The 56285-nt window shown below is 71.3% G+C and carries 51 protein-coding genes (1 of these 51 cut by a window edge); 19 read left to right on the top strand and 32 right to left on the bottom strand.

The features are described 5' to 3' along the window. The 5 genes from BLU02_RS11850 to BLU02_RS11830 all read right to left on the bottom strand — a co-directional run. Positions 1-870, bottom strand: partial view of a LacI family DNA-binding transcriptional regulator gene (locus tag BLU02_RS11850; RefSeq protein ID WP_060922871.1) — the 5' portion only. Its footprint begins 126 nt before the window's first position; the window shows 870 of its 996 coding nt (coding positions 1-870); its start codon is at positions 868-870; its stop codon lies off the left edge, out of view. 128 nt (positions 871-998) lie between these two features. Further along, positions 999-2429, bottom strand: a complete 1431-nt coding sequence (locus tag BLU02_RS11845) for a GH1 family beta-glucosidase (protein WP_174521447.1) — start codon at positions 2427-2429, stop codon at positions 999-1001. A gap of 5 nt (positions 2430-2434) precedes the next feature. Further along, the gene (locus BLU02_RS11840; RefSeq protein WP_025103981.1) at positions 2435-3325 is read right to left on the bottom strand and encodes a carbohydrate ABC transporter permease; all 891 of its coding nucleotides are present in this window, start codon (positions 3323-3325) and stop codon (positions 2435-2437) included. Next, the gene (locus BLU02_RS11835; protein WP_025103982.1) at positions 3322-4362 is read right to left on the bottom strand and encodes a carbohydrate ABC transporter permease; all 1041 of its coding nucleotides are present in this window, start codon (positions 4360-4362) and stop codon (positions 3322-3324) included. Before BLU02_RS11835 ends, BLU02_RS11840 begins: the two co-directional genes overlap by 4 nt. Positions 4363-4456: 94 nt before the next feature. Beyond that, on the bottom strand, positions 4457-5773 hold the full coding sequence (locus tag BLU02_RS11830; protein WP_060922864.1) for an ABC transporter substrate-binding protein: 1317 nt from the start codon (positions 5771-5773) through the stop codon (positions 4457-4459). A 232-nt stretch (positions 5774-6005) separates the two neighbouring features. Between BLU02_RS11830 and BLU02_RS11825 the strand changes: the two genes are divergently transcribed. The 3 genes from BLU02_RS11825 to purQ all read left to right on the top strand — a co-directional run bounded on the left by BLU02_RS11825 (position 6006) and on the right by purQ (position 7630). After that, complete coding sequence (locus BLU02_RS11825; RefSeq protein WP_060922863.1) at positions 6006-6536, top strand: adenine phosphoribosyltransferase; 531 nt, start codon at positions 6006-6008, stop codon at positions 6534-6536. Positions 6537-6677: 141 nt separating this feature from the next. Continuing rightward, a complete protein-coding gene (gene purS, locus BLU02_RS11820) occupies positions 6678-6926 on the top strand; it encodes a phosphoribosylformylglycinamidine synthase subunit PurS (protein WP_025103985.1) in 249 nt (82 codons plus the stop codon). Then, the gene (gene purQ / locus BLU02_RS11815) at positions 6923-7630 is read left to right on the top strand and encodes a phosphoribosylformylglycinamidine synthase subunit PurQ (RefSeq protein WP_060922862.1); all 708 of its coding nucleotides are present in this window, start codon (positions 6923-6925) and stop codon (positions 7628-7630) included. Before purS ends, purQ begins: the two co-directional genes overlap by 4 nt. A gap of 97 nt (positions 7631-7727) precedes the next feature. Here the strand turns inward: purQ and BLU02_RS11810 are convergent, their stop codons facing one another. Further along, positions 7728-8984, bottom strand: coding sequence for a YyaL domain-containing protein (locus BLU02_RS11810; protein WP_083370989.1), 1257 nt, complete (start codon positions 8982-8984; stop codon positions 7728-7730). Positions 8985-9198: 214 nt separating this feature from the next. Here BLU02_RS11810 and BLU02_RS11805 point away from each other — a divergent pair, with 214 nt between their 5' ends. The 3 genes from BLU02_RS11805 to BLU02_RS11795 all read left to right on the top strand — a co-directional run bounded on the left by BLU02_RS11805 (position 9199) and on the right by BLU02_RS11795 (position 13007). Next, positions 9199-10095: an SDR family oxidoreductase gene (locus BLU02_RS11805; RefSeq protein WP_060923499.1), complete on the top strand. Its 897-nt coding sequence runs from the start codon at positions 9199-9201 to the stop codon at positions 10093-10095. 173 nt (positions 10096-10268) lie between these two features. Then, positions 10269-11930, top strand: a complete 1662-nt coding sequence (locus tag BLU02_RS11800; RefSeq protein WP_060923500.1) for a glycoside hydrolase family 13 protein — start codon at positions 10269-10271, stop codon at positions 11928-11930. A gap of 69 nt (positions 11931-11999) precedes the next feature. Then, positions 12000-13007 (top strand): LacI family DNA-binding transcriptional regulator, encoded by a 1008-nt coding sequence (locus BLU02_RS11795; RefSeq protein WP_060923501.1) that lies wholly within the window; start codon positions 12000-12002, stop codon positions 13005-13007. A 104-nt stretch (positions 13008-13111) separates the two neighbouring features. Here the strand turns inward: BLU02_RS11795 and BLU02_RS11790 are convergent, their stop codons facing one another. Continuing rightward, the gene (locus BLU02_RS11790) at positions 13112-14746 is read right to left on the bottom strand and encodes an FAD-dependent oxidoreductase (RefSeq protein WP_083370988.1); all 1635 of its coding nucleotides are present in this window, start codon (positions 14744-14746) and stop codon (positions 13112-13114) included. Then, on the bottom strand, positions 14743-14907 hold the full coding sequence (locus tag BLU02_RS17615) for a DUF8730 family Cys-rich protein (protein WP_167627850.1): 165 nt from the start codon (positions 14905-14907) through the stop codon (positions 14743-14745). Before BLU02_RS17615 ends, BLU02_RS11790 begins: the two co-directional genes overlap by 4 nt. Positions 14908-15000: 93 nt before the next feature. Here BLU02_RS17615 and BLU02_RS11785 point away from each other — a divergent pair, with 93 nt between their 5' ends. Then, positions 15001-15267, top strand: a complete 267-nt coding sequence (locus tag BLU02_RS11785; RefSeq protein WP_025103992.1) for a metal-sensitive transcriptional regulator — start codon at positions 15001-15003, stop codon at positions 15265-15267. Between the two features lie 98 nt (positions 15268-15365). Here BLU02_RS11785 and BLU02_RS11780 read toward each other — a convergent pair whose 3' ends face one another. The 10 genes from BLU02_RS11780 to BLU02_RS11735 form a co-directional block, all read right to left on the bottom strand. After that, a complete protein-coding gene (locus tag BLU02_RS11780; RefSeq protein ID WP_060923577.1) occupies positions 15366-15992 on the bottom strand; it encodes a superoxide dismutase in 627 nt (208 codons plus the stop codon). 22 nt (positions 15993-16014) lie between these two features. After that, positions 16015-16551, bottom strand: coding sequence for a flavin reductase family protein (locus BLU02_RS11775; protein WP_174521465.1), 537 nt, complete (start codon positions 16549-16551; stop codon positions 16015-16017). After that, complete coding sequence (locus BLU02_RS11770; RefSeq protein ID WP_060923578.1) at positions 16548-17897, bottom strand: FAD-dependent oxidoreductase; 1350 nt, start codon at positions 17895-17897, stop codon at positions 16548-16550. Before BLU02_RS11770 ends, BLU02_RS11775 begins: the two co-directional genes overlap by 4 nt. Beyond that, positions 17894-18220: a ferredoxin gene (gene fdxA / locus BLU02_RS11765; RefSeq protein ID WP_025103996.1), complete on the bottom strand. Its 327-nt coding sequence runs from the start codon at positions 18218-18220 to the stop codon at positions 17894-17896. Before fdxA ends, BLU02_RS11770 begins: the two co-directional genes overlap by 4 nt. A 155-nt stretch (positions 18221-18375) precedes the next feature. Then, the gene (locus tag BLU02_RS11760) at positions 18376-20628 is read right to left on the bottom strand and encodes an exo-beta-d-1,3/1,6-glucosidase (protein WP_060923416.1); all 2253 of its coding nucleotides are present in this window, start codon (positions 20626-20628) and stop codon (positions 18376-18378) included. After that, the gene (locus tag BLU02_RS11755; protein ID WP_060923415.1) at positions 20628-21776 is read right to left on the bottom strand and encodes an ABC transporter permease; all 1149 of its coding nucleotides are present in this window, start codon (positions 21774-21776) and stop codon (positions 20628-20630) included. The genes BLU02_RS11760 and BLU02_RS11755 overlap by 1 nt, the downstream gene beginning before the upstream one ends. A gap of 1 nt (position 21777) precedes the next feature. Further along, complete coding sequence (locus BLU02_RS11750) at positions 21778-22866, bottom strand: ABC transporter permease (RefSeq protein WP_060923414.1); 1089 nt, start codon at positions 22864-22866, stop codon at positions 21778-21780. Further along, positions 22863-23669 carry an ABC transporter ATP-binding protein gene (locus BLU02_RS11745; protein ID WP_060923413.1) on the bottom strand — a complete coding sequence of 269 codons (807 nt, stop codon included), beginning with the start codon at positions 23667-23669 and terminating at the stop codon, positions 22863-22865. The genes BLU02_RS11750 and BLU02_RS11745 overlap by 4 nt, the downstream gene beginning before the upstream one ends. Beyond that, positions 23666-24490 carry an ABC transporter ATP-binding protein gene (locus BLU02_RS11740; protein ID WP_025104001.1) on the bottom strand — a complete coding sequence of 275 codons (825 nt, stop codon included), beginning with the start codon at positions 24488-24490 and terminating at the stop codon, positions 23666-23668. Before BLU02_RS11740 ends, BLU02_RS11745 begins: the two co-directional genes overlap by 4 nt. 172 nt (positions 24491-24662) lie before the next feature. Continuing rightward, positions 24663-26324 (bottom strand): ABC transporter substrate-binding protein, encoded by a 1662-nt coding sequence (locus tag BLU02_RS11735; protein WP_060923336.1) that lies wholly within the window; start codon positions 26322-26324, stop codon positions 24663-24665. A 154-nt stretch (positions 26325-26478) separates the two neighbouring features. On the opposite strand from BLU02_RS11735, the gene BLU02_RS11730 reads away from it, so the two are divergent. Next, the gene (locus tag BLU02_RS11730; protein ID WP_025104003.1) at positions 26479-27120 is read left to right on the top strand and encodes a TetR/AcrR family transcriptional regulator; all 642 of its coding nucleotides are present in this window, start codon (positions 26479-26481) and stop codon (positions 27118-27120) included. A 109-nt stretch (positions 27121-27229) separates the two neighbouring features. Next, positions 27230-28477 carry an amidohydrolase gene (locus BLU02_RS11725; RefSeq protein WP_060923335.1) on the top strand — a complete coding sequence of 416 codons (1248 nt, stop codon included), beginning with the start codon at positions 27230-27232 and terminating at the stop codon, positions 28475-28477. Between the two features lie 15 nt (positions 28478-28492). Here the strand turns inward: BLU02_RS11725 and BLU02_RS11720 are convergent, their stop codons facing one another. Next, positions 28493-29197, bottom strand: coding sequence for a GTP pyrophosphokinase (locus tag BLU02_RS11720; RefSeq protein ID WP_025104005.1), 705 nt, complete (start codon positions 29195-29197; stop codon positions 28493-28495). Between the two features lie 10 nt (positions 29198-29207). Further along, a complete protein-coding gene (locus tag BLU02_RS11715) occupies positions 29208-30296 on the bottom strand; it encodes a VanZ family protein (RefSeq protein ID WP_060923334.1) in 1089 nt (362 codons plus the stop codon). Positions 30297-30520: 224 nt separating this feature from the next. Here BLU02_RS11715 and BLU02_RS11710 point away from each other — a divergent pair, with 224 nt between their 5' ends. After that, entirely contained in the window at positions 30521-32470 is a 1950-nt protein-coding gene (locus BLU02_RS11710; protein ID WP_407939469.1) for an APC family permease, read from the top strand. 9 nt (positions 32471-32479) lie between these two features. Here BLU02_RS11710 and BLU02_RS11705 read toward each other — a convergent pair whose 3' ends face one another. Further along, positions 32480-33886, bottom strand: coding sequence for an aminotransferase-like domain-containing protein (locus BLU02_RS11705; protein ID WP_083370986.1), 1407 nt, complete (start codon positions 33884-33886; stop codon positions 32480-32482). On the opposite strand from BLU02_RS11705, the gene BLU02_RS11700 reads away from it, so the two are divergent. Beyond that, positions 33885-34859 (top strand): DMT family transporter, encoded by a 975-nt coding sequence (locus BLU02_RS11700; RefSeq protein ID WP_083370985.1) that lies wholly within the window; start codon positions 33885-33887, stop codon positions 34857-34859. The genes BLU02_RS11705 and BLU02_RS11700 overlap by 2 nt on opposite strands. Continuing rightward, positions 34832-35425 (top strand): FMN-binding negative transcriptional regulator, encoded by a 594-nt coding sequence (locus tag BLU02_RS11695; protein ID WP_082750154.1) that lies wholly within the window; start codon positions 34832-34834, stop codon positions 35423-35425. The genes BLU02_RS11700 and BLU02_RS11695 overlap by 28 nt, the downstream gene beginning before the upstream one ends. Before the next feature lie 71 nt (positions 35426-35496). Here the strand turns inward: BLU02_RS11695 and BLU02_RS11690 are convergent, their stop codons facing one another. Further along, positions 35497-36645, bottom strand: coding sequence for an SLC13 family permease (locus tag BLU02_RS11690; RefSeq protein ID WP_060923294.1), 1149 nt, complete (start codon positions 36643-36645; stop codon positions 35497-35499). A gap of 280 nt (positions 36646-36925) precedes the next feature. Between BLU02_RS11690 and BLU02_RS11685 the strand changes: the two genes are divergently transcribed. Genes BLU02_RS11685 through BLU02_RS11660 form a run of 6 tightly spaced genes read left to right on the top strand, consistent with a single transcriptional unit; the run spans position 36926 to position 44870 of the window. Continuing rightward, a complete protein-coding gene (locus BLU02_RS11685) occupies positions 36926-37015 on the top strand; it encodes a potassium-transporting ATPase subunit F (protein ID WP_036292752.1) in 90 nt (29 codons plus the stop codon). Beyond that, positions 37015-38691, top strand: a complete 1677-nt coding sequence (gene kdpA / locus BLU02_RS11680; protein ID WP_060923295.1) for a potassium-transporting ATPase subunit KdpA — start codon at positions 37015-37017, stop codon at positions 38689-38691. Before BLU02_RS11685 ends, kdpA begins: the two co-directional genes overlap by 1 nt. A 2-nt stretch (positions 38692-38693) precedes the next feature. Beyond that, the gene (kdpB, locus tag BLU02_RS11675; RefSeq protein WP_060923296.1) at positions 38694-41018 is read left to right on the top strand and encodes a potassium-transporting ATPase subunit KdpB; all 2325 of its coding nucleotides are present in this window, start codon (positions 38694-38696) and stop codon (positions 41016-41018) included. Between the two features lie 20 nt (positions 41019-41038). Next, complete coding sequence (gene kdpC / locus BLU02_RS11670) at positions 41039-41644, top strand: potassium-transporting ATPase subunit KdpC (RefSeq protein ID WP_060923297.1); 606 nt, start codon at positions 41039-41041, stop codon at positions 41642-41644. Further along, entirely contained in the window at positions 41641-44202 is a 2562-nt protein-coding gene (locus tag BLU02_RS11665; protein ID WP_083370984.1) for an ATP-binding protein, read from the top strand. The genes kdpC and BLU02_RS11665 overlap by 4 nt, the downstream gene beginning before the upstream one ends. Then, positions 44199-44870: a response regulator gene (locus BLU02_RS11660; RefSeq protein WP_060922829.1), complete on the top strand. Its 672-nt coding sequence runs from the start codon at positions 44199-44201 to the stop codon at positions 44868-44870. Before BLU02_RS11665 ends, BLU02_RS11660 begins: the two co-directional genes overlap by 4 nt. Here the strand turns inward: BLU02_RS11660 and BLU02_RS11655 are convergent. Together BLU02_RS11655 and BLU02_RS11650 are read right to left on the bottom strand one after the other, a co-directional pair. Next, entirely contained in the window at positions 44867-45682 is an 816-nt protein-coding gene (locus BLU02_RS11655; protein WP_060922830.1) for a TspO/MBR family protein, read from the bottom strand. The genes BLU02_RS11660 and BLU02_RS11655 overlap by 4 nt on opposite strands. A gap of 87 nt (positions 45683-45769) precedes the next feature. Next, on the bottom strand, positions 45770-46336 hold the full coding sequence (locus BLU02_RS11650; protein ID WP_060922831.1) for a TetR/AcrR family transcriptional regulator: 567 nt from the start codon (positions 46334-46336) through the stop codon (positions 45770-45772). Between the two features lie 95 nt (positions 46337-46431). Here BLU02_RS11650 and BLU02_RS11645 point away from each other — a divergent pair, with 95 nt between their 5' ends. Next, entirely contained in the window at positions 46432-47274 is an 843-nt protein-coding gene (locus tag BLU02_RS11645) for an alpha/beta fold hydrolase (protein WP_060922832.1), read from the top strand. A 69-nt stretch (positions 47275-47343) separates the two neighbouring features. Here the strand turns inward: BLU02_RS11645 and BLU02_RS11640 are convergent, their stop codons facing one another. Genes BLU02_RS11640 through BLU02_RS11605 form a run of 8 tightly spaced genes read right to left on the bottom strand, consistent with a single transcriptional unit; the run spans position 47344 to position 56225 of the window. After that, the gene (locus tag BLU02_RS11640; RefSeq protein WP_082750112.1) at positions 47344-49419 is read right to left on the bottom strand and encodes an iron ABC transporter permease; all 2076 of its coding nucleotides are present in this window, start codon (positions 49417-49419) and stop codon (positions 47344-47346) included. Further along, positions 49416-50447, bottom strand: a complete 1032-nt coding sequence (locus tag BLU02_RS11635) for an ABC transporter substrate-binding protein (protein WP_060922833.1) — start codon at positions 50445-50447, stop codon at positions 49416-49418. The genes BLU02_RS11640 and BLU02_RS11635 overlap by 4 nt, the downstream gene beginning before the upstream one ends. A 25-nt stretch (positions 50448-50472) precedes the next feature. Beyond that, complete coding sequence (locus BLU02_RS11630; protein WP_060922834.1) at positions 50473-51312, bottom strand: ABC transporter ATP-binding protein; 840 nt, start codon at positions 51310-51312, stop codon at positions 50473-50475. A gap of 1 nt (position 51313) precedes the next feature. Next, entirely contained in the window at positions 51314-52267 is a 954-nt protein-coding gene (locus BLU02_RS11625; RefSeq protein ID WP_060922835.1) for a siderophore-interacting protein, read from the bottom strand. Further along, on the bottom strand, positions 52257-53057 hold the full coding sequence (locus BLU02_RS11620; RefSeq protein ID WP_025104024.1) for an ABC transporter ATP-binding protein: 801 nt from the start codon (positions 53055-53057) through the stop codon (positions 52257-52259). Before BLU02_RS11620 ends, BLU02_RS11625 begins: the two co-directional genes overlap by 11 nt. After that, on the bottom strand, positions 53054-54127 hold the full coding sequence (locus BLU02_RS11615) for a FecCD family ABC transporter permease (RefSeq protein WP_060922836.1): 1074 nt from the start codon (positions 54125-54127) through the stop codon (positions 53054-53056). Before BLU02_RS11615 ends, BLU02_RS11620 begins: the two co-directional genes overlap by 4 nt. Beyond that, on the bottom strand, positions 54124-55167 hold the full coding sequence (locus BLU02_RS11610) for a FecCD family ABC transporter permease (protein ID WP_060922837.1): 1044 nt from the start codon (positions 55165-55167) through the stop codon (positions 54124-54126). Before BLU02_RS11610 ends, BLU02_RS11615 begins: the two co-directional genes overlap by 4 nt. A gap of 32 nt (positions 55168-55199) precedes the next feature. Further along, entirely contained in the window at positions 55200-56225 is a 1026-nt protein-coding gene (locus BLU02_RS11605; RefSeq protein ID WP_060922838.1) for an iron-siderophore ABC transporter substrate-binding protein, read from the bottom strand. Between the last annotated feature and the right edge of the window lie 60 nt (positions 56226-56285).

The following is a 56285-nucleotide window of genomic DNA, read 5'->3' as shown; positions in this document are numbered from 1 at the left end:
CGTCGTCAGAGGCGGATCGGTGGTGAGGGCCACCGAGGAGTCGTCGAAGCCGACGAGTGCGATGTCCTCAGGCACCCGCACCCCGGCACCCCGCAGCGCCGTGAGCGCTCCGCGGGCCATGAGGTCGCTGGCGACGAAGATCGCGTCCGGTCGCCCTTCCGCGAGCAGACGGCGGGCGGCATCGGCTCCGCTCGCCTCGCTGTAGTCGCCCTCCTCCTCCGCGAAAGGAGACAGCCCCGCGGCGGCGAGCGCGGCGCGGAACCCCTGCACGCGGTCGGTCGACGAGGGCATCGTGAGCGGACCGGAGATCGTGGCGATGCGCGTGCGTCCGATGTCGACGAGGCGCTGCGTGGCCGCCCGCGCCCCGGCGACGTTGTCGACGTCGACCACGTAGTCGCCCTCGGCCCGCCGCACCGGGCGGCCGCCGTAGACCACGGGGACCGCGTCGGCGATCCGGTCGACGAACGCGTCACTCGTGTGGTGCGACACGATGAGCGCGCCGTCGACGCCGCCATTGCGCACGAAGCTCGTCATCTTGTCGCCGGGGTCGTCGCTCGCGATCAGGAGGTTCAGCAGGTAGTCGGAGCTGCGGAGGGCGCCGGTGATGCCGGCCACGATCGCCGCGAAGAACGGGTCGCCGAAGAATCGGGTCGTGTCCTCGGGGACGATGAGGGCGATCGCGTGCGTCTGCCGGGAGGCGAGCGAGCGCGCGGCGCGGTTCGGCACGTAGTTGAGCTCGTCGATCGCGGCGCGCACGGCGGCGAGCGCTTCCGGGCTGACCGCGGTCGACCCGTTGACCACGCGCGACACGGTCGACCGGGACACGCCGGCGGCGGCCGCGACCTCCTCGATGGTCGCGCGGGGCGACATCATCGCTTGCTCTCTTCCATCGCCCCATTCTCATCCACCCGGAGCCAGGCCGTGAAAACCCCCGCTTCGAATCGCCCGATTGGTCCCATTTCGGCCGCAGATGGGGCCAATCGGGCGATTCGAACGGGTCAGAGGGACCGGGCGGCGATGATCCGGGCGTACTCGCGGCCGGAGTCCTTGACCGTCCGCTCCTGGGTGTCGTAGTCCACGCGGACGATCCCGAAGCGCTTGTCGTAGCCCCAGGCCCACTCGAAGTTGTCGAAGAGGGACCAGTAGAAGTAGCCGCGGACGTCCACGCCACTGTCCCTGGCGTCGAGCACGGCGTCGAGGTGCGCGCGCAGGAACGCGGTGCGGTCGGCATCGGGCACCCGCGTCTCCCCGTCCTCCACCACGACGGTGTCGTCGTAGGCCGCGCCGTTCTCCGTCACCGAGAGCACCACGCCCGCGGGCTCGGCGTACTCGGTCCAGAGCCGCTGCAGCAGTCGCGTGAGTCCCTCCGGCTGGACCTCCCAGCCCTGGGCGGTCCGCGGTAGTCCGCGCTCGACGGCATGGATGCCCTCGTGCGAGGGGTACGGGCTGCGCGTCACGTGCGCCGTCTCCGGGCCGCTGGACACCGCCGCGTCCTCGGGCCCCGTGCCGGACACGAGGTCGCCGTGGTAGTAGTTCACGCCCTGCGTGTCGATGGGCTGGGCGATGGTGTCGAGGTCGCCCTCGTGCACCGCCGCCTCGAACCGCGCCACGGCCTCGGGGTCCACTGCACGGATGTCCTCCGCGGTGTCGGCGGGGTAGGCGCCGCGGTAGATGGGGTCGAGGAACCACCGGTTGAACTGGCCGTCCAGCCGCCGGGCGGCGTCCACGTCCGCGGGGTTCTGCGGGTCGGCGGGATCGGCCACCGTGTGGTTCAGCGTGATGCCGAGGTTGAGGGAGGCGTCGCGGCCGCGGAGCTCGCGCACCGTCGCGCCGTGCGCGAGGAGCAGGTGGTGCGAGGCCAGCAGCCCCTCGGCGACGCTCGTGTGCCCTGGCGCGTGCTCGCCCCCGGTGTAGGAGAGGAAGGACGAGCACCACGGCTCGTTCAGCGTCGTCCACACGTTCACGCGGTCGCCGAGGGCGTCGTGCATGGTGCCCGCGTACTCCAGGAAGCGGTCGACGGCGTCGCGGTTCGTCCAGCCGCCGACCTCCTGCAGGGCCTGCGGCATGTCCCAGTGGTACAGCGTGAGCCAGGGCAGGATGTCGGCCGCGAGGAGCTCGTCGACGAGGCGGCTGTAGAAGTCGACCCCCGCCCGGTTGACCGCGCCACCGTCCGGGCGCACCCGCGACCACGAGGTGGAGAAGCGGTACGTCTGGAGCCCGAGCTGCTTCATCAGCGCGACGTCCTGCGGATACCGGTGGTAGTGGTCGCACGCCACATCCCCGTCGTCGCCGCCGACCACGGCCCCCGGCACTCGGCAGAAGGCGTCCCAGATGGAGGCCGTCCGCCCGTCCTCGAAGGCGGCGCCCTCGATCTGGTAGGCCGCGGTCGCCGCGCCGAAGAGGAAGTCCGAGGGGAAGGCACGCGTCATAGGGGTCATCCTTTCACCGCGCCCGCCATGATGCCACTGACCAGCTGCCGCCCCGCGATCACGAAGAGCACGAGGAGCGGAAGGGTCGCAAGCACCGCGCCGGTGAGCACGATCGAGTAGTCGATGTAATAGCCGGACTGCAGCTGGCTGAGCGCCGTCTGCAGCGTCGGGTTCTGGGGGGAGAGCACGATCAGGGGCCAGAGGTAGTCGGTCCAGGCGGTCATGAACGTGAACAGTCCGAGGATCGCCATGGCCGGCCGCGCCGCGGGCACCCCGACGGTGAGGAAGGTGCGGAACTGGTTCGCGCCGTCGACCCTGGCAGCCTCGATGAGCTCGTCCGGGATCACGTCCACGAGGTACTGCCGCATGAAGAACACCCCGAAGGCCGTGACGAGGGTCGGCACGATCACCGCACCGATCGTCCCCGTCCAGCCGAGTTCGCGCATCAGCATGAACAGCGGGATGATGCCGAGCTGCGTGGGGATGGCCATGGTCGCGATCACGAACACCATGAGGCCGTCGCGCCCGCGGAAGCGGAGCTTCGCGAACGCGTAGCCGGCGAGGGTCGAGAACGTGACGACGGAGATCGTGATGATCGTCGAGATGAGGAACGAGTTGCCCAGGGCGAGCCAGAACGGGATCGCGTCGAACACTTTCGCCGCGTTCGCGAGGAAGTTGCCGCCGGGGATGAGGGGCAGGGTCTCGCCGCGGGTCGCGTTGGTCCCGCTCGCGACGACGAACGACCACCACAGCGGGTAGGCGCCGCCGATGACGAAGGCCGCGAGGAGCCCGTAGGTGAGGAAGCCCGGGCGGCTGCCGAGGCCGGCGCTCCCGCTCGCGGTGCCGCGCCGGCGGCGGATGCGCTCCGGCACGCTGAGGGCCTGGGTGGCGGTCATCGCGCCTCCTCCTTCCCAGTCGGGCGGATGCGGCGTCGGGCCGCGCGGTTCTTCGGGGCGTCTCCGGTGGCGATGCGCCGGGAGATCAGGAAGTTGATGAGGCCGATCGCGACGATCAGCAGGAAGAGCAGGATCGCGACGGCCGAGGCCTCCCCGAGGTTCCGGCGGAAGAACGCCAGTTCCCAGAGGAACAGCACGGTGGTCTGGAACTGCCGATCGCTGCCGCCGATGCCGCCCGCGGTGGAGACGTCGAACAGCCGCGGCTCGGCGAAGATCTGCAGACCGCCGATGGTCGCCGTGATGATGACGAAGATCAGCGTGGGGCGGATGGTGGGGATCGTGATGGCGAAGAACCGCCGCACCGCCCCGGCACCGTCGAGTGCGGCCGATTCGTAGAGGTCGCGCGGCACGGCCTGCATCGCGGCGAGGAGGATGAGGGCGTTGTAGCCGGTCCAGCGGAAGTTCACCATGACCGCGATCGCGATGTGCGACAGGACCGTGTCGTGCTTCCACTGCTGATCGGCGATGCCGACGAGGTTGAGGAGGTTGTTGGCCAGCCCGTCCGCCTCGTTGAAGATGCTGGAGAAGATGATCGCCACGGCGACCGGGGTGACCACGAACGGGATGAGGACGCTCATCCGCCAGAACGTCGGCGTCCGCAGCCCGCGGTCCAGCAGGTACGCGATCACCAGGGCGACGGCGAGCTGCGGGATGGCGGAGAGCAGGAAGATGCTCAGCGTGTTCCGGATGGAGTTCCAGAACATGCCGTCGCCGAGGATCGCCGCGAAGTTGCCGAAGCCGACGAACGGTCCCTCGCCCTTCAACAGGTCCCACTCGTGGACCGCGACCCACACCGTGTACAGCAGCGGGAAGAGGCCGATGAGCCCGAAGAGGAGGAAGAACGGGGAGATGTAGAAGTACGGCGAGGCGCGGTGGTCGAAACGGGAGACGCGGGTGCGCCAGGAGCGTCGCGGCGGAGCATCCGCCGCTGCGGGGGCGGCGGCCTGCGGCTCCGCCGGCGGGGCGGTGAGGGTCATGGGCGTGTCCTTTGCCGGGCTTCGACAGGCTCAGCCACCCACTCGGGGCGCTGAGCATCCCCTCTGGGGCGCTGAGCCTGTCGAAGCGAGATGATCAGCCGACGAGGTCGTTCAGGAGGCCGATCGCCTGGTCCCAGGCGCCCTGCGTGTCGGTCTCGCCGCGGTCGAGCGCGCTCAGCGCCGGCCCGAAGACGTTCTCCTGGATCACCGAGTCATCGGCACCCTTGAACTGTGCGACGACGCCCTTGGCACGCTCGGCGAGGATGGCACCGGTCGGCGCGTCGTTGAAGAACTCGTTGGGCGTGGCCTCCTCGGCGAGGGACTCCTGCGCCTTGATGGTCGACGGGAAGTTGCCCGCGGCGGCGGACTGCTTCACCTGCTGCTCGGGCTGCGTCAGCCAGTCGGCGAGCTCGGCCGCGGCCTCCTTGTGCTCCGACGACTCCGGGATCGAGAGGAACGCGCCGCCCCAGTTGGCCGCGCCGCCGGGGAAGACGTCGGCGAAGTCCCAGCCGGTCGACGCGTCGCCGCCACCGGCCTCGACCTGGCCCTGCACGACGCCGAGCATCCAGCCGGGGCAGACGAAGGTGGCGAAGGTGCCGTCGACGAACGACTTGCCGCCGTTCCAGTCCCACGCGGTCTGCGCCGCGGACTGGCCGCCCTCGGTCGCGGCGCCGAGGAGCTCGAAGCGCTCCTGGAGCTCGTCGTTGCCCTCGACGTTCAGCTCGCCGTCGGCGGTGTAGTAGCCCTCGTCGAGCTGGTTGACCATGGCGTTCCAGACGAAGCCGGAGTGGTCGTACCAGGCCTTGCCGGTCTTGGCCGTGTAGTCGGCGCCGACCTGGAAGTAGTTCTCCCAGTCGCCGTTCAGCAGCTCGGCGACCGACTCGCGGTCGCTGGGCAGGCCGGCGGCCTCGAACGCGGCGCCGTTGTAGCAGATGCCGCTCGGGCCGATGTCGGTGCCGTAGCCGATGACGCGGCCCTCGGCGTCGGTCGCCTGGCCGTACTTCCAGTCGACCCAGTCGTCCTTGCGGTCCTCGATGCCGTAGTCGCGCAGGTCGACGAAGGTGTCCGAGACGTCCATGATGGCGCCGAGCCAGCCCTCCTCGATCGCGACGATGTCGCTGAGTCCGGAGCCGGCGGCGATCTTGGTGAAGGCATCGGTGCGGGCGTTGCCACCGGTGTCGATGTTGGTCGCCTCGATCGTCACGTTCGGGTGCGCCTTCTCGTACTCCTTGTAGAGGTCGTCGTAGCCGAAGGTTCCGAAGGTGGTGACGGTCAGTGTGACCTTCTCGTCGGCGCTGGCGCCGGAGTCGCCGTCGCCGCCGGTGCTGCCGGAGCAGCCGGCGAGGGCGAGAGCGGAGACGGATGCCACGGCGGCTGTCGCCAGGATCCGGGTGCGGGCACGTGAGTTCACGGTTCACTCCTTTGTGGGTTCGTGCGGGTGGTGGTGCGTGGGGGCTTGTGGGAGCGCTCCCACAAGGTTGTCGTGAACTCTATGGGAGCGCTCCCACGATGTCAAGGGTGCGGGATGGCCGCCGGTCCCCGTTCACAACTCAGGAGAACTGGGATCCGACGCCGCTGCTCGAGCGCCGCCGGCCCGGAGCCCGCGAATTCTCCGGAGTTGTGAACCGGCGTACCCTTGTCCGGTGCCCGAAGCCACGCTCTCCCCTGCCCTCGCCCGCGCCGAATCCCTGATCCGCAGCATCCCGGACTACCCGGAGCCCGGCATCATCTTCCGCGACATCACGCCGCTCCTCGCCGACGCCGAGGCCCTCCGCGTGACGACCGAGGCGATCATCGAGCCCTTCGCGGGGCAGTTCGACGTGGTGGCCGGCATCGAGGCGCGGGGCTTCATTCTCGCCGGGGCCGCCGCCATCGCCGCGGGCGTTGGGCTGATCCCGATCCGCAAGGCCGGCAAGCTCCCCCGCCCCGCCGCCTCCGTCGACTACGCTCTCGAGTACGGCACGGCGACCATCGAGATGCACGACGACCTGCCCGCGGGCTCCCGCGTCCTCCTCATCGACGACGTGCTCGCCACCGGGGGCACCCTGGCCGCCGGTCGGCAGCTCGTGGAGCGTCTCGGCAGCCACGTCGCCGGCATCTCGGTGCTCTTCGAGATCGACGGCCTCGGCGGCCGCGACACGGTCGGCGACCTCCACACCGTCTTCCACTCCTGACCCGAGACCCCGGTTTCTCGCCGACACCCCGGGATAGCGGCGCGCGCAGGACGGGGTGTGGGCGAGTGCCCGGGGTCTCAGCGGAGCATCGACGAGCGGTAGACTGAACCCGCCCGTCCGCCCGCGACTCTTGGAGCCGTCATGCCCACCATCGTCGTCGACGTCATGCCCAAACCCGAACTGCTCGACCCGCAGGGGAAGGCCGTCTCCGGCGCCTTCGCCCGCTTGGGCGTCGAGGGCTTCACCGACGTCCGCATCGGCAAGCGCTTCGAGCTCACGGTCGAGGGCGAGGTCACCGACGAGGTCCTCGCCGAGGCCCGCCGCATCGCCGACGAGGTCCTGTCGAACGCCGTGATCGAGGACGTCGTGGGCGTCGAGGTGGCGGAGTGACCGTCCGCATCGGCGTCGTCACCTTCCCCGGCTCGCTGGACGACGTCGACGCGCAGCGCGCCGTCCGCATCGCGGGAGCCGAGCCGGTCGCCCTGTGGCACGGCTCGCACGACCTCGAGGGCGTCGACGCCCTCGTCCTCCCCGGCGGGTTCAGCTACGGCGACTACCTCCGCGCCGGAGCCATCGCGGCCCTCTCGCCCATCATGAACGAGGTCAAGGACGCCGCCGCGAAGGGCATGCCCGTCCTCGGCATCTGCAACGGCTTCCAGATGCTCGTCGAGGCGCACCTGCTGCCCGGCGGACTGATCCGCAACAACCACCAGCACTTCGTGCGCCGCGACCAGAAGCTCACGGTCGAGAACTCCGACACCGCCTGGACCAACGCCTTCCGCACCGGCCAGGAGATCGTGATCCCGCTGAAGAACGCGGACGGCGGCTACATCGCCGACGAGCAGACGCTCGACCGCATCGAGGGCGAGGGTCTCGTGGCGTTCCGCTACGCCGGCGTGAACCCGAACGGCTCGCTGCGCGACATCGCGGGGCTGACGAATGAGGCGGGCAACGTCGTGGGGCTCATGCCGCACCCCGAGCACGCCACGGAGCCCGGATTCGGTCCGGACACCGCTGTCGCGATGCGCAGCGGCGTGGACGGCCTCGACTTCTTCACGAGCGCGATCGCCGCCGTCGCCCGCGTCGCCGCCTGACACCTCCCTCGACCCACCCCTCTGCGCGCCTCCCACCCCGTTGTGGGCGGGCGGAACGGGCCGGGGCGACCGTAAGGGGCCGGGTCGACAGGCGAGGTCAGGGGAGACGGAACGGGTTGTCGCCGACGGCCGCGAGCAGGTACCAGGCCGTCGTGCCGGTGTGCAGGCTCGCGTAGTAGAGGTCGCCGAACCCGGAGTCGAGTCCGTCCGTCGAGGTCGCCACGATGCCCTTGCCGTCGCCGTTGGGTGCGTCGCGCTGCACCAGCCGGATGTCGGCCAGCAGCTCCTCCGCGCGCTCTTGGTCGCCGGCGGCTCCTCGCTCCTGCAGCGCGAGGGCGAGGTGCCCGCTGCCCTCGAACCAGACCTTCGACACGTCCACGTCACTGATCGACGGGCCCCGGTACGGTCCGTCCTGGGCCACGAGGTGCGCGAGCGTCCAGTCCACGGCCGAGCCGTATCGGGCGTCCCCGGTGCCGAGCAGGCTCCACGTCTGCGCGTCGAGCGGGATGGGACGGGTGTTGATCGTGCTGCCGTCGAGCAGCGTCCCGGTGTCCACGTGCCCATCGGCGCTCTGCATCGCCGCGACGAATCCGGCCGCCACCGCCGCGCGCTCCGCCCACACCCCGTCGTCCGTGAGCTGGGCGAGCTGCGTGAAGAACCCCGCGATGTCGCTGTTGTGCTCGGTGGATTTCCACTCCAGCGGCACCCCGGCATCGGTCTGCCCGCCGGTGTAACCGTAGGGTGCCCGCGTCATGTCGGCGGTGTTGTCCTGGATCCACTCCGCGATGCGCACCGCGCCGTCGAGATACCGTGCCTCCCCCGTGGCGTGGAAGAGGCGGGCGAGCGCCATGCCCACCCAGGCCTGATTGCCGGTGAAGGTGCCGGGCCCGGTGATCTCCATCCGGCCCTGACGGATGCCGTGCGGCTCGTACGAGGTGCGGACGCGGCCGTCGCCGACGGGGTCGTTCTCCTGCACGAAGAGGAGGGTGTCCGCGACGGCCCGCGCGCGGCGCAGGTCCTCCGGCAGGCCGCGGGCCGTGTAGGCGATCACGACGAGGGCGTCGTCGTACACGAAGGAGGGGGTGAAGTCCCACGACGGCGTGGTGAAGAACCCGCCCTCGTAGCTGCGCGGCAGGCAGCGGCCCTCGCCGTCGCAGAACTCGTCGACCCGCGCGTCGAGGAACTCGTACGCGAGCGCGACCGAAGCCGCGGGGTCGTTCACCGGGTCGGCCGGGGGCTGCGCGCGGGCACCGAACGCGTCGGACACGGCGGGGGCGGCGCCGACGAGCACGGCGCCGACGACGAGCGCGGCCACGACCGCCCAGGGCGCGGATCGGCGGGCGGAAGCGGACATCACGACCTCTCGACGGCAGGACCCCCGGGGGACATGCCGCGAGCGACACGGGGGATGCTCGTCACCCTGTCATGACAAGAGGCACCAGGGGAAGTGTCTTTCGGCCACATGCGCGTGTACCAAAGCGACCGGATGCGTGCAAGGCGTTTGCCGCACCCGGAGCACGGCGCGCACGATGGTCATCCCGTCCCCGACCTCCCGGAAAGGACACCCCATGTCCCGCGACCAGTACACCTTCACCAACCCGGTCGAGCTCTACGCCGACATCCAGCCGCAGAAGCAGCACATGCGCGAGCCCGGTCTCGACGCCGACCTCACTCCGAAGGCCGACCTCGGCGAGGAGTCGTACCGCGGCACCGGACGGCTGACCGGGCGCAAGGCACTCATCACCGGCGGCGACTCGGGCATCGGCGCGGCCACCGCGATCGCGTTCGCCCGCGAGGGCGCCGATGTCGCGATCTCCTACCTCCCGGAAGAGGAGGAGGACGCGAGCCGCATCGCCGGCATCCTCCGCGAGGCGGGAGCGACCGTCGCCACGATCCCCGGCGACCTGCGCGACCCGGAGTACTGCCGCACCCTGGTGGCCGAGGCCGTCGCGGCACTCGGCGGACTCGACATCCTCGTCAACAACGGCGGCAAGCAGGTTTTCCAGGAATCCCTCACCGATGTGACCGACGAGCAGTTCGACGACACGTTCAAGACCAACGTGTACGCGATGTTCTGGATCACGAAGGCCGCCCTGCCGCACCTCCCCGCAGGGTCGACGATCATCAACACGACGTCGATCCAGGCCTACTCGCCGTCGGACATCCTCGTCGACTACGCCTCGACGAAGTCGACCATCAACGCGTTCACGAAGGGCCTCGCCCAGCAGCTCGCGCCGAAGGGCATCCGCGTGAACGCCGTGGCTCCGGGACCGATCTGGACCCCGCTGCAGCCGAGCGACGGGCAGCCGCAGGAGAAGATCGCGCAGTTCGGCCAGGACACTCCGCTCGGCCGGATGGGTCAGCCCGCCGAACTCGCCCCTGCCTATGTTTTCCTCGCCTCCCCGGAGTCGAGCTACGTGCTCGGCGAGACCCTGAACGTCAACGGCGGCATGCCGACGCCCTGACCCTCGTCCCCCGTCGACCCACCCCCTTCCGTTCCTCCCGGCCCGTTCCGGTCGTCCGCAAGGGGGTGGGTCGGACGGAAAGGGGTGGGTCGGCGGAGAGGGGGAGAGAGGGCTCCGAACCGTTTCGATACCTGTGGTGGCGGGACTGTAAGCGTTTGCAGTAGCCTGATCGCATGGCACAGCTCGAACAGATCGCAGCCCCCGGTTCCGAGTGGTGGCGCAGCGCCGTCATCTACCAGATCTACCCCCGCTCCTTCGCGGACGCGTCGGGCGACGGCATCGGCGACCTGCCGGGCATCACGAGCCGCCTCGACGCCCTGCAGGAGCTCGGCGTCGACGCGATCTGGCTCAGCCCGTTCATGACGAGCCCGCAGCGCGACGCCGGCTACGACGTGGCCGACTACCGCGACGTCGACCCGTTGTTCGGCACGCTGGCCGACTTCGACGAGATGCTGGCATCCGCCCACGCCCGCGGCATCCGGGTGATCGTCGACCTCGTCCCCAACCACTCCTCCGACCAGCACCCCTGGTTCCAGGAGGCGCTCAAGGCAGCGCCTGGCAGCCCGGAGCGCGCGCGCTACATCTTCCGCGACGGCCGCGGCGAGAACGGCGAGCTGCCTCCGAACAACTGGGAGTCGGTGTTCGGCGGCGGCATGTGGCAGCGCGTCACGGAGGCCGACGGCACCCCCGGCCAGTGGTACCTGCACATCTTCGACGCGACGCAGCCGGACTTCGACTGGAACAACGAGGAGGTGCAGGAGGAGTTCCGCTCGATCCTGCGCTTCTGGCTCGACCGCGGTGTCGACGGCTTCCGGGTCGACGTGGCCCACGGCATGATCAAGACCGAGGGGCTGCCCGACTACACGCCGCCGACGGACGCCGACTCCATGGGCGGCGGCGAGTCGAACGTGCCGTACTGGGGTCAGGACGGCGTGCACGAGATCTACCGCGACTGGCACAAGGTACTCGCCGAGTACGACGGCGACCGCGCCCTGTGCGGCGAAGCCTGGATGCCGACGCTGAAGGAGACCGCGCTCTGGGTGCGTCCGGACGAGATGCACCAGACCTTCAACTTCCCCTACCTGATGACGGCGTGGGACGCGAAGGCGCTCGGCGACGTGATCCGCGAGTCGCTGGACGCGTTCGGCGCGGTCGGCGCCCCCAGCACCTGGGTGCTGTCCAACCACGACGTCGTCCGGCACGCCACGCGCCTCGCCCTCACGATCGACAACCCGCAGGGCGAGGGCATCGGCCCGAACACTCCGGACAAGCCCGACACCGCCATCGGCCTCGCCCGCGCCCGCGCGGCCACCACGCTGATGCTCGCACTCCCCGGATCGGCCTACCTGTACCAGGGCGAGGAGCTCGGGCTGCCCGAGGCCATGGAGATCCCGGACGAGTACCGCCAGGACCCGACGTGGTTCCGCACGAACGGCGAGCGCTACGGCCGTGACGGCTGCCGCGTGCCGCTGCCGTGGGAGGCGGAGGCTCCCGCCTTCGGCTTCAACGACACCGGCCTCTCGTGGCTCCCGCAGCCCGCGGACTGGGCGGCCTACGCCCGGGACGTCGAGGAGGTCGACCCGGCGTCGACCCTGGCCCTGTACAAGCGTCTGCTCGCCGGCCGTCGCGAGTTCCGATTCGGCACCGGGTCGCTGGTGTGGGAGGACGCCGGTCCCGATGCCGTCGCCTTCCGTCGCGGCGAGGTGCACGTGCTGGCGAATCTCGGCACGGCTCCGCTCGACCTCCCGGAGGGCGCGGTCGTCCTGCTCCGCAGCCAGCCGTTCGACGGCCCCGAGGTCCCCGTCGACACCGCCGTCTGGTACACCAAGGCCTGACACCCGCTGCGCCCGTGGCGCGCTCCACCCGGGGCGTGTCACGGGCGTCTCCGATCCGAAGGACAGACGATGGCGAGCATCGACGAGGTCGCCCGGCTCGCCGGCGTCTCCACCGCGACGGTCTCCCGCGCGCTGAGCGGCCGCGGGCACGTGTCGGAGTCCGCGCGGGAGCGCGTGCAGGCGGCCGCGTCCTCCCTCGGGTACGTCGTGTCCTCCCGCGCCTCGAGCCTGGCGTCGGGGCGCACGCGCAACATCGGGGTCGTCGTGCCGTTCCTCGACCGCTGGTTCTTCAGCACCGTGCTGTCCGGGGTGTCCGCCGCGCTCATGCGCGCCGGCTACGACATCACGCTCTACAACATCACCGCCGACAAGGACGTGCGCCGCCACGTCTTCGACACGTTCCTGCGCCGCCAGCGCGTGGACGCCGTGATCGCCGTGTCCATCGAGCTGGACGAGGACGAGACCCAGCAGCTCCTCGACCTCGGGCTCCCCGTGATCGCGATCGGGGGCCCGAACCCGAAGCTCGACACCCTCACGGTCGACGACGTCGCCGTGGCCCAGCTCGCGACGGAGCACCTGCTCGGGCTCGGACACACGGAGATCGCCCACATCGGCGCGAATCCCGAGTTCGACATCGACTTCCACATCCCCACGAACCGCCGGCTCGGCTTCGAGAGGGCACTGGCGAGGGCCGGCGTCCCCCTGAACCCCGCGTTCCTGGAGCCGGCCGACTTCACGGTCGAGGGCGGCTACCGCGCCGCGAAGCAGCTCCTCGGGCGCCCGGGGCCGCGTCCCACCGCGGTGTTCGCCGCCTCGGACGAGATGGCGATCGGGGCGCTCCTCGCCGCCCGCGACCTCGGCTTCGCGGTGCCGGGCGACCTGTCCATCGTGGGCATCGACGGCCATGAGCTCGGCGAGTTCTTCCGCCTCACCACGGTCGACCAGTTCCCGCTCGGGCAGGGCGAGCGGGCGGCCGATGCGGTCCTCGCGAAGCTCACCGACCCGGAAGCCGTGCGCCCGCCCGCCGCCCTTCCGTACGAGCTCAACGTCCGCGGCACGACCTCCCGGCTCGTCTGAGCCGGGCGGCGTTCACAACTCAGGAGTACGGCGCGCGGAGACCGCGGTTCCGGCCCTGACGGGCGTAGGTGCGCCGGTTCTCCTGAGTTGTGAACGCGTCGAGCTCAGGAGCCTACGGTCGCGTCCCGCCAGGTGCGGTAGCCGCCGTCGAGATTGCGCACCTCGCGCCCGTGCTGCCGCAGCAGCCGGGTGGCGATGTGCCCCCGCAGGCCGACCTGGCAGTGCACCACGAGGGGGCCGTCCGGCAGTTCGTCGAGACGGTCGCGCAACTCGTCCAGCGGGATGTTCCGCGCGCCGGGGATGGCGCCGTTCGCATGCTCGGCCGCGGAGCGGACGTCGATGAGGGTCGATCCCGCCTGCAGGGCGTCGTCGAGCTCGTGCCACTGGACGGTCGGCGTGGTGCCGTTGCGGGTGTTCTCGGCCACATAGCCGAGGATGTTCACGGCGTCCTTCGCGGAGCCGAACTGCGGAGCGTACGCGAGCTCCAGGTGCGCGAGACCGGAGGCGGTGGCGCCCGCCTGCAGCGCCGTCGCGATGACGTCGATCCGCTTGTCCACGCCGTCACGACCCACGATCTGCGCCCCGAGGATGCGGTCGGTGGCAGGGTCGGCGAGGAGCTTCATCGACAGGGTCTCCGCGCCCGGGTAGTAGCCGGCGTGCGATGCCGGGTGCACGTGCACGGCGAAGAACCCGCGGCCCGCGGCACGGAGCTGCTTCTCGCTCCATCCGGTCTTGGCGGCGGCGAGGCCGAACATCTGTACGATGCCGGTGCCGAGGGCGGGGCGCGCCGATGCCTCCCGACCCGCGATGACGTCGGCCACCATGCGGCCGTGGCGGTTGGCGAGACCGGCCATGGTCACGAGCGCCGCACCGCCGCCGATGAGGTCGGCCTTCTCGACGCCGTCGCCGACCGCGAAGACGTCGGGCGCACTGGTGCGGCAGGCCTCGTCGACGGCGATCCCGCCGGTCTCGCCGAGACGGATCCCGGCGGCGCGGGCGAGTCCGACCTCGGGCACGACCCCGGAGGCATCGACGAGGAACTCCGCAGGGAGGGTGGCACCGTCGCTCAGGGTCACGGAATCCGCGGCCGTGGCCACGACCTCGACGCCGAGTCGCACGTCGACCCCGCGGCGCCGGACCTCGGCCGCGAGGGGGGCGGCCATCTCCGGATCCAGCGGGGCCAGCAGCTGGGCACCGCGTTGCACCAGGGTGACCGCGGCGCCCCGGGCGACGAGGTTCTCCACCGCTTCGAGCCCCGTGTATCCGCCGCCCACCACGACCACCGGCAGCCCGGGGCGGAGGGCTGCGTCGATCGCATCGGCATCGGCCACGGTCCGCAGGCTCCGCGCGGGGAGGGCTCCGGTCGGCTCGTCGCCGCGGGGCCGGGCACCGGTGGCGAGCACGAGGCGGTCGTACGGGTGGGTGCTGCGGTGGCAGCTGTCGAGATCGACGACCTCGACCGTCTTGCGCGCGGTGTCGATGCCGACGACGTCGTGACGGACGCGGACGTCGAGCCGGAAGCGGCGGTGCAGCGACTCCGGGGTCTGCAGCAGGAGGGCGTCGCGCTCCTCGATCACGCCGCCCACGTAGTAGGGCAGGCCGCAGTTGGCGTAGGAGACCTCGGGCCCGCGCTCGAAGACGACGATCTGCGCGGACTCATCGAGCCGCCGGAGCCGGGTCGCCGCCGACATGCCGCCGGCGACGCCACCGACGATGACGACGCGGAGCGGCGCGCTCATCGGCCGAACAACCGGGACAGGAGACCGCCCTTGGCCTCGTCCTTCGGGTGGCCCGTGCACCAGTCCGACGCCGGCACGGTGCGGCGGACGGCATCGACGTGCTGGCCGCACCCCGCCCAGGTGGTCTTCCCGCAGGTACGGCAACGGACTGCTCGACACATGTGTTCTCTCCTCACTCGATACCCCGGTGGGTATGCAGATACTATACCCCCGGGGGTATATTGGAGCGCACAGCCGGCCTTCAGGGAGTGACCATGACCACCGTCGACACCGACACGCAGCGCAAGATCGCCAACCGCCTCAAGCGCGCACAGGGACAGCTCGGCGCCGTGATCGCCGCGGTCGAGAGCGGCGGCGACTGCCGGGCCGTCGTCACGCAGCTGGCCGCCGTGACCTCCGCGTTGGACAAGGCCGGGTTCCAGATCATCGCCTCCGCCATGAAGACCTGCCTGGAGGACCCCGCGCAGGACGACGCCGTCCCGCTCCCCGACCTGGAGAAGCTCTTCCTCACCCTCGCCTGAACGCGACCCGGCCCCTTGCGGCCACCCCGGCCCGTTGCGGACGATCGCAACGGGCCGGGGCGCACGCAAGGGGCCGGGTCGGCGAGGGTGGGGTGGGATCAGGGGACGAGGAGACCCGCGGTCGCGGTGCGCGCCGTCTCGAAGCGGCGCTGCACGTCGGGCCAGTTCACGAGGTTCCAGAACGCCTTGACGTAGTCCGCCCGCACGTTGAGGTAGTCGAGGTAGTAGGCGTGCTCCCACACGTCGAGCTGCAGCAGCGGGACGACGCCGAGCGGCGCGTTGCCCTGCTGGTCGAAGAGCTGGAAGATCACCGGGCGTGCGCCCACCGAGTCCCAGGCGAGCACGGCCCAGCCGGAGCCCTGCACGCCGAGGGCCGTCGCGGTGAAGTGCGCGCGGAAGCCGTCGATCGACCCGAACGAGTCCGCGAGGGCCGCCGAGAGCTCGCCCTCCGGAGCCCCGCCGCCCTCGGGCGAGAGGTTCTGCCAGAACACGGAGTGGTTGATGTGGCCGCCGAGGTTGAACGCGAGGTCCTTCTCGAGCTTGTTGACGGCTCCGAGGTCGCCGCTGTCGCGGGCCGCCGCGAGCTGCTCCAGCGCCGTGTTCGCGCCGGTCACGTAGGCCTGGTGGTGCTTGGAGTGGTGCAGCTCCATGATCTTGCCGGAGATGTGCGGCTCCAGCGCCGAGTAGTCGTAGGGCAGCTCGGGGAGCGTGTACGGAGTGGACATGGTGGTTCCTTTCGTGACGGGGTCAGAGGGCGGTGTCGTGGGACAGGGCGTGGAATCGGCGGTCGATGTAGACGAGCGGGCGGGCGGGGCGGCCGGTGAGCACCTCGAGCACCTCGGCGATCACCACGGTCGACGAGCCGACGGGCACGGTCTGGATCGCCCGGCAGCGCAGGGCCACACGGGCCTCGGCCAGGTGCGGCTCGCCGGTCGGCAGCGTCGTCCAGCCCTGCTCGGGCGTGAAGCGCTCGGAACCGCTCACCGCGAAGCTCTGGGCGAGCGCGGAGTGCTCGTCGTCGATGAGGTGCACGACGAAGGTCTCGGCGCCGAGGATGGCCCCGGCGCTTCCGGTCGCCCTGGTCACCGAGAACACGATCGCCGCCGGGTCGACCGCGACCGACGACACGCTCGACGCCGTGAGGCCGACGGGGCCGTCCGGACCCTGCGCCGTGATGATGGCGACACCGGCGGGATGGGTGCGGAACGCCGCCTTGAGTCCCTCCCCGACCGGCGTGGGCACCGGAGCGGCGGGGTGCGGGGTGGTGTGCGGGTCGGGGGTCATCGGGTGCTCTCCTCGAGAGGGATGGGGGTGGGGGTCGCGTGGGCGCGCATGGCCGCGCGGTCGACGAGCTTCGTGCGCTCCCGACCGCGGACGGCTCCGGCGCGGCGCTCGGCCTCCTCGATGCGCAGCCAACCCTCCCAGTCCACCACGCCGGGGAGGTCCAGGGGCGGGTCGCGGTCGATGCGGGCGGACGGCGTCGCGGCGAGGTCCTCCACGAGATGCTGCACGGTCTGCGCGGCGTCGGACTTGGTCGAGCCGATGAGCCCGATCGGCCCGCGCTTGATCCAGCCGGTCGCATAGAGGCCGGGGACGGGCGTGCCGTCGGCATCGAGCACCCGTCCCTCCGCGTTCGGAACGATGCCCCGCGCCGCGTCGAACGGCACGCCGGGCACGGGCGAGGAGAGGTAGCCGATCGCCCGGTAGACGGCGCCGACCTCGTACCGCACGAGCTCGCCGGTGCCGATCATGCGGCCGAGCGGATCGGAGGCCGTGCGCTCGAACTCGATGCCCTCCACACGGTCCGTGCCGAGGACGCGGACGGGTCGATGCCGGAAGTGCAGGTGGATGCGCCGGGAGGCTTCGGTGGACGGACGCTGCGCCCATTCCGTGAGGGTGCGCACGATGATGCGGCGCTGCGAGAACTGCTCCAGCATGCGGGCGGCGTGGTCGTCGAGCTCGAGGTCGGCGGGATCGACGATCACCTCCACGCCGTGCTGCTCCCCGAGCTCGCGCAGCTCCAGAGCGGAGAAGCGCACATCGGCCGGACCGCGACGGGCGAAGAGGTGCACGTCGCGGACCCGGCTCGCGGCGAGCGCGTCGAGGATGTGATCGGGGGTGTCGGTCGATTCCAGCGCCGCGGCGTGCTTCGCGAGGATGCGCGTGACGTCGAGGGCGACGTTGCCCGCGCCGATCACGGCCACGGACTCCGCCTCCAGGCCCCAGCCCCGCGCGACGTCGGGGTGCGCGTCGTACCAGGCCACGAAATCCGCGGCGCCGAACGATCCGGGAAGCTCCGCTCCCGGCACGTCGAACGTCACGTCGCGGTCGGCTCCGGTCGCGATCACGACGCCGTCGTACGCCCGGCGGAGCTCGTCGACCGTCACATCGACGCCGACCTCGACGTTGCCGCGCAGCCGGATGCCGGGCTGGAGGAGCACGTCGTGCAGCGCATCGATGATCTTGCGGATGCGCGGGTGGTCGGGGGCGACGCCGTAGCGGACGAGCCCGTACGGAGCGGGGAGCTTCTCGTACAGGTCGATGGCCGCCTCCGGCACCTGCGCCCGGAGGAGGTCGGCGGCGTAGATGCCTGCGGGTCCCGCGCCGACGATCGCGATGCGCGGGGTCACTCGTGCACCTCCTGCGGCGGGAGCGCGGCGATGAGGGGGTGGTCGTGCCGGATGAGTCCGGTGCGGGCGGCGCCGCCGGGCGAGCCGATCTCGTCGAAGAACTCGACGTTGGCCTTGTAGTAGTCCTGCCACTCGTCTGGGAGGTCGTCCTCGTAGTAGATCGCCTCGACGGGGCACACCGGCTCGCACGCTCCGCAGTCCACGCACTCATCCGGGTGGATGTAGAGCGACCGCTCCCCTTCATAGATGCAGTCGACCGGGCATTCGTCGATGCAGGCCTTGTCCTTGAGGTCGACGCATGGCAGTGCGATCACGTACGTCATCGCGACTTCTTCTCTATCCCACTCACGCCCTCCACCGTAAAACCTCAAGCGCACTTGAGGTCAAATCGAGGCCGAGACCCCGACCTCTCGCCGAGACCCCGCCTCCGCCGCGCGGATACGACGGGGTCTCGGCGGGAAAGCGGGGTCTCGGGGAATCAGGAAGGGGAGATCTCGAAGGAGGCGGGGAGGAGGTGCTGCTCGCGGGAGCTGGGGCCGACGAGGAGGGTGAAGGCGCCCGGCTCCACGGTCCGGACACCGGCGGCGGTCACGATCGTGCAGTCCGCGACGGGGACCTCGATCCGCACGCGCGCGCTCTCCCCCGGCGCGAGGTCGACCTGCCGGAAGGCCTTGAGCTCGCGGTCGGTCCAGCTCACGCTCGTCACCTCGTCCCGCACGTACGCCTGCACGGTCTCGCGGACGGGCCGGTCCCCCGTGTTCGTCACGGTCACGTGCCCCACCACGGTGTCGCCGAGGCGCAGCTCCGTCTGCTCCAGCTCCAGCTCCGCGTACGCCACGGTCGTGTACGACCGGCCCTCGCCGAAGGCCCACGCGGGCGCCTGGGTGAGGTCGGCGTAGCGGTCGCCGTGCTGACCGCGGATCTGGTTGTAATAGGTCGGCTGCTGCCCGACGTGCCGCGCGAACGAGATCGGCAGCCGTCCCGAGGGCTCCACGGCACCCGTGACGATGTCGGCGAGCGCCCGCCCGCCCTGCATGCCCGGGTTGGCGGCCCAGACCACCGCCGCCGCCCGCTGCACCGAGGGCGGGAGCGCGAGGGGCTTGGACGCCAGCAGCACCACGACGACGGGCTTCCCGGTCTCGATGAGAGCGTCGAGCAGGGCGTTCTGGCCGCCGATGAGCTCCAGCGTGGCCGTGGACCGCCCCTCGCCCACGAGCTCGATGCGATCGCCGACCACCGCGACCACGACGTCGGCGGCCTCGGCGGCGGCCACCGCCTCCGCGATGAGCGCAGGATCCGGCGGGCACGGCTGCACCACGGGAGGACGCGGCTGGTTGTCCGGGAAATGCGTGCCGCGGGGGTCGTCGGCGAGCGTGAGGATGTCGGCGCCGCGTGCATGCGTGGCCGTCCACGCGTCCACCGCACGGAGGCCGTCGAGCACGGTCGTGATCATCTCGCGGGGCTGTCCGTCGAGCCAGCCCGCCTGGCCCGAACCGCCGGCCCAGTCGCCGAGCTGCGTCTGCGCGTCGTCCGCGAGCGGCCCGGTCACCGCCACCCGCAGGGGTGCCGCGGCATCCAGCGGCAGCACGCCGTCGTTCTCGAGCAGCACGAGGGAACGGCGCGCGATCTCGAGGTTGAGGTCCGCGTGCGCGGCGCTGCCGACCACGGCGGACACGTCGTCGCGGGGCAGCCGCGGGTCTTCGAAGAGTCCGAGCTCGAACTTCAGCGTGAGGATGCGGGAGACCGCGTCGTCGAAGGCGTCCTCCGGCAGCAGCCCCCGGGCGACCGCGTCCAGCGCCCCCTCGAAGAATCCTGGCGTGGTCATCACCATGTCGTTCCCGGCGCGCACGGCCGCGGCCGCGGCATGGGTGAGGTCGGGCTGCACCCGCTGCTCCCACACCATCCGACCCACGTTGTCCCAGTCGGTGATGAGGGTGCCGGTGTAGCCCCACTCGCCGCGGAGCACGTCGCTGAGCAGCCACTCGTTCAGCGTGATCGGCACCCCGTCGGTCGTCTGGTAGCCGAGCATGAACGTCCGGCAGCCCTCGCGGGCGACCCGCTCGAACGGCGGCAGGAACCAGGAGCGCAGCTTGCGCGGGGAGATGTCCGCCTCGCTCGCGTCGCGGCCGCCCTGCGTCTCCGAGTAGCCGGCGAAGTGCTTGGCCGTCGCGAGGATCGCGGTCGGGTCGTCGAGGCCGTCGCCCTGGTAGCCGCGCACCATGGCCGAAGCCAGCTCCCCGATGAGGAACGGGTCCTCGCCGAACGTCTCCCCGACCCGCCCCCAGCGCAGGTCGCGGGCGATGCACAGCACCGGCGAGAACGTCCAGTGGATGCCGGTCACGGCGACCTCCTCGGCCGTCGCCCGCGCCACGCGCTCGACGAGCGCCGGGTCCCAGGACGCCGCCATGCCGAGCTGCGTGGGGTAGATCGTGCCTCCGGGCCAGAACGAGTGGCCGTGGATGCAGTCCTCGCCCACGAGCAGCGGGATGCCGAGCCGGGTCTGCGCGACCAGGGCGGCGGCCCGCCGCAGACGCTCGTCCGAGGCGTGCAGGATCGATCCCGCGTGCCGCCGGAGGACGTGGTCGTCGATGTCGTCGCGGGCGTCGAGCTGGAGCATCTGCCCGACCTTCTCCTCCACCGTCATCCGGCTGAGGAGGTCGGCCACGCGTTCGCGGATCGAGAGAGCGGGGTCCTGGTACGGGAGCTGCGTGGTCAGAGTCTGAGAGGTCATCACTTCGTGTTCTGGTTCGTGTGCGGTGTCGCGGTGTTCGAGGAGTCGGTGGCGCCGGAAGCGGCAGGCGAAGTCGCCGACGATACGGGATCGGGGCTCTTCTCCGGCAGGGGCACGCTGCGGACGACCGTGACGGCGTCGTTCACGTTCAGCCCCTTCTTCTTCATCGCCCTGGCCCGCTCACCGGCCGAGCGCAGTCGCGGGTTGACGTACTCGTCGATGCCGAAGTTGATGAGCGATAGCGCGACGCCGATGATCGCGATGCACAGCCCTGCCGGCACGTACCACCACCACAGCCGCGGGAAGGCGCCGTTCTGCTGCGCCCAGAACAGGATCGTCCCCCAGTTGAGGTTGCTGACCGGGATCACCCCGATGAAGGCAAGGGTCGTGAGGCCGAGGATGGCCGCGGTCACGGTGCCGACGAAGCTCGACGCGATGAGCGCCATGAGGTTCGGGAGCATCTCGACCGTGATGATGCGGCGCAGCGGCTCGCCGTTCGCGCGCGCGGCCTGGATGAAGTCGCGGTTGCGCAGCGACATGGTCTGCGCGCGCAGCACGCGGGCGCCCCACGCCCACCCGGTGATCCCGAGCACCGCGGCGATCACGATCAGCGGTGGGTTCTCGAACTGCGAGGCGATGATGATGATCAGCGGGATGCCGGGGATCACCAGGAACACGTTGGTCAGCGCCGACAGCGACTCGCTCTTCCAGCCGCGCACGTAGCCGGCGATCACACCGATCGTGATCGCGATGATCGTGGCGATGAACGCCGCGAGGAAGCCGACGACGATCACGCCGCGGGTGCCGTAGATGATCTGGCTCAGCACGTCTTCGCCCATGTGCGTCGTGCCCAGCCAGTGCTCCCAGGAGGGCGGCTGACGCAGCGCCGTGCGGTCCTTCTGGGTCGGCCCGTACGGGGCGATCCACGGGGCGAAGATCGCGATGAGCACGAACGCACCGAGGATGAGGAGCCCGGCGATCGACTTGGGGTTGCGGAACATCGCGAACGCCTGCGCGAGCTGCGACCAGAAGGTCGTGCGCGGCGGCGCTCCCGCCGGCGGGGTGCGCAGCGTGGCGGTCTCGGGCATGCCGGAGACGACGGCCGATCCGTCCGGCGCCGTGTTCGCTGCGGTGGTGGGAACGGTCATGTCAGGACTCCATCTGGCGCGTGCGCGGGTCGAGGTAGGCGTAGACGACATCGGCGAGGATGTTGGCCACGAGCACCGACAGCGTGATCACGAGGAACACGCCCTGCATGAGGGCGAAGTCCTTGGCGTTGGTCGCGTCGAGCAGCAGCTTGCCGACACCCGGATAGCTGAAGACCATCTCCATCACGATCGTGCCGCCGACGATGAAGCCGATCGACAGCGCGAAGCTCTGGATCTGCGGCAGCACCGCGTTGCGGGCGGCATAGCCCCAGAGCACCCGCTTGTTGGGCATGCCCTTCGCCTGCGCGACCGTGATGTAGTCGTCGTCGAGCACCGTCAGCATCATGTTGCGCATGCCGAGCACCCACCCGCCGAGCGAGGCGACCACGATGGTCAGTGCCGGGAGCGTGCCGTGCATGATGACCTGACCGATGAAGTCGAGACTCCATTCCGGCGACTGCCCCTTGTCGTAGGCATGCGAGGACGGGAACCACTTCAGGGTCGAGGAGAAGATCGCGATCGCGATGAGCCCGAGCCAGAAGTACGGGATCGTGTTGAAGAAGGTCGTCACCGGGATGATCGCGTCGAGCTTGCTGCCGCGCTTCCACCCCACGACGGCTCCGAGCAGCGTGCCGATCGCGAAGGAGATGATGGTCGCGATGCCGACCAGCCCGAGCGTCCAGGGCAGGGCGGCGGCGAGCACCTCGGCGACCGGCCGCAGACCGTGCAGGGTCGAGATGCCGAGGTCGCCGCGCAGCAGCATCCCCCAGTATTCGAGGTACTGCTGCCAGATGGACTTGTCGGTGTCGATACCGAGCAGCACTCGCAGGGCCTCTGCCGCCTCGGGGCTCACGGTGCGGTTGCGCGCGAGGTACGAGCTGACCGCGTCGCCCTTCATGAGGCGGGGCAGGAAGAAGTTGATCGTGATCGCCGCCCACAGTGTGAACAGGTAGAACGCCGCGCGACCGGCGAAGAAGCGCCACGGCACCGGCCGCCTGGTGCGCTCCGCCGTGGTCGCCGTGGTGCCGACCTCGAGGGCATCGCGGGCGACGAGGTCGTCGTCGTCGAGTTGGGGGAATGCGGTGCTCACAGCGCGCCTCCGTTCGATGCCGCCGCAGCGAAGTGCTTCTCCGGATCGGGAGAGGCCGCGCGCAGCTCGCGGGTGTACGGATCCTGCGGGTTGAGGATCACATCGTCGGCGGTGCCGTACTCGACCACGCACCCCTGGTTGAGGACCATGATCTCGTCGCTGAAGTGTCGGGCGGTCGCCAAATCGTGCGTGATGTAGAGCACTCCGAGTCCCTCTTCACGCTGCAGGTCGGCGAGCAGGTTCAGCACGCCGAGCCGGATGGAGACGTCGAGCATCGACACCGGCTCGTCGGCGACAAGGAGCGAGGGACGCGAGGCCAGGGCGCGGGCGATGGCTACACGCTGCCGTTGTCCGCCCGACAGCTCGTGGGGGCGGCGGTCGATCACCGCGTCCGCATCGAGGCGCACCCGGTCGAGGAGCCGACGCACCTCGTTCTCGGTCTCCTTCTTCGGCACCACGTCGTCGAGGCGGATGGGACGCTCCAGGTGGTAGCGGATCGAGTGGTACGGGTTGAGCGAGGCGAACGGGTCCTGGAACACCATCCGCAGCTGCTGGCGGTAGGTCCGCAGGCCCCTGCCGCGGCGCGGGATGGGCTTGCCGTCGAGCAGCACCTCGCCGCTGGTCGGGGTCTCGAGCTGGGTGAGGATCTTCGCGATCGTGGACTTGCCGCTGCCGGACTGGCCGACCAGGCCGATCGTCTGGCCGGACGTCAGGGTGAAGCTCACATCGTCGAGGGCTTTGATCTGCCCGGCGCCGCGGACGTTGTACGCCTTCGTGACGTGGCGGAACTCGAGGGTGGTCATCGCACCAGCACCCCTCTCTCCCCGGTGAGCCGGGGGAACGACGACAGCAGGGTCTTCGTGTACTCGTGCTCCGGCTGCGTCCAGATGCGCTCTGCCGTATCGAGCTCGATGATCTCTCCTTCGCGCATGATCGCGATCCGGTCGCTGATCTCCAGCAGGAGCGGCAGGTCGTGGGTGATGAAGATCACCGAGAAGCCGAACTCGTGGCGCAGCTGGGAGATCTGCTTGAGGATCTCCCGCTGCACCAGTACGTCGAGCGCGGTCGTCGGCTCGTCCATGACCATCAGCTGCGGACGCAGCGCCAGGGCCATGGCGATCATGACGCGCTGACGCATGCCGCCGGAGAGCTCGTGCGGGAAGGAGCGCACCCGCTGACGGCCGACCTTGACGATCTCGAGCAGTTCCTCGGCCTCGGCACGCCGCTGCCTGCGGTTCATGTCGGGGCGGTGGATCTCGAACACGTCCTCCAGCTGCGAGCCGATCGTCGCCACGGGGTTGAGGGCGTTCATCGCGCCCTGGAACACCATCGACACCTTGTCCCAGCGGAATCGCTGCATCGCGTCGACGTCCAGAGCGTTGATGTCGATGTCGATGCCGGTCGCGTCGTGGAACGTCACGCTGCCGCCGGTGATGACGGCCGGAGCGCGCAGCAGGCGCTGCACGCCGTAGGCCAGCGTGGTCTTGCCGCACCCGCTCTCCCCGGCGAGGCCGAGGATCTCGCCGCGCTGCAGTTCGAGGGTCACGTTCTTCACCGCCTCGACGGGCGGATCGACGTCGTACACGACGGAGAAGTCGCGCACGGTGAGCAGGGGATCTGGCATGGGGTGTCCTTTGTGGGGGGCGGGCCCTTCGACAGGCTCAGGGACCCAGAAGTGGAGGCCCTTCGACAGGCTCAGGGACCCAGAGGGGTGGCCCTTCGACAGGCTCAGGGACCCAGAAGGGTGGCTGAGCCTGTCGAAGTCCCGGCCGTGGGTGGCTGAGCCTGTCGAAGTCCTACTCGGCGGGCTTCAGCTTCGTGAGGATCTGCACGATGTTCGGCTGCGTCGGGTCGGCGGACGCGTAGGTGTCGGTCTCCGACGGCCAGCCGACGTAGTTTCGCGTGTTGAACTCGCCCAGCAGCGGGTGGGCGCCCAGCGGGATGGCCGGCACCTGCTCCGAGAAGATCGTCTGCAGCGTATCGATCGCGGTGGTGCGCTCCTCGTCGGACGAGGCGTTGGCGTAGGTGTTCAGCGCGGCGGTCGCCTCCGGGTCGTCGAAGCGGCCGAAGTTGAAGCCGGCCTTGCCCTCGGGCGAGATCCAGCGCGGATCCATGGTCGAGGTGTACAGGCCGTACGCCGTGCCGCTGTCCTCCAGCCAGTGGATGATCGCGGAGAACGTGCCGTTGTCGCGGGGATCGGCCCAGCCGCCCCAGTCCGGCATATCGATCTTGACCTCGGCGCCGATGCCGTCCTTCACGTCCTCGGCGATGAGCTCCTGCGCCGTGTTCCAGTCGCTCCAGCCGGAGGGGACGGAGAGCGTGAACGAGACGGGCGTGCCGTCGGGGTCGATCAGGGCGTCGTCCTTCCAGGTGTACCCGGCGGTCTCCAGCAGATCACGCGCCTTCTCGGCGTCGACCGTGTAGTCGACGCCCTGGAACTCCGGCTGGATCTCGTCTTCGAGAATCGACGACAGCCCCGTGACCGACCAGACCGGCTCGCTAGCACCCTCGCGCGCGATGTCGACATAGGCGTCGCGGTCGATCACCCAGGCGAGCGCCTGACGGAAGGCGGGGTCGTCGAACGGCTTCTGCTGCAGGTTCATGAACAGCGTGGCGGAGCCGGTGGTCGGGGAGGCGAGGAACTTGTTGTGCTCGGGGTCGGCCGAGAGGAACTGCTCCTCGATCTGCGGGATGAACGCCTGCGCCCAGTCGGCGTCGCCGTTCGCGAGGGCCGTGGTGAGGGCGGTGTTGTCGCCGTACGAGACGTAGTGCAGCTCCGGCACGGCGAGGTCGCCGCCCCAGTAGTCGTCGCGTGCGTCGAGCGTGACCGACTCGGTCGACCAGTTCGCCATCGCGTAGGGGCCGGTGCCGACGAGGTCGTCGCCCTTGACGGGGTCGGTGGCCGGGTCGTCGAAGTTCTCCCAGATGTGCTTGGGGACGATCGGCACGTGCAGCACGCGGGCCTGGTTCACGTACTTGGAGTCACCGAAGCTCAGCACGACCTTGTCGCCGTCGACCTCGGCACCCTCGAACTTGAGGCCGGCGGTGTCGAGGGCGGGGATCGAGGCGGTCTCGAAGGAGAAGACGATGTCGTCGGCCGTGAACGGCTCGCCGTCGCTCCAGGTCACGTCCGCGCGGGGGACGACGGTGAGCTGCGTGTAGTCGTCGTTCCACTCGAGGCTCTCGGCGAGCCACGGCGTCACACCGCGGTCACCCGTCTGGTTCACCAGGGCCAGAGTCTCGAACACCACCTTGGCGTAGCCGTACTTCGACGCCGCGGAGTCGCCGACGAACGGGTTGTTCGACTCGGTGCTGATCGCGCCGTCGGGCTTCGCGATGGTGAGGGAGGCGGAACCGGCGCCGTCGCCGGAACCACCGCCCGCCGAGCATCCGGCGAGCGCCGAGACGCCGAGGACGGCGACCGCGCTGGCGGCGATCAGGGTTTTCGTGAGCTTCATTGCTTCTCCTTGGGCACGGGTCCTTGTGCGGCGTCGCGGCCGAGGGATCACCACCGGCCGCCGCTTTTGCTTACTGTCGAGAAAGTAAGCTGTGGAGAGGTTACCGAGGAGTAAGTTGGTTGGCAAGCAGAGCGGGATGAGGGGAGGTGGGCTCATGACGGACGACGTGCACGCGGTGCGGGTGCGCCCGGCGACGCGGGAGAAGCGCGAGCAGATCCTCAAGGCGGCCGTGGAGATCTTCGGCAACAAGGGCTCCACGAACGGCACACTCGCCGACGTCGCCGAGCAGGTCGGCATCACCCATGCGGGCGTGCTGCATCACTTCGGCTCGAAGCAGAAGCTCCTCCTCGAGGTGCTCGCCTACCGCGATCAGGCTGACGTCGCCGACCTCGCCGAGAAGCACATCCCCGACGGACCGGAGCTGTTCCTCCACCTCGTCCGCACGGCGTTCGCCAACGAGAAGCGGCCGGGCATCGTGCAGGCCTACACGGTGCTCTCCTCCGAGTCGGTGACCGACGACCACCCCGGTCGCGAATACTTCGAGGAGCGCTATACGACCCTGCGCCGGGAGGTGACGGCGGCGTTCGGGGAACTCTGCGCCCAGGAGGGTGTGACCGAACCCGCGACCATCGCCGCCGCTTCGGCCGCCATCCTCGCCGTGATGGACGGCCTGCAGCTCCAGTGGCTCCTGCATCCCGAGGTGATCGGACTCGGCGAGACGAGCGAGTTCGCGATCCAGGCGATCGTGAACGCGGTGCTGCGTCCCGGACCCGAACTGCCGACCTACGTGCACTGACCCTGCCGAGACCCCACGTTCCCGTCGAGACCCCGCCTTCCCGGCGCGGCGAAGCGGGGGTCTCGGCGGAACGCCGGGGTCTCGGCGCACACCCGGCTAGGCTCTGGCCATGACGATCGACCTCGAAGCGCTCTACATCGACCTGCACCAGCACCCCGAGCTGTCGTTCCAGGAGACCAGGACCGCGGGCATCGCCGCCCAGCACCTGCGCGACCTGGGCCTCGAGGTCGAAGAAGGCGTCGGGGTGACCGGCGTGGTCGGGGTTCTCCGCAACCCTTCGACAGGCTCAGAGACCCAGGATGAGGAGTTCCCGCGGCCGGTGGTGTGGGTGCGCGCCGATATGGACGCGCTCCCGGTCGAGGAGCAGACGGGCCTCGCATATGCGAGCACCGCGAGAGGCGTCGACCCCGCAGGCACGACTGTTCCCGTCATGCACGCCTGCGGTCACGACATGCACGTCACCGCCATGATCGGCGCGGTGGAGAAGCTCGTCGCGACCCGCGCGGAGTGGTCGGGCACTCTCGTCGTGCTCATCCAGCCTGCCGAGGAGTACGGCGCGGGGGCCAGGGCGATGCTCGACGACGGTCTGCTCGACCGCTATCCGAAGCCCGACGTGGTGCTCGGTCAGCACGTCACCCCGCTCCCCGCCGGGATCATCGGCGTGCGCAGCGGCACCCAGATGGCCGCGTCGGACGGCCTCACCGTCACCCTGCACGGCCGCGGCGGCCACGGCTCCCGCCCGCACGCCACGATCGACCCGGTCGTGATGGCGGCCGCGACCGTGATGCGCCTGCAGACGATCACCTCGCGCGAGATCGACCCGCAGGGCGTGGCCGTGGTGACGGTCGGCTCGATCCACGCCGGACTCAAGAACAACATCATCCCGGCCGAGGCGAAGCTCGAGCTCAGCCTCCGCTACCCGAATGAGGACGTGCGGGAGAAGGTGCTGGCGAGCGTCGAGCGGATCGTGCGCGCCGAGGCGATGGCCTCCGGCGCAGAGCGCGAGCCGGAGATCCACACCCAGCACACGCTCCCCGCCACGATCAACGACGAGGAGGCGACGGCGCGGGTCTCGTCGGCGCTGCGTCGGGCGCTCGGCGATTCGGCCGTCGTCGACCCCGGCATGTTCACCGGCAGCGAGGACGTCTCCTGGTTCGCCCGCGACGCCGAGGTGCCGCTCGTGTTCTGGTTCTGGGGCGGCGTCGACCCCGCCCGGTTCGCCGAGGCCGTCGCGGCGGGCACCGTGGAGAAGGACATCCCCACGAACCACTCGCCGTTCTTCGCGCCGGAGATCCATCCGACGATCGAGGTCGGGGTCACGGCGATGTCCGCCGCAGCCCGCGAGTTCCTGGCCTGACCCGGTTCGGGGTGCTCAGACCTCGACGATCCCCGGCGCGGGCGGAGGCGGCGGCGCGAGCTGCCGCTGCGGCACGCCATGGGCCTCGCGGTGCAGCCGCTCCATGCGGGTGTCGAGTTCGGCAGCGGCGTCGGCGGCGTCGCTGAGGCTGTCGACGAGGTGCGCGGGCACCTGGTTGGAGAACTTGTAGTAGATCTTGTGCTCCAGGCTCGCCCAGAAGTCCATCGCGATGGTGCGGAACTGCACCTCGACCGGCACGGACAGCGCGCCCGTCGAGAGGAAGACGGGGACCTCGATGATGGCGTGCAGGCTCTTGTACCCGTTCGGCTTCGGGTTCGCGATGTAGTCCTTCACCGTGCGGACGGTCACGTCGTCCTGCGCGGTCAGCAGATCGAACAGCCGGTAGACGTCGGCGACGAAGCTGCAGGTCACGCGCACTCCGGCGATGTCGGTGATCTCGGCACGGATGCGGTCGAAGTCCGGGTCGTCGATGCCCTTCCGGGCGATCTTCTCGACGATGCTGTCCGGCGACTTCAGCCGGCTCTTCACGTGCTCGATGGGGTTGTACGCGTGATCGTGGGTGAACTCGTCGCGGAGGATCGAGATCTTCGTCTCCACCTCGCGCATCCCGAACTCGTACTCGCGGAGGAAGCGCTGCAGCTGGTCGCGGAGCTCCTTCGCCTCGGAGATCAGGTGCTCGTCGACGGGGATCACGCTCATGAGGACGACGTTATCGATCCGTGATCGGAAACCCCTGTGGATTCGAGAGCGCGACGCGGGCGTCCTCGAGGTGCTGGCCGGAGAGGAGACCGGGGAGGCCGCGCCCCTGGCGGGTGGTGAACAGCAGCACGATCGCGACGAGGATCAGCACCGAGGAGAGCGCGTCGAACACCCCGCCGAGCATCCCGAGAGCCGTGAGTCCGCCGATGCCACCCGCCCAGCGCAGCAGCCGGGCGAGCGCCGCCGGCAGCCGCGACCCGGTGTAGCGCAGCTGCACGGCGAGGTCTCCCACCGAGCGGCCGGTGACGAGGATGACCACGAGCCACAGCGCACAGGCGGCCGCCGTGCTCACCGTGCCGGCGAGGGTGCCGTCGAGCACGGCCTGACGGTCCTGCACGACGTACTCGAGCCAGAGCTGCACCGCGACGCCCCCGGCGAGCACGACGAAGCCGTTCGCGAGTCCGTCGCACAGCATCGCCAGCGCGCGGCGACCACGGGTGACAGGGCGCGGCTCGTCGGCATCCGCCCGGGCCTGCAGGCCGCGCAGCGAGCGGGGCACGACGAGCGCGAGCACCGAGCCGAGCACGGCTCCGGTCGTGTTCGTCATCAGGTCACCGACGTCGAAGAAGCGGTAGGCGCACGGGTACAGACCCCAGACCCCGGTGAGCTGCGTGGTCTCCACGAGCAGCGAGAGCCCGAAGCCGGCGAGGAGCGCGGTCGGCAGGCCGCGACCGCCCAGCACGCGGAGGAACGCCCCGAGCGGGACGAACAGCAGCACGTTGAACACGAGCTGGAGCAGGGCGGGCTGGCGCAGCGGGTTGCCCGGCGCCGCGAACGCCTTCTGCACGTCGCGCACCACGGACATCGGGTCGGTGATCGCCCCCACGCACCGGATGGCGTCCGGGTCGGGCAGCGGCAGCAGCGTGTACGTCCAGATGGCCCAGAAGTAGACGAGCGCCGCGAGCCAGAGCAGCGTGCGGCCGAGCGAGAGGCGTCCGCGGCGGCGGTAGCTGATCGCGACGAAGGGCACGAAGAGGACGACGCCCGCGGCCAAGCCGATCGCCACGGCGATGACCCCCAGAACCACCTGATCCCCCACCGACGCAAGGATACCGGGAGGCCGTGAGGATTCCGTGAGGGAGCGCCACCGGGCCGTAGGGATTCCGTGAGGATCGCGTGAGGGCGCCTCCGGTCGGCGTAGTGTCGCCGGACGTGTCAGAACAAACGAGGCCGACCCCGGACGCGCCGCCGCGCGCCAAGCGCATCCTGCTCGGCGACCCGCTGACGAGCGCCCAGGTCGACGAGCAGCTCCTGCCCAAGCGCATGGCGCTGCCGATCTTCGCCTCGGACGCGCTGAGCTCGGTGGCCTACGCCCCGCAGGAGCTCTTGATGATCCTGCTCATCGGCGGCCTCACGTTCCTGTCGTTCACCCCGCTCGTCGCCGCGGCCGTCGTCGTGCTGCTTCTCGTGGTGGTGCTCAGCTACCGGCAGCTCATCAAGGCGTACCCCTCCGGCGGCGGCGACTACGAGGTCGCGTCGAAGAACCTCGGCGAGGTCCCCGGGGTGATCGTGGCCGCGGCCCTCCTCGTCGACTACGTGCTCACGGTGGCCGTGTCGGTCGCGTCGGGGGTGGACAACATCATCTCGGCGGTGCCGGCGCTCGACCCGCTCCGCGTGGAGCTCGCGGTCGGCTTCGTCGTGCTCATCATCATCGTGAACCTCCGCGGCGTGCGGGAGGCGTCGCTCGTGTTCGCGATCCCCACGTACGTGTTCATCGGCTCGGTCGGCGTCATGATCGTCACCGGGCTCGTCCGGACGGCGCTCGGCGACGCCCCGATCGCGTCCAGCGCGGAGTTCGCCGTGCAGGCCGAGAGCCTCAGCCAGGCGGCCGTGCTGCTGCTCATCCTCCGGGCGTTCTCCAGCGGCTGCTCCGCGTTGACCGGAGTCGAGGCCGTGTCGAACGGCGTCCCGGCGTTCCGGGCCCCGAAGGTGCGCAACGCCCAGTCGACCCTCGTGCTCATGGGGACCATCGCGATCTGCCTGTTCTCCGGACTCACCGCCCTCGCCCTCATCGCCGGCGTGCACTACGCCGAGAACCCCTGCGACCTCATCGGGTTCGACTGCACGAACCCGCAGCCGAGCCTCATGGCGCAGATCGCCGCGGCGACGTTCGGCGGCGGCAGCATCCCGTTCTTCATCGTGCAGGCGGCCACGGCCTGCGTGCTGCTGCTCGCGGCGAACACCGCCTTCAACGGCTTCCCCCTGCTCGGCGCCGTGCTCGCCCGCGACGGCTACGCCCCGAAGTCGCTGAACACCCGCGGCGACCGGCTCGTGTTCTCCAACGGCATGATCCTCCTCGGGATCGCCGCGATCGCCGTGCTCGTGGTGTTCCAGGCCCGGTTGACGACGCTGATCCAGCTCTACATCATCGGCGTCTTCGTCTCCTTCTCCCTCGGCCAGATCGGCATGGTGCGGCACTGGCGACGGCTGCTCCGGACACCCGCCCCGCCGAACGGCGACGGCGCCGCCGACCGGCGTTCTGCACGCGTGGGGCTGCTCATCAACTCCGCCGGGGCGACGCTGACCGTCCTCGTGCTCGTGATCGTGACGATCACGAAGTTCACGCACGGCGCCTACCTCGTGTTCTTCGCCATCCCGGTGCTCGCGTTCCTCATGATCGGCGTCAAGCGCTACTACCGGGACGTCGAGCACGAGATCGCCATCGACGACACCACCCGCTTCGGCGCCTCCGGCGACGTCGCCATCGTCCTCGTGAACCACCTGCAGAAGCCGGTCATGAAGGCCATCGACTACGCGATCGCCGCCAAGCACGACAAGACCCTCGCCGTGCACGTGGCCGTGTCGCAGGACGACGCCGCGCGCCTGCAGCAGGAGTGGACCGACCACCTCGTGCCGGTGCCGCTCGTGATCGTCGAGTCGCCGTACCGCTCGTTCGCGCAGCCCGTGACGCAGTTCATCCGGCAGTACCGCGAGAAGCACGGCTCCTCCGTCGTCACGGTCTACCTGCCGCAGTACATCGTGGGGCACTGGTGGGAGAACTTCCTGCACAACCGGCGCGCCCGCCGCCTCGCGAACCAGCTCATGCTCGTGCACGGGGTGTCCATCACCCTGGTGCCGTGGCTGCTCGACTCGTCCGAACTCATCTACGGCCGGCGCTCCCGTCCGCTGCCCGGTCAGGAGCGGGCGGGGCGGCCGGTCGTCGTGGCCGGACGCCGGGCGCACCGCCCCGCCGGGCCGCCGTCCGAGTCCTGATGGCGGCGGTCAGGTTCCGGCGAGGACCGCACCGAGGATCGTCGCGGCCTCGGGGAAGCGGGACGGGTCGGCGCTCGCGTAGTTGAGCCGCACGTAGGAGCCGGAGGGCTCCGCGGGGAACCACTCGCTCCCCGGCGCGATGACGAGGCCGCGCGCCGCGCACTCCCGGACGACGGCTGCGGCGTCGGTGCCGTCGGGCAGCCGCAGCCAGAGGTTCAGTCCGCCGACCGGCACGGCCTCGACCAGCGCGGTCGGCGCCTGGGTGGCCAGGCACGACAGCAGGAGGTCGCGCCGCGAGCGCAGCTGCTCCCGGAAGCCGCGGAGGTGTGTGCGCCAGGCGGGCTGCGTCACCACGTCGAGAGCGGCGGCCTGCAGGAGGCCGCTGACGTACATCGACTCCGCCGCGCGATCGGCGAGGATGCGATCCCTGGCCGGACCGCGGGCGATCACCGCCGCCACCCGCAGGGACGGCGACACGCTCTTCGTCAGCGAGCGCAGGTACACCACATGGCCGTCGTGGTCGAAGGCGGCCACGGGGCGGGGGTCGGCGTCGATGCCGAGGTCGTGCGCCCAGTCGTCCTCGATGAGGAAGGCTCCGTGGCGACGGACCGCGTCGAGCACGGCCTCACCGGTCGCCGCCGGCCACTGCGCTCCGGTGGGGTTCGCGAACGTGGGCTGCGCGTAGAACGCCCGGGCTCCGGTCTCGGCGAGCGCCCTGTCGACCGCGTCCGGATCCGGGCCCTGCGGGCCGGAGGGGACGGGAACGAGCACGACCCCCGCCTGCTCCGCCGCGAGCAGGGCGCCCCAGTAGGTCGGCGACTCGATGAGCAGCGGCCGGCCGACGCCGACGACCGCCCGGAAGATCGAGCTCAGTCCGCTCTGGCTCCCGGAGATGACGACGGCGTCGCGGGCGGTCGGCACCGTGATCCCCGCCGGGGCCGCCGCGGCCAGCTCCGCCGCGAACCACTCCTGCAGCCCCGGCTCGCCGGCCGCGGGCGAGCGGGTGAGAGCGGACGGCGTCCGGGAGGCGCGAACGAGGGCCTGCCGGACGAGCCGCTCGGGGAGGAGATCCGGAGCCGGATACCCGGAGTGCAACCCGATCGCGTCCGGCGAGGTCGGGCGCTGCGCCGAGGAGAGACCGTCCAGGCGCACGGCGGCCGCCCCCAGGGCTCCGGACTGCCAGCCGTAGTCCGCCGGCAGGACCGTGCGCGCCGCGCGGACGAAGGTACCGACGCCGGGTCGCGCGTCGACGAGCCCGAGGCGGACGAGCTGCTGCACCGCCTTCTGCACGGTCACGGGGCTCGCGGCGTACTCCGCCGTCAGCGCGCGGTTCGAGGGGAGGCGGGCCCCGGGAGCGGCCGTGGCGATCCACGCCCGCAGGCCAGCCACGATCCGCGCGGTGCTATCCTGACTCATGAAAGAACACAGTAGCGTTATCCGTCCGAACGGAACACTGCTATCCCGCGCCGCCGGTCCCGGTTGGGGGCTGCTGGGCGTCGTCGCCTTCTCGTTCACGCTCCCGTTCACGCGGATCGCCCTCGGCGGCGGACTCTCGCCGCTGTTCATCGGCTCCGCGCGCGCGGTCGTCGCCGCCGTGCTCGCCGCTCTCGTCCTCCTCGCCACCCGTCAGCAGCCGCCGAGCCCGGTCCAGTGGGCACGACTCGCGATCGTCGCCCTCGGCGTGGTCGCGGGCTTCCCGCTGTTGACCTCGTTCGCGATGACCACGACGCCGGCGAGCCACGGGGCGGTCGTGATCGGCCTCCTCCCCGCCGCGACCGCCGTGGCCGTCGTGCTGCGCACCCGCGAGCGCCCGTCCGCCTCGTTCTGGGTCTTCGCGCTCCTCGGGTCCGCGGCGGCCCTCGTCTTCGCGACCCTGCAGAACGGCACCCCCGGCGCCCTTCGCCCCGCCGACCTCCAGCTGTTCGGCGCCGTCATCGCGGCGGCGGTCGGCTACGCGGAGGGCGGCCTGCTCGCCCGCGAGCTCGGCGCCTGGCAGACGATCTCGTGGGCGCTTGTGCTCGCCGCCCCCGTGATGCTCGCGGTGGCCGTGGCCGCCGGGGTCGCCGCCCCGCCCATCGCCACCCCGACCGCGTGGCTCGCGTTCGCCTACCTGGCCGCGGTCAGCATGTTCCTCGGATTCTTCGCCTGGTACCGCGGCCTCGCCATCGGCCCGATGGCGCAGGTGAGTCAGATCCAGCTCGTCCAGCCCGTCATGGGCATCACCTGGGCCGCCTTCCTCTTCCATGAGGACGTCGGTGGGGCCACGGTGCTCGGCGGGCTCGCCGTCGTCCTGTGCGCCGGACTCGCCGTCCGCACCCGCAGCTCTCGTCCCACCCCCACCCCCACCCGACAGGAGGCGCCGTGCGTCACACCCCCCGTTACCTCATGACCGACCCCGACGAGGTGAAGCGCCTCATCCGCGCCCACCCGTGGGCGACGTTCGTCTCACCGGCCTCCGGCGGCCTCGTCGCCTCGCACTACCCGGTGCTGCTCGAGGAGGACGAGGACGACATCGTGCTCGTGAGCCACTTCGGGCGTCCGGACGACGAGCTCCACGAACTCGGTCGACACGAGATCCTGGTGATCATCCAGGGGCCGCACGACTACGTGTCCTCGAGCCTCTATGCGCCGGGGGACCTCGTGCCGACCTGGAACCATGTCACCGCGCACCTCTCCGGCACCCCCGAGATCCTCACCGCGGAGGAGAACTACGCCATGCTCACCCGGCTCACCGACCACTTCGAGGGTGGGCAGCCGCACGGGCGGAGCCTCGTGGAGGACGAGGCGGGCACCCGACGAGCCGCGAAGGGCACGGTGGGCCTGCGGCTCCGGGTCACCCGGTTCGATGCGCGTGCCAAGCTCAGCCAGAACAAGGCCCCTGAGGTGCGCGAGCGCATCGCCGCCCGGTTCGACGCCGTCCACCCCGCCCTGGCCGCCGAGATGCGTCGCGTCTGACCCCCGTTCGAATCGCGCACTTTGCTCCATCTCGGGCGGATTTGCAGCAAAGCGCGCGATTCGAAACGGGGTCAGAGGACGAGCGTGGCCAGGACGACGGTGGGCACCGCGGCGACGGCCCCCCAGAGCGCGAAGCGGCCCCAGCGGATCTCGACCCCGAGCGCCGTCACGCGATGGTGCCAGAGGAGCGTCGCCAGCGAGGCCCACGGCGTGATGAGCGGACCGAGGTTCACACCGATCAGCAGGGCCATCAAGGCGACCGGGTCCCCTGCCGCGGGTTCGAGCACGAGGTAGGCCGGGAGGTTGTTGATCGCGTTCGCGCTCACGGCTCCCAGCGCCGCGAGCCGGAACAGGTCGCCGAGAGAGTCGCCCCTCGCGGTCGGTGAGGTCAGGAAGTCGAGCAGCCCCTGCGCGTGCGCGGACTCGACCAGGACGAACAGCGACGCGGCGAGCGCGAGCGCCTGCCACGGGACGAGGGACAATCGCAGGGCGTGGCGACGACGGACGGCGAACAGCGCGATCAACGCGAGAGCCGCGACCGTAGCGGGGATCCACACGTCGTGGGTGAGCGCGAGCAGCGGCATCAGCACGACGAGGACGCCGGTGGCGCTCCAGAACAGCGTCGGGTCGGCGGGGCGTCGGGGCTCGGGCATCTCATACGTGCCGAAGACCGTGCGCCGCTGCAGGACGGTGAGGATCGCGACCGGCACCAGGATCCCCACGAGCGTGGGCGCCCAGCTCAGCGCGATGAACGCCCCGGGGCCTTCCCCCATCGCGGGCGCGGCGAGCAGGTTCGTGAGGTTCGAGACCGGGAGCGCGAGGGACGCGGTGTTGGCGAGCCAGACGGTGGCCAGGGCGAACGGCAGCGGGGAGACGCCGATGCTCTGCGCCAGCACGACGACGACCGGTGTGACGATCACGGCGGTCGTGTCGAGCGAGAGGAACACGGTGCTCACCACGGCGAGCACGACCACCAGCGCCCACAGCACCACCACGCGGCCGCGACCCCAGCGCGCGAGGCGCTGCGAGACGATGTCGAACACCGCCGCGTCACGGGCGAGCTCGGCGACGATCGTGATCGCGACGACGAACCCCAGCACGGGCGCGATCCGTTCCCCGAGCGCACCGGCGTCCGTGCGCGGCAGGAACCCCGTGAGCACGCACCCGAGCGCGGCCACCACGAGCCCGGCGACGATCCCCGTCCCCGTCCCGATCCGCATCCTTCTGATCCCCACCTCGTGAGCATAGGGCCGGCGCCCCCTTTCGAATCGCGCACCTGGCTGCATCGGCGGCGGGTTTGGGACCAGGTGCGCGATTCGAAGGCCGTCCCCGTGAGCAACCCGCATGCATCCGGGGGACGGGCGTAGGGGAAACGTGAGGATCGAGGGATGCGGCGGGGCGGCGCAGTTGGATCGAGGACGTGCTCGACATCATCTACCTCGCGCTGACCCTGGCGCTGTTCGCCCTCGTGTCCCTCATCGCCAAGGCGGTGGACCGCGCATGATCGTCTTCGAGATCCTCGCCGCGGTCCTCGCCGTCGCCGCGGTCGTCTACCTGGTCGTGGCGCTCGTCGCCCCGGAGCGCTTCTGATGGACGCGACGGTCCTGTACGGCGTCCTCCAGATCACGGCCGTCGTGGTCGTGCTCGTGCTCCTCTACCGCCCCCTCGGCGACTACATCGCGCACGTCTACACCTCCGGACGCGACCTGCGCATCGAGCGCGGGCTCTACCGGGTGATCGGCGTCGACCCCCGCTCCGAGCAGACCTGGCGCGCCTACGCCCGCAGCGTGCTGCTGTTCTCGCTCGTCGGCCTCCTGCTCGTCTACGGGCTGCAGCGGCTCCAGGCCTTCCTCCCCGCGTCGCTCGGCCTGCCCGCCGTGCCGGAGGGACTCGCGTTCAACACCGCCGCGTCCTTCGTCGCGAACACCAACTGGCAGTCGTACTCGCCCGAGCAGACCATGGGCTACACGGTGCAGCTCGCGGGCCTCACGGTGCAGAACTTCGTCTCCGCCGCCGTCGGCCTCACCATCGCCATCGCCCTGATCCGCGGTCTCGCGCGCCGTGGCTCCGCGACGATCGGCAACTTCTGGGTCGACCTCACCCGTGGCCTGGGGCGGCTGCTGCTCCCGCTCGCCCTGATCGGCGCGGTGGCCCTGCTCGCGGGCGGCGTGATCCAGAACGTGAACGGCTTCACCGACGTCGCCACGGTCTCCGGCGGCACGCAGACGATCCCCGGCGGTCCGGTCGCGTCGCAGGAGGCCATCAAGCTGCTCGGCACCAACGGCGGCGGCTTCTTCAACGCCAACTCCGCCCACCCCTTCGAGAACCCGACCGGGTGGACCAACCTCCTCGAGGTGCTGCTGATCCTGGTGATCCCGTTCGCCCTCCCCCGCACGTTCGGCCGACTGGTCGGCGACCACCGCCAGGGGTACGCGATCGTCGCGGTCATGGGCACCCTGTTCCTCGCCTCGCTCGCCGCACTCTCGGCCCTGGAACTGGCGGGACGCGGGGCCGCGCCCGAACTCGCCGGGGCCGCGATGGAGGGCAAGGAGCAGCGCTTCGGCATCCTCGGCTCGACCCTCTTCGGCAGCGCGAGCACCCTCACCTCGACCGGGGCGGTGAACTCGATGCACGACTCGTACACCGCGCTCGGCGGCATGATGCCGATGCTGAACATGATGCTCGGCGAGGTCGCTCCGGGCGGCGTCGGCTCCGGTCTGTACGGGATGCTCGTGCTCGCGATCGTCGCGGTCTTCGTCGGCGGGCTGCTCGTCGGCCGCACCCCGGAGTGGCTCGGGAAGCGCATCGGACCGCGGGAGATGACCCTCGCGAGCCTCTACATCCTCGTGGTCCCGGTGCTCGTCCTCGGCGGCACGGCCCTGAGCTTCGCGATCCCTGGCATCCGGGAGGACGTGGAGTCCACGAGCATCCTCAACCCGGGCGTGCACGGCATGAGCGAGGTGCTCTATGCGTTCACCTCCGCCGCGAACAACAACGGCTCCGCGTTCGCCGGCCTCACCGCGAACACCCCGTGGTTCAACACCGCCCTGGGCGCCGCGATGCTGCTCGGGCGCTTCCTCCCGATCGTGCTCGTGCTGGCCCTCGCGGGATCGTTCGCCGCACAGGAGCGGGTGCCGGCCACGACCGGCACGCTCCCCACTCACCGGCCGCAGTTCGTCGGCCTGCTCCTCACCGTGACCGTCGTCGTGACGGCCCTCACCTACTTCCCCGTGCTCGCACTGGGACCGCTCGCCGAAGGACTCTGACCATGACCCTCCTGACCACCCCTCCCGAACAGCAGGACGCCCCCGCCGTCGCGGCCCGCCCGCCGCGCTCCTTCGGCGGCGCCCAGCTCGCTCAGGCGCTCCCCGGCGCGCTCCGGAAGCTCAACCCCGCGACGCTCGTGCGCAACCCCGTGATGCTCCTCGTGTGGGTCGGCGCCGCGTTCACGACCGTCCTCGCGATCGCGGAGCCCTTCCTCGGCGGGCCCGCCCCCTCCGGCGGCACCCCCGTCCCGGCCGCGTTCACCTGGGGCATCGCGATCTGGCTCTGGCTGACCGTGTTCTTCGCGAACGTCGCGGAGTCGGTCGCCGAGGGGCGGGGCAAGGCCCAGGCCGCGAGCCTGCGGAACACCCGCACCCAGACGATGGCGCGGCGGGTGGTGGGCCCTTCGACAAGCTCAGGGACCCAAGGCCTCGGCTCGGGGACCCGGGGCCTCGGCTCAGCGACCCGGGGCCTCGGCTCAGGGACCCAAGGCCTCGGCTCGGGGACCCAGGGGGGCGCGGAGTGGGTCGCTGAGCTTGCCGAAGCGCCGACGGAGACGGTGTCGTCGGCGGAGCTGCAGCGCGACGACCTCGTGATCGTCACCGCGGGCGAGCTCATCCCGGGCGACGGCGACATCGTCGCGGGCATCGCGACGGTCGACGAGTCAGCCATCACCGGTGAGAGCGCCCCCGTCGTCCGCGAGTCCGGCGGCGACCGCAGTGCCGTCACCGGCGGCACCCGGGTGCTGTCGGACCGGATCGTCGTGCGCATCACGTCGAAGCCCGGCGAGACGTTCGTCGACCGCATGATCGCCCTCGTCGAAGGGGCGAGCCGACAGCGCACCCCGAACGAGATCGCCCTGAACATCCTCCTCGCGAGCCTGTCGATCGTGTTCGTCGTCGTGGTCCTCGCGCTGAACCCGATCGCCTCGTACGCGGCGTCGCCGGTGAGCATCCCCGTCCTCATCGCCCTGCTCGTCTGCCTCATCCCGACCACGATCGGCGCGCTCCTCTCCGCCATCGGCATCGCGGGCATGGACCGGCTCGTGCAGCGGAACGTGCTGGCGATGTCGGGGCGGGCGGTGGAGGCCGCGGGCGACGTGACCACGCTGCTCCTCGACAAGACCGGCACCATCACCCACGGCAACCGCCGCGCCCACGCCGTGCTGCCGCTCACCGGGGTGGACGCCGCGGAGCTGCTGCGCACGGCTGCCCTCTCCTCCCTCGCCGATCCGACGCCGGAGGGCGCATCGATCGTCGAGCTCGCCGCCGCCCGCGGGATCCGGGTCCAGGCCCCGGCGGACGCCGTCGTCGTCCCGTTCACGGCGCAGACGCGCATGAGCGGTCTCGACCTCGCCGACGGCACGCAGATCCGCAAGGGCGCGGCCTCGGCCGTGGCGGCCTGGCTGGGGCAGACCCCCGATGACGAGCTCACGACCCTCACCGACGACGTCGCCTCGGGCGGCGGCACGCCCCTCGTCGTGGCGGTGCAGGGCCCTTCGACAAGCTCAGGGACCCAGTCCGGCTCAGGCCCTTCGACAGGCTCAGGGACCCAGCCGGACTCAGGCCCTTCGACAAGCTCAGGGACCCATCGGATCCTCGGGGTCGTGCACCTCAAGGACATCGTCAAGGACGGCCTCCGAGAGCGGTTCGACGAACTGCGCGGCATGGGCATCCGCACGGTCATGATCACCGGAGACAACCCGCTCACCGCGAAGGCCATCGCGGCCGAGGCCGGCGTCGACGACTACCTCGCCGAGGCCACCCCTGAGGACAAGCTCGACCTCATCCGCCGCGAGCAGGAGGGCGGGCGCCTCGTCGCGATGACCGGGGACGGCACGAACGACGCCCCGGCACTCGCCCAGGCCGACGTCGGCGTCGCGATGAACACGGGCACCTCGGCGGCCAAGGAGGCGGGCAACATGGTCGACCTCGATTCCGACCCGACCAAGCTCATCGACATCGTCCGCATCGGCAAGCAGCTGCTCATCACCCGCGGCGCGCTGACGACGTTCTCGCTCGCGAACGACATCGCGAAGTACTTCGCGATCATCCCGGCGATGTTCATGGGCGTGTTCCCCGGACTCGCGGCGCTGAACATCATGCAGCTGCACTCGCCGGCCTCGGCGGTCACGAGCGCGATCATCTTCAACGCCATCGTGATCGTGTTCCTCATCCCGCTCGCGCTCCGTGGCGTGACCTACCGGCCGGCGAGCGCCTCCCAGATCCTGCAGCGCAACCTGCTCGTCTACGGCCTCGGCGGGGTCATCGCCCCGTTCGTGGGCATCAAGCTCATCGACCTCCTCGTCAGCCTCCTCCCCGGCTTCTGACCGGGCTCGAAAGGAACGCCATGTCGTCCACCACCCGCACCACGATGCGCACCGCCGGTGTCGCCGTCCGCGCGATGCTCGTCCTCACCCTCGTCCTCGGCGTCGGGTACACGCTGCTCGTCACCGGCATCGGCCAGCTCCTCCTCCCCGCACAGGCGAACGGCTCGATGCTCCCCGGCGGCCGGGGCAGCGCGCTCATCGGCCAGTCCTTCACGGATGCCGAGGGCGAGGCCCTGCCGGAGTACTTCCAGTCCCGCCCCTCGGCGGCCGGCGACGGGTACGACGGGGCCTGGTCGGGCGGCAGCAACCTCGGGCCGGAGAATCCCGACCTCGTCGCCGAGATCGCCGCGCGGAAGGCCGAGATCGCCGCGAGGGAGGGGGTCGATCCGTCCGCGGTGCCCGCGGATGCCGTGACCGCGTCCGGCTCCGGACTCGACCCGCACATCAGCGTCGCGTACGCCCTGCTCCAGGTGCCGCGGGTGGCCGCCGCCCGCGACCTGCCGGAGGACGACGTCCGGGCGCTGGTGGAGTCTAGGATTCAAGGGCGGGACCTGGGGTTCCTCGGCGAGGAGCGCATCAACGTCGCGGAGCTGAATCTCGCACTCGACGACCGGGAGGGTGCATGAGCGCAGAGCGGCCGCTGCGCCCCGCGACGGACCGGAACCGCCGCGGGCGACTGCGCGTCCTCCTCGGCGCCGCGCCGGGCGTCGGGAAGACCTTCGAGATGCTCGCCGAGGGCCGGAGGCTCCGTGACGAGGGTCGCGACGTCGTCATCGCGATCGTCGAGACCCATGGCCGTGCGGCCACGGCCGCCCTCACCTCCGGGCTGCCCGAGGTGCCGCGCCGGGAGGACGCCCACCGCGGGGTCGTCCTCTCCGAGCTCGACCTCGACGCGGTGCTCGCCCTCGGCCCGGAGATCGCGCTCGTGGACGAGTTCGCGCACACGAACGCCCCCGGCTCGCGGAACCCCAAGCGCTGGCAGGACGTCGAGGAGCTGCTGGACGCAGGGATCGACGTCGTCACCACCGTGAACGTGCAGCACATCGAGTCGCTGAACGCGGTCGTGGAGAAGATCACCGGGATCGCCCAGCGCGAGACCATCCCGGACGCGGTGGTCCGCGCCGCCGATGAGATCGAGGTCGTCGACCTCGCGCCGCAGACGCTCCGCGACCGCCTCGCCGCGGGCCTCGTCTACCCCGCGGAGCGCATCGACGCCGCGCTCTCGCACTACTTCCGCCTCGGCAACCTCACCGCGCTGCGGGAGCTCGCGCTGCTGTGGCTCGCCGACGAGGTCGACAGCGCGCTCCGCAGCTATCGCGCCGAACAGGGCATCGCCGGAGCGTGGCAGGCACGCGAGCGGGTGGTCGTCGCCCTCACCGGCGGCCCGGAGGGCGAGACGCTGCTGCGCCGCGGGGCCCGCATCGCCGCCCGGTCCGCCGGCGGGGAGCTGCTCGCCGTGCACGTGACCGCCCAGGACGGGCTGCGCGACGAGACCCCCGGCGCCCTGGCCGCGCAGCGCTCCCTCGTCGAGTCGCTCGGCGGGAGCTACCATCAGGTGGTCGGCGACGACATCCCCGCGACGCTGGTGGAGTTCGCCCAGGGTGCCGACGCCACGCAGCTCGTGATCGGGGTCAGTCGTCGCGGCCGCCTCGCCGCCGCGCTCACCGGGCCGGGCATCGGCGCCGAGGTCATCCGCCGCTCGGGCGATATCGACGTGCACATCGTGACCCACGCCGCGGCGGGCGGCCGGCTCGCCCTCCCCCGCATCACCGGCGGTGCGCTCGGCTGGCGGCGTCAGGCGCTGGGGTTCGGCGTGGCACTGGTGTTCGGCCCGCTGCTCTCCTGGCTGATGTTCACGGTCCGTAGCCCGGAGTCGATCACGGCCGAGGTGCTCGCCTACCAGCTCCTCGTCGTGGTGGTCGCCCTCATCGGCGGCATCCGCCCCGCGGTGTTCGCGGCGGTCCTCTCCGGCATCACCCTCGACTTCCTCTTCGTCGCCCCGCTGTTCACGATCACGATCGCGCACCCCCTGCACGTGCTCGCGCTCACCCTCTACGTCATCATCGCGATCCTCGTGAGCCTCATCGTCGACCAGGCCGCCCGCCGGGCGCGGACTGCGCAGCGGGCGACCGCCGAGGCGGAGCTCCTCGCGGCCGTCGCCGGGAATGTCCTCCGCGGCGACAACGCCGTGCTCGCCCTCGTCAGCCGCACGCGGGAGGCGTTCGGGCTGAGCGGGGTGCGGCTGCTCACCCCGTCCGGGGAGGTGCTGGCGAGCGACGGCGAGCCCGTGCCGGACGGCCGCGCCACGACCATCCCGGTCGGGGTCGCGTCCGGTGGGGGACCGCGGGCCGTGCTGGAGCTCAACGGCGAGCCGATCGCCGGTCCGGAGCGCCGCCTGCTCGACGCGATCGTCGCCCAGCTCGCCGCCGCCATCGAGCACACCGATCTGCGAGCCACGGCACGGGAGGCGGAGGCTCTCGCCGAGACCGATCAGGTGCGCAGCGCCCTCCTCTCCGCCGTCAGTCACGATCTGCGGCGGCCGCTCGCCTCGGCCGTCGCGGCGATCGGCGGCCTCCGCGGCGCGCACGGCCTGTCCGCCGAAGACCGCGCGGAGCTGCTGGAGACCGCGGACGAGAGCCTCGCGACGCTCTCCACCCTCGTCACCGACCTCCTCGACGTGAGCCGGGTGGAGGCGGGGGTGCTCGCCGTCTCGGCGCAGCGGATCGACGCAGCCGGCCCCGTGCTCGCCGCCGTGGACGAGCTCGGCCTCGGCCCCGCCGACGTCGAGCTCGCGCTCGATCCCGACCTCCCGCCGCTGCACGCCGACCCGGTGCTGCTCCAGCGCGTGCTCGTGAACGTGCTCGCCAACGCCCACCGGCACGCGCCGGCGGGCAGCCGTGTGCTCGTGTCGAGCAGCCGGCTGGGCGATCGGGCGGAGATCCGGATCGTCGACCGCGGCGAGGGGATCGCCCCCGAGCGGCGCGATGCGATCTTCCAGCCGTTCCAGCGCTTCGGCGACACCGACAACACGACCGGGCTGGGGCTCGGGCTCGCCCTCTCCCGCGGATTCACCGAGGGCATGGGCGGTAGCCTGACACCGGAGGACACCCCTGGGGGCGGACTCACCATGGTCATCTCCCTGCCGCTCGCCGCAGGGACCGCCGACACGGAGGGCACGGAGTGAAGCTCCTCATCGCCGACGACGACCCCCAGATGGTGCGGGCGCTGCGGATCACCCTCGCGGCCCACGGGTACGAGGTCGTCGTGGCCGCCGATGGCGCCGCCGCGATCGCCGCCGCGGCGCAGACCCATCCCGACCTCATCATGCTCGACCTCGGCATGCCCCGGCTCGACGGCATCGAGGTGATCCAGGCCCTCCGCGGCTGGACGAGCGTGCCCATCATCGTCGTGTCGGGGCGGACGGGCTCGGCCGACAAGGTCGAGGCGCTGGACGCGGGGGCGGACGACTTCGTCACGAAGCCCTTCCAGGTGGATGAACTGCTGGCCCGGCTCCGGGCGCTCTCCCGCCGCGCGGTCGCCGCGAACGGGGAGTCCGTGGTCGCGTTCGGGGATGTCGTCGTCGACCTCGCGACGAAGACCGTGACCCGTGCCGGCACCCGTGTGCACCTCACGCCGACCGAGTGGCGGATGCTCGAGCACCTCGCACGGCACCCCGGCGCGCTCGTGACCCGGCAGGACCTCCTCAAGGAGATCTGGGGCAGCGCGCAGGTATCCGACTCCGGCTACCTCCGGCTGTACATGTCGCAGCTCCGCAAGAAGCTGGAGCAGGAGCCCTCGGCGCCGGTCCACCTGCTCACCGAGTCGGGGATGGGGTACCGGCTGGTCCTCTAACGACCGAGCGGGGCGCGGTCGCGCGTGCCGGCGAGGCGACGCCGCCGGAGGACCGCCACGACGCCGACGATGACGAGCAGGACCGCGACGATGATCGCGGTGACGGCGGTGGGCGTGCTCTCCGGCTCACCGGTAAGCCGCCCGACCGCGAGCCAGCTCAGCCCCCAGGCCGTTGCCAGCGCCGGAGCGAGGCGGCCCGTGAACCAGGCCGACGCGGCACCGATCACGAGCACGACGACGAGCACGGCGACGGCCCAAGCGTCGGGGGCGTCCGCCCCGAGGCCCGGGACGGTCTGCGTGAGCCAGGCGGCGGTGTTGGCGACGGTCGCGATCGTGACCCAGCCGAAGTGCAGGCCGTTCGCCCCGTCCGTGAGCAGGCGGTCGGCGAGGGAGCGGGCGGGGAACCGGCCGAGGAGCACGATGATGCGCGCGAGTGTCGCGAGCAGCAGCGCGATCACGAGCACGGTGAGCCACAGCGTCAGGTACCGCGCGGTCACCAGCCAGAGGCCGTTGAGGACCATGGAGAGGGCGATCCAGCCGCCGACCGCCTGCTGACGCTCGTCCTGGCGCTGCGCGGGGAGGGCCTGCCACACGGTGTAGGCGAGGAGTCCGAGGTAGATGAGCGACCAGATCGAGAACGCCGGTCCGGCGGGGGCGAGGTACGACCCCTGGGCCGAGAGCGCGCCGTTCTGCAGCTCGTCGACGGAGTCACCGCCGAACGCGCCGGCGCCGACGGCCGCGGCGATCAGCATGAACACGGCGGCGGCGATCACGAGGCTCTGGCGGGCGATGCCCTTCGTCGAAGTCTCCATGTCGGCACCCTACGCGGGGCGGGAGCAGAAGGCAGTGGCCTTGACAGTCCCCCTTCGTTTCGCTAACCAGGTTAGCGAGTGGAGGCGTCAGGCCGGAGCGAGGGCAGCGTCGATCAGGACCTCGGCGGCGCGGCGTGCGTGCACGGCGGCCTCCGGGTCGGCGCCGATCGCCGCGGTACTCTGCGCCCCCTCCGCGAGGAGAGAGAGCTGGGCGGCCAGCCCCACCGGGGCACCGGTGGCCGCGACGAGCTCCGCCATGTACTGCTGGAACGAGGCCTTGTGCGCGCGGACGATCGCGGCCACCTCGGGGCTCGTCCCCCCGAGCTCGCCGAACGCGTTGATGAAGGCGCAGCCCCGGAACCCGTCGCTGCAGAACCAGTCCTCGAGGTAGCCGTAGACCGCGAGGAGGCGGGCGCGCGGGTCGTCGCCGCTCTGTGCCACCGCCGCCGTGAGCCCCTGCTCCCATTCGGCGTGCTTCCGGGTGAGCACCGCCGCGACGATGTCGGTCTTCGCCGGGAACAGCGAGTACACGCGCCGCAGCGACACGCCGGCGGCAGCCCGCAGCTCGTCCATGCCGACCGCCGCGTAGCCCTTGCGGTAGTACAGCTCCTCCGCGGCAGAGAGGATGCGTTCGCGGGCCTCGTCTTCGGTCATGTCCAGAAGTCTACTTGACACGAGAACGAACGTTCTCTAGATTGATCACATCAGGCGAGAACGATCGTTCTCACCGGCACCGAAAGGAACACATCATGGGTTACATCACCGTCGGCACCGAGAACACCACCCCGATCGAGCTCTACTACGAAGACCAGGGCAGCGGTCAGCCCGTCGTCCTGATCCACGGCTATCCGCTCAACGGCCACAGCTGGGAGCGCCAGACCCGCGAGCTCCTCGCCCAGGGGTACCGCGTCATCACCTACGACCGCCGCGGCTTCGGCCAGTCCTCCAAGGTCGGCTCCGGCTACGACTACGACACGTTCGCGGCCGACCTGAACACGGTGCTCGAGACCCTCGACCTCCGCGACGTCGTGCTCGTGGGCTTCTCGATGGGTACCGGCGAGCTCGCCCGCTACGTCGGCCGCTACGGCCACGAGCGCATCGCGAAGCTCGCCTTCCTCGCGTCGCTCGAGCCCTTCCTCGTGCAGCGCGACGACAACCCCGAAGGCGTGCCGCAGGAGGTCTTCGACGGGATCGAGGCCGCCGCCAAGGGCGACCGCTACGCCTGGTTCACCCAGTTCTACACGGACTTCTACAACCTCGACGAGAACCTCGGCACGCGCATCAGCCAGCAGGTCGTCGACGCGAACTGGAACCTCTCCGTCACCAGCGCCCCGGTCGCCGCGTACGCCGTGGTCCCGACCTGGATCGAGGACTTCCGCGACGACGTGAAGGCCGTGGCCGCCGCCGGCAAGCCCACCCTCATCCTGCACGGCACGAAGGACAACATCCTGCCGATCGACGCGACCGCCCGCCGCTTCCGCCAGGCCGTGCCCGAGGCCGAGTATGTCGAGGTCGAGGGCGCCCCGCACGGCCTCCTCTGGACCCACGCCGACGAGGTCAACGCCGCGCTGACGCAGTTCCTGGCCCGGTAACCCCGTTCGAATCGCCTGAATGGCCCCATTTCCTCCGGGAATGGGGCCATTTGCGCGATTCGAAGCGGGTCAGCGGGAGCGCCAGAGCAGCCAGACGAAGTACGGGGCGCCGATCAGCGCGACCACGAGACCCGCCGGAAGCTGCGCGGGGGCGATCACCGTCCGGCCGATCGTGTCCGCGATGCCGACGAGCAGCCCGCCGAGGAGCACCGCCGTCGGGATCACCCGCGAGTGCCGTGCGCCCACGAGCGCCCGCGCGGCGTGCGGCGCCACGAGCCCCACGAAGCCGATGACCCCGATCGCCGTCACGCTCAGCGCCGCGAGGATCGCCGCCACCAGCAGCAGCGTCAACCGGACGGGCTCCAGCCGGATGCCGACCAGTCGCGGCGTGTCCTCATCGAGCGACAGCACGTCGAGCTCTCGGCGACCCATCACCACGAACGGCACCGCGATCACGAGGACGATCGCCAGCGGGATGACCTGCTCCCACACCCGCCCGTAGGTCGTGCCGGAGAGCCAGGTGTAGATCTTCGGGGTGTCCCACGGGTTCGACCGCAGCAGGAGGAAGGTCGTGAGCGAGACCGTGAAGTACGACACCCCGATGCCGATCAGCAGGAAACGGTCCGCGTTCAGGCCGCCCCGCCACGACAGCAGGTAGACGAGGGCGAAGGCGAGCAGCGAGCCCGCGACGGCCCCGACGATCATCCCGCCCGTCGACGACGTGATGCTCGTGATCACCAGCACCGCGCCGAGCCCGCCGCCGCCGGTGACGCCGAGGATGCCCGGGTCGGCGAGCGGGTTGCGGCTCACCCCCTGGATCACGGCGCCGGAGAGCGCGAGCGCGGCGCCGGCGACCACGGCGGCCACGATCCGCGGCGCCCGCTCGTCGAGGGCGAAGGCGATGGGAGCGGGAGCCTGCCCCTGCAGCCACAGCGCGATGTCGCCGGTGAGCAGCCAGGTGTGCCCGGCGAGCAGTCCGAGCAGCAGCACCCCGACCACGCCGAGGGCGACGAGGGCGAGGGTGATCCGGAAGCGCAGGCGGCTGCGGACGCCGAAGCGCACCCGCGGAGGCTCGCGCGTGGGCCCGGCGTCGCGGAGGCGTCGGGCCATGAGCACGAGCACGATCGCACCGAGCAGCGTCGTCGCGACGCCGGTCGGGATGAGGATCGCGGCCTCCGCGCCGATCACCGCGCGCAGGAGGGCGTCGGACAGGATGACGACGAGGGCGCCGAGGAGCCCCGCCGCGGGGATCAGCAGCACATGGCGGTTCAGGCTCGGCACCACCCGCGTCAACAGCCGCGCGAGCACCGGCGCACACAGCCCGACGAAGCCCATCGGCCCCGCGAGGGTCACCGCGACCGCCGTGAGAGTGACCGCGAGGAGGATCCCGATGGTCCTCGTCGACCGGATCGGCACGCCGAGCGACGAGGCGGTGTCGTCCCCCAGCGACAGGATGTCGAGGCGCCGTGCGAGCAGGAGCGCGAGCACCGTGACGACCACGACGACCGGTGCCGCCTGGAGGAACGCGGTGAGTCCGAGCTGCGACAGGCTCCCGCTTCCCCAGGCGAGCAGTCCCTTGGTCTCCTCGTCGAACAGGATGAGCAGCGTCGAGGTCGCGGCCTGGAAGGCGAGCGCGAGCGCGGTGCCGGCGAGGATGAGGCGGGTCGTGGACGACCCCGCCCCTCCGGCCAGCCCGAGCACGATGCCCGCGGCGACGATGCCGCCCGCGAACGCCACCGCCCCGGAGGCCCACACCGGCACGGCGATCCCGAACGCGGCGAGCGCCGTGACGGCGAGGTAGGCCCCGGCTGTCACGCCGAGCGTGTCCGGCGACGCGAGGGCGTTGCGGGCGAGGGACTGCAGCAGCATGCCGGCGACCCCGAGGGCGATGCCCACCGCGACGCCGGCGGCGAGCCGCGGCACCCGCGACCCCCAGAGGACGTCGGTGTCGGCGAACACCGCGCCGCTCGTGCCCTGGGTGAGGTGCCAGCAGGCGACCGCGACCAGCACGACGGCGAGAGCGACGAGCACGCCGACGCCCGTCCACACCCCGGGCGTGCGACCCCCCGCCCCCACGGAGACGGCGGACGGGGCGTCGGGCTCCGCGGTCGCCGTCGTGTCGTCGAGGCGGAGGGTCTCGGTCACTTCGAGAGCACCTCGAGGTAGCCGTCGATGATCTGCGAGGTCGAACGCGGGCCGCCGAAGGTCCAGATACCGGCCGGGAACGCGGTCAGGCGGTCCTCCGCCACCGCGGGGAGCGAGGTCCAGGCGGGGTTGTCGGCGAGGGCGTCGACGAAGCTCTCCGAGTCCGGGTCCGCGGTGCCGGTGTAGAACAGGTTCGCGTCGCCGACCGTCGTCATGCCCTCGACATCCGTCTGACCGAGGCCGTACACGGGGTCGACCTCGCCGGTCCAGGCGTTCGTCAGCCCGAGCTCCTCGCCCACCTCGCCGACGAGCGAGCCCTGGCCGAACGGACGCAGCGCCACGTTGCCGCCGTCGACCCAGCCGTCGAAGAACACGAAGTCGGTGGTGGCGAGGTCGCGGTCGGCGAGCTCGGCCTTCGCGGTGTCGAGGTGCTCCTGGAACTCCTCGGTGACGACGTCGGCCCGCTCCTCGCGGCCGGTGACCTGGGCGATGAGGTCGAAGGTGTTCAGCATCTTGGCGATCGGGTCCTCCGCATCGGCGCCGATCGTCGCGAGCACGGGCACGTCGTAGGCCTCGAGCTGCGCGACGATGGGGTCGTCCGCGGCGTTGACCTCGACGATCACGAGGTCGGGATCGGTGCCGAACAGCGTCTCCAGGTTCGGCTCCTGGCGGGTGCCCACGTCCACGACGCCCTCCGGCAGCTCCTCCGCGGTGACCCAGGTGCTGTACCCCTCGGCGTCGGCCACCGCGACCGGCGTCACGCACAGCGACAGCGCGTCCTCGATCTGCTGCCACTCGAGCACTGCGATGCGCTCGGCCGGCTTGTCGAGCTCGACCGTGCGGCCGAGATCGTCGGTGACGGAGACCGCCCCGGTCGAGGTGCTCGTGGTGTCGTCCGTGCAGCCCGCGCTCGTCGAGGTCGGGGCGTCGGACCCCTCGGCGGACGGCGTCTGCGTGGTGCCGCAGCCGGCGAGCGCGAGGGTGAGGGCGCCGCCGAGGGCGAGCACGGCGAGGGGGGTCTTCTTCATCGGTGGTTCCTTCAGGGGGTCGGGATCAGGAGGCAGAGGGGGCGCGGAGGCGACCGTGGTGGCGGCCGCGCGGACGCACCCGCACCAGGCCGGTCTCCTCGTCGAGGGCGGTGTCGATGCGCAGGCCGTACACGTGCGACAGGTTCTCGCCGGTGAGGACCTCGGCGGGAGCCCCCGCCGCGTGCACCCGCCCTCGGTGCATCAGCACGACGTCGTCGGCGACCGAGGCGGCGTGGTCGAGGTCGTGCAGCACGACGCCGAGCGCGGTGCCGTGGTCGTCGGCGAGCTCCCGCACCAGGTCGAGGGTCTCCACCTGGTACCGCAGGTCGAGGTGATTGGTCGGCTCGTCCAGCAGCAGCACCCCGGTGTCCTGGGCGAGTGCGGTCGCCAGCCAGACGCGCTGCAGCTCGCCGCCGGAGAGCTGGTCGACCGGACGGGCGGCCATCGCGGACAGGCCGGTGAGGGCGAGGGCGCGCGCCACGGCGGCGCGGTCGGCGTCGCTCACGCCGGAGAACCGTCCGCGGTGCGGGTGCCGGCCGTAGGCGACGACGTCGGAGACCTCGATCCCGGAGGGGTGCGGCCGGGACTGCGACAGCATCGCGACGGTCTTCGCGAACTCCTTGGCGGAGAGGGCGGCGGCGTCACGCCGCTCCGCACCGCCCACGCGCACGGTTCCGGCCTCGATGCGGTGCAGCCGTGCGAGGGCGCGGAGGACGGTCGACTTGCCGCTGCCGTTCGGTCCGATGAGCGCGGTCACCCGTCCCGGCGCGAGGCGCAGGGAGACGTCGTGCACGACCCGCGTGCGGCCGTAGCCGAGGACGAGGGATTCCCCCGCCAGGCTGCGGTGATCGATGGCCTCGGTCATCTCAGCCCCGCATCGCGACGCCGCGGCGCCAGTAGCCCATGAACGCGACCTGCGCGCGGTCGATCCCGAGGTCCTTCACGAGGTGCCGACGCAGCGTCGTCACGACACCGCTCTCCCCCGCGATCCAGAAGTAGCGGCCGGCGGCGGCGTCGGGCGCGATCTCCTCCCCCAGGCTCGAGTACTCGGGGGTCTCCCAGAGGAGGTCCTCCCCCTCGATGTCGGTGACGCGGATCTCGTCCCCGGCGTCGTCGTCGCCCAGGTGCTCGAGCACCGCGGGGATGAGGCGGAGCCCGTGCGGCTCTCCGGCGTCGCGCGGCAGCCAGTGCACGTCCACCCCGGCCGGCACGTCGATCGCGAGCACGTCCGCGGGCGACGGCACCTCGATGAACGCCGTGCCGCGGAGGTCGCGCGGGGCGTCCTCCAGGATGCGGGCGATGGCGGGGGCCGCGGTCTCATCCCCGACCAGGACCACCGAGGTCGCCGCCCCCGGGGCGTACTCCGCGCCGCCGTGTGCGACGACCCCCCGACGCGGGCCAACCAGCCACAGCTCCTGACCCACCGCGGCCGTGCTCGCCCACCGAGAGGCCGGACCGGTGAGCCCGGGCTCCAGGTGCAGCACGAAGTCGATGTCGACCTCGGTCTGGCCGTCGCCGTCGACCCGCAGGTCCCGGACGGAGTAGGTGCGCATCGAGCCGCGCTCCTCCTCCGGGACGGCCAGGTACGAACCCCACCAGTCGTGCGTCGACCGGTCGATCTCCGCGAGCACGCCGGACGCGGGTGGGAAGACGAGCTTCACCCGGCTGTCGTACACCTCCCCCGGCGTCCCCAGCTCGCTGAGCTCCTCGCCGCCGAGCGTCACCCGCACGAACGACGGGGAGACGCGGGCGACGGCGCGCACCTCGGCGCGGGTGAGGATGTAGGTCGGGCGCTCGGTCGTGGTGGATTCAGCGGACATGATGCCTTCCGATGGGGGTGACCATCGGCTTGCCGGAGACCGGGTCGATGGTGATCTGGTTGGGGAGGCCGAAGACCTCCTGCACGAGCTCGGCGGTGACGACGTCCTGGGGGGCGCCGATCGCGTGCACGCGGCCGTCCTTCATGGCGACCAGCTCGTCGGCGTAGCGCGCCGCGAGGTTGAGGTCGTGCAGCACCATGACGATCGTGGTGCCGCGCGCGACGCTGAGGTCGGTGAGGAGGTCGAGCACCTCGACCTGGTGGGCGACGTCGAGGAACGTCGTCGGCTCGTCCAGCAGCAGGATGTCGGTCTCCTGCGCGAGGGCCATCGCGATCCAGACGCGCTGCCGCTGGCCGCCGGAGAGCTCGTCCACGCTGCGGTCGGCGAGGTCGCTGATGCCGGTCGCGTCCAGGGCGTCGGCGACGACCTCGTAGTCGTGCGCGCTCCACCGCGACAGCGCCCGCTGATGGGGATGACGCCCGCGACCGACGAGGTCCGCGACGGCGATGCCCTCGGGGGCCACGGGCGACTGCGGCAGGAGGCCGAGGATGCGCGCGACCTCCTTCGTGGGCCGGGCATGGATCGACTTCCCGTCGAGCACGACCTCCCCGTCCCCCGGGGACAGCAGACGGGCGAGGGCGCGCAGCAGCGTCGACTTGCCGCAGCCGTTGGCGCCGACGATCGTGGTGATCTTCCCCGGCGCGATCTGCAGGTCGAGACCCTCGACCACGGTGCGGTCGCCGTAGGAGAGGGTGACCCCCTCGGCGGACAGGCGGTGGGCGGCGGTCACAGCGAGCCTCCGGTGCGGTTGGTGCGGATGAGCAGATAGATCAGGTGGGGCGCGCCGACGACGCCGGTGACGACGCCGACCGGGTAGCGCGCGCCGAGCGCGAACTGGGCGATGAGGTCGCCGCCGAGCACGAGCACCGCGCCGACGAGACCGCTGGGCAGCAGCAGCGTGGCGCCGGGACCGGTGAGCCGCGCGGCGATGGGTCCGGCCATGAACGCGACGAACGCGATCGGCCCGGTGGCGGCGGTCGCGAAGGCCAGGAGGGCCACGGCGCCGAGGATGAAGACGAGGCGCGTGGCGGTGACCCGCACGCCGAGCCCCGCGGCGGAGTCGTCGCCGAGCTGGAGCGTGCCCAGCGCCCGCCCCTGCGAGAGCAGCAGCGGCACGAGGATCGCGGCGGCGATCGCCATCGGCAGCACCCGCTCCCACGACGCGTTGTTGAGGCTGCCGGTGAGCCACTGCATCGCCGTCTGGATGTCCCAGTTCGCGGCCCGGGACAGCAGGTAAGAGATGACGCTCTGCAACATGGCCGCGACGCCGATCCCGATGAGGATGAGGCGGGTGCCCGCGAAGCCGCCCTTGATGGCGAGGAGGTAGATCGCCAGCGCCGTCACGAGCGCGCCGACGAGAGCGAGGAGCGAGACGGCAGCGCCGTTGAGCGAGAGCACCACGATGCCGAACACCGCGGCGGCGCCGGCCCCGTTCGAGATGCCGATGATGTCCGGCGAGGCGAGCGGGTTGCGCAGCATGGTCTGGAAGGTGACGCCCGCCATGCCGAACGCGAGGCCCGTGAGGATCGCGAGGACGGCGCGCGGCAGGCGCAGATCGCCGACGGTGAACGACGCACCGGGCACCGTCTCGCCGAGGATCACGCGGATGACCTCGTCGAGCGGGTAGAACGTGTTGCCGACCATGAGTGCCACGACGAACAGCACGATCACGACGACCCCGAGCGCGAGGGTGACCACGGCATGACGGCGGTGACGTGCCCGGCGGCCGGCGATGATGCGCGCGGTGCGGGCGGCGGCGGTCTCGTCGCCGCGGACGAGGGTGTGCTCGGTCGTGCTCACAGCTCCCGCACCTTCTGTCGGCGGACGATCCAGATGAAGAACGGCGCCCCGATGATCGCGGTGATGATGCCGACCTGGATCTCCTCGGACGACGGCGAGATCACGCGGCCGACGATGTCGCTCGCGGTGAGCAGCGCCGCGCCGGCGAGGGCCGAGAAGGGCAGCAGCCACCGGTGGTCGGTCCCCACGAGCATCCGGCACATGTGCGGGACGATGAGCCCGACGAACCCGATCGGTCCCGCGATCGCCGTGGCCGCGCCGGCGAGGATGACCGCACCGAGGGCCGACAGCATCCGGGTGCGCAGCACGTGCTCGCCGAGGCCCTTGGCCATGTCGTCGCCGAGCGCGAGGGAGTTCATCCCTCGCGCGCACAGGAAGCAGATGAGGGCGCCGACCGCGAGGACGGGCGCGGTGATCGCGATCCGCGGCCACTCCGCCCCGCCGACGCCGCCGATCTGCCACGACTGGAACGTCTGCAGCAGGTCGACCCTCGGCAGCATGACCGCGCTGATGAGCGAGGCGAACGCGGCGGAGGTCGCCGCCCCCGCGAGGGCCAGCTTGAGCGGCGTGGCTCCGCCGCGGCCGAGCGAGCCGACGGTGTACACGAAGACGGCCGCCGCGGCGGCGCCGACGATCGCGAAGGCCATCTGCCCGTAGGGGTTGCTCAGCCCGAAGAACGCGATGCCGAGGACGACCGCGAAGGAGGCGCCGTTCGAGACCCCCAGGATGCCGGGGTCGGCGACGGGGTTCCGGGTGACGGCCTGCATGGTCGCCCCGGCGAGCGCGAGGGCCGCCCCCACGAGGAGCGCGAGCACCGTGCGGGGGATGCGCTTGACGACCGCGGCCTGCGCGATCGTGTCGGTCTGGCCGGAGAGCGCCGCGAGGATGTCGTCGAGCGTGACCGCGCGCACCCCGAACGACACCGAGAGCACGACGAGCACGAGGATCACTCCGACCCCGGCGAGCAGCCAGAGGGTGCGCACCACCGTCGGACGCCGCAGGGTGGCGGCGTCCGACGCGAGGACGGGTGCTGAGATCACGACGACTCTCCGCTGGGGGGCGGACGCGGAGCTTACTTCGCGAGCGGCGCGGCGAGGATGGCCAGGTAGTCCTCGAGACCCCACGGGATCGACAGCGCCGACGGGTTCGCCGAGGCGGCGATGGGCGTGGCGTCAGGGAGGATCGCGACGCGGCCGTCCGCGATGGCGGGGATCTTCGACAGCAGCGGGTCGGCCTGCAGCGTGGCCAGGGTGGAGTCGTCGCCGTAGGTCACCAGCACGTCCACGTCGTCGAACTTCTGCGCCTCCTCGGCGCTCACCTGCAGGTAGAACTGGTCGCTGTCCTTGTTCTCCTCCACGATGGCGGGGAGCGGCAGGCCGAGGTCGTGCAGGTAGCCGGGGCGCGTGTCGGCCGCGGTGTAGTAGCCGATCTGGCTGAGGTCGCTCGGGTCGAAGTAGGCGAAGAGCACCTTCTTGCCCTCCAGCGCGCTGTTGGCCGCGAGGGCGGCGTCCGCGTCGGCGTGCAGGTTCTCGATCAGGGCCTCCCCCTCGGCCTCGAGCCCCAGGGCCTTGGCGTTCATCTCGACCATGTCGTCGACGGACGTGCCCCACGCGACGTCGGGGTAGGCGACGACCGGGGCGATCTTGGAGAGCGTGTCGTACTCCTCCTGCGTGAGCCCGGAGTAGGCGGCGAGGATCACGTCGGGAGCGGTGTCGGCCACGGCCTCGTAGTCGATGCCGTCGGTCTCGTCGAAGAGCACCGGGGTCTCGCCGCCGAGCTCGTCGAGCTTCTCCTCGACCCAGGGGAGGATGCCGTTGTCGTCGTCGTCGCCCCAGGTGGCCTTGCTCATGCCGACCGGGACGATGCCGAGGGCCAGCGGCACCTCGTGGTTCGCCCACGCGATCGTCGCCACGCGCTCGGGCTTCTCGTCGATGGTCGTCTCGCCGTAGACGTGCTCGATGGTGACGGGGAACGCGTCGTCGGAGGCCGGGTTGCCGCCGGTGGTCGCGGTCGACTCCGGCGCGGAGGACGAGCAGGCGGAAAGCGTCACGGCGAGCGCGGCGGCCGCGCCGAGGGCGAGGAGTCGAGAGGTGCGCACAGGCGTTCCCTTCGGGATGGGAGATGGGGTGTCGACGCGAGAGCGTCCGGCCTTTGGTAA

The sequence above is a fragment of the Microbacterium paraoxydans genome, assembly GCF_900105335.1.
GTDB lineage: Bacteria > Actinomycetota > Actinomycetes > Actinomycetales > Microbacteriaceae > Microbacterium > Microbacterium paraoxydans.
Note: the sequence above shows the minus strand (reverse complement) of the source record. Positions and strands in the feature narration are given on the sequence as shown.

What these genes read in the sequence shown, in the direction of transcription:
- kdpC (WP_060923297.1), top strand. Translation starts at nt 41,039, where the DNA reads ATGTCGTCCACCACCCGCACCACGATGCGCACCGCCGGTGTCGCCGTC.
- BLU02_RS11800 (WP_060923500.1), top strand. Translation starts at nt 10,269, where the DNA reads ATGGCACAGCTCGAACAGATCGCAGCCCCCGGTTCCGAGTGGTGGCGC.
- BLU02_RS11705 (WP_083370986.1), bottom strand. Translation starts at nt 33,886, where the DNA reads ATGAGTCAGGATAGCACCGCGCGGATCGTGGCTGGCCTGCGGGCGTGG.
- BLU02_RS11690 (WP_060923294.1), bottom strand. Translation starts at nt 36,645, where the DNA reads ATGCGGATCGGGACGGGGACGGGGATCGTCGCCGGGCTCGTGGTGGCC.
- BLU02_RS11650 (WP_060922831.1), bottom strand. Translation starts at nt 46,336, where the DNA reads ATGACCGAAGACGAGGCCCGCGAACGCATCCTCTCTGCCGCGGAGGAG.
- BLU02_RS11700 (WP_083370985.1), top strand. Translation starts at nt 33,885, where the DNA reads ATGAAAGAACACAGTAGCGTTATCCGTCCGAACGGAACACTGCTATCC.
- BLU02_RS11710 (WP_407939469.1), top strand. Translation starts at nt 30,521, where the DNA reads ATGGCGCTGCCGATCTTCGCCTCGGACGCGCTGAGCTCGGTGGCCTAC.
- BLU02_RS11665 (WP_083370984.1), top strand. Translation starts at nt 41,641, where the DNA reads ATGAGCGCAGAGCGGCCGCTGCGCCCCGCGACGGACCGGAACCGCCGC.
- BLU02_RS11835 (WP_025103982.1), bottom strand. Translation starts at nt 4,362, where the DNA reads ATGACCCTCACCGCCCCGCCGGCGGAGCCGCAGGCCGCCGCCCCCGCA.
- BLU02_RS11645 (WP_060922832.1), top strand. Translation starts at nt 46,432, where the DNA reads ATGGGTTACATCACCGTCGGCACCGAGAACACCACCCCGATCGAGCTC.
- BLU02_RS11730 (WP_025104003.1), top strand. Translation starts at nt 26,479, where the DNA reads ATGACGGACGACGTGCACGCGGTGCGGGTGCGCCCGGCGACGCGGGAG.
- BLU02_RS11805 (WP_060923499.1), top strand. Translation starts at nt 9,199, where the DNA reads ATGTCCCGCGACCAGTACACCTTCACCAACCCGGTCGAGCTCTACGCC.
- BLU02_RS11685 (WP_036292752.1), top strand. Translation starts at nt 36,926, where the DNA reads ATGATCGTCTTCGAGATCCTCGCCGCGGTCCTCGCCGTCGCCGCGGTC.
- BLU02_RS11795 (WP_060923501.1), top strand. Translation starts at nt 12,000, where the DNA reads ATGGCGAGCATCGACGAGGTCGCCCGGCTCGCCGGCGTCTCCACCGCG.
- BLU02_RS11785 (WP_025103992.1), top strand. Translation starts at nt 15,001, where the DNA reads ATGACCACCGTCGACACCGACACGCAGCGCAAGATCGCCAACCGCCTC.
- BLU02_RS11655 (WP_060922830.1), bottom strand. Translation starts at nt 45,682, where the DNA reads ATGGAGACTTCGACGAAGGGCATCGCCCGCCAGAGCCTCGTGATCGCC.
- BLU02_RS11840 (WP_025103981.1), bottom strand. Translation starts at nt 3,325, where the DNA reads ATGACCGCCACCCAGGCCCTCAGCGTGCCGGAGCGCATCCGCCGCCGG.
- BLU02_RS11625 (WP_060922835.1), bottom strand. Translation starts at nt 52,267, where the DNA reads ATGTCCGCTGAATCCACCACGACCGAGCGCCCGACCTACATCCTCACC.
- BLU02_RS11845 (WP_174521447.1), bottom strand. Translation starts at nt 2,429, where the DNA reads ATGACGCGTGCCTTCCCCTCGGACTTCCTCTTCGGCGCGGCGACCGCG.
- BLU02_RS11780 (WP_060923577.1), bottom strand. Translation starts at nt 15,992, where the DNA reads ATGTCCACTCCGTACACGCTCCCCGAGCTGCCCTACGACTACTCGGCG.
- kdpA (WP_060923295.1), top strand. Translation starts at nt 37,015, where the DNA reads ATGGACGCGACGGTCCTGTACGGCGTCCTCCAGATCACGGCCGTCGTG.
- BLU02_RS11775 (WP_174521465.1), bottom strand. Translation starts at nt 16,551, where the DNA reads ATGACCCCCGACCCGCACACCACCCCGCACCCCGCCGCTCCGGTGCCC.
- BLU02_RS11735 (WP_060923336.1), bottom strand. Translation starts at nt 26,324, where the DNA reads ATGAAGCTCACGAAAACCCTGATCGCCGCCAGCGCGGTCGCCGTCCTC.
- BLU02_RS11635 (WP_060922833.1), bottom strand. Translation starts at nt 50,447, where the DNA reads ATGAAGAAGACCCCCCTCGCCGTGCTCGCCCTCGGCGGCGCCCTCACC.
- BLU02_RS11745 (WP_060923413.1), bottom strand. Translation starts at nt 23,669, where the DNA reads ATGACCACCCTCGAGTTCCGCCACGTCACGAAGGCGTACAACGTCCGC.
- BLU02_RS11755 (WP_060923415.1), bottom strand. Translation starts at nt 21,776, where the DNA reads ATGACCGTTCCCACCACCGCAGCGAACACGGCGCCGGACGGATCGGCC.
- BLU02_RS11740 (WP_025104001.1), bottom strand. Translation starts at nt 24,490, where the DNA reads ATGCCAGATCCCCTGCTCACCGTGCGCGACTTCTCCGTCGTGTACGAC.
- purS (WP_025103985.1), top strand. Translation starts at nt 6,678, where the DNA reads ATGCCCACCATCGTCGTCGACGTCATGCCCAAACCCGAACTGCTCGAC.
- BLU02_RS11810 (WP_083370989.1), bottom strand. Translation starts at nt 8,984, where the DNA reads ATGTCCGCTTCCGCCCGCCGATCCGCGCCCTGGGCGGTCGTGGCCGCG.
- BLU02_RS11760 (WP_060923416.1), bottom strand. Translation starts at nt 20,628, where the DNA reads ATGACCTCTCAGACTCTGACCACGCAGCTCCCGTACCAGGACCCCGCT.
- BLU02_RS11725 (WP_060923335.1), top strand. Translation starts at nt 27,230, where the DNA reads ATGACGATCGACCTCGAAGCGCTCTACATCGACCTGCACCAGCACCCC.
- BLU02_RS17615 (WP_167627850.1), bottom strand. Translation starts at nt 14,907, where the DNA reads ATGTGTCGAGCAGTCCGTTGCCGTACCTGCGGGAAGACCACCTGGGCG.
- BLU02_RS11720 (WP_025104005.1), bottom strand. Translation starts at nt 29,197, where the DNA reads ATGAGCGTGATCCCCGTCGACGAGCACCTGATCTCCGAGGCGAAGGAG.
- fdxA (WP_025103996.1), bottom strand. Translation starts at nt 18,220, where the DNA reads ATGACGTACGTGATCGCACTGCCATGCGTCGACCTCAAGGACAAGGCC.
- BLU02_RS11790 (WP_083370988.1), bottom strand. Translation starts at nt 14,746, where the DNA reads ATGAGCGCGCCGCTCCGCGTCGTCATCGTCGGTGGCGTCGCCGGCGGC.
- kdpB (WP_060923296.1), top strand. Translation starts at nt 38,694, where the DNA reads ATGACCCTCCTGACCACCCCTCCCGAACAGCAGGACGCCCCCGCCGTC.
- BLU02_RS11630 (WP_060922834.1), bottom strand. Translation starts at nt 51,312, where the DNA reads ATGACCGAGGCCATCGATCACCGCAGCCTGGCGGGGGAATCCCTCGTC.